Raw genomic sequence first — 55,800 nt, forward strand, 5'->3', positions numbered from 1 at the left:
GACGATGCTCCGATAGCCTCATGATTTCGGATGCCCTAGAATGGGTGAAACTCAACACCTCTCCCATTCGATGAGGCATCCGTTTCAAGGTCATGACACGCATCCCGGATTTCTCGAGCCTTGGTTGGGCCGGCGCTTCCCAAGCCTCGCCCGCAGTGCAGCTTCAAGCAGAGCCCTGGCTCACGCCGGAAGGCATTGCCGTTAAGGCCGCTTATGGCCCCGAGGATCGAGCTGGGATTGACTTCCTCGACACGTTCCCGGGCGTCCCGCCATACCTACGCGGCCCCTACCCCACCATGTATGTGAACCAGCCCTGGACCGTGCGCCAATACGCAGGCTTCTCCACGGCTGAAGATTCCAACGCCTTCTATCGGCGCAACCTCGCCGCCGGTCAGAAAGGCCTATCCGTCGCGTTCGATCTCGCGACCCATCGCGGCTACGATTCCGATCATCCGCGCGTCGCGGGCGACGTCGGCATGGCGGGTGTCGCCATCGATTCCATCTACGACATGCGCACGCTGTTCGCCGGCATCCCGCTCGATCAGATGAGCGTGTCGATGACCATGAACGGCGCGGTGCTGCCCGTGCTCGCGCTCTACATCGTGGCCGCCGAGGAACAGGGCGTTCCGGCCGCGAAGCTTTCGGGCACGATCCAGAACGACATTCTCAAAGAGTTCATGGTGCGCAACACCTATATCTACCCGCCCAAGGGGTCGATGCGCATCATCTCGGACATCTTCGCCTACACCTCGGCGAACATGCCGAAGTTCAACTCCATCTCGATCTCCGGCTACCACATGCAGGAAGCCGGTGCGACGCAGGATCTGGAGCTCGCCTATACACTGGCTGACGGCGTGGAATATATCCGCGCAGGTCTCCAGGCGGGCCTCACCATCGATCAGTTCGCGCCGCGTCTCTCCTTCTTCTGGGCGATCGGCATGAACTTCTTCATGGAAGTCGCCAAGATGCGCGCAGCGCGCCTGCTCTGGGCCAAGCTCGTCAAGGGCTTCAACCCGCAGAGCGAAAAGTCGCTGCCCTTGCGCACGCATTCGCAGACCTCCGGCTGGTCGCTCACCGCGCAGGATGTGTTCAACAACGTGGTGCGCACCTGTGTCGAGGCCATGGCGGCCACACAGGGCCACACGCAATCGCTGCACACCAACGCCCTCGACGAGGCGCTGGCGCTGCCCACCGACTTCTCGGCCCGCATCGCCCGCAACACGCAGCTCTTCCTCGAACAGGAAAGCGGCACCACGCGCATCATCGATCCATGGGGCGGCTCCTATTACGTCGAGCGTCTGACGAAGGAACTCGCGGAGAAAGCCTGGAGCCACATTCAGGAAGTGGAAGCCCTCGGCGGCATGGCGAAGGCCATCGAGGCGGGCATTCCGAAACTGAAGATCGAGGAGGCCGCTGCCCGTACGCAGGCACGCATCGATTCAGGCCATCAGAAGATCATCGGCGTGAACGCCTTCAAGCCCACGGACGAAGCTTCCATCGACATTCTGAAGGTCGACAACGCGGCCGTGCGCGCCCAGCAGATCGAGAAGCTCAAAAAGCTGCGCGCCGAGCGCAACCAGGCGGATGTGGATGCAGCCCTCGACGCGCTCTCGAAGGGCGCTTCGACAGGCCAGGGCAACCTGCTCGATCTTGCGGTCAAAGCCGCGCGCGTGAAGGCGACAGTGGGCGAGATTTCCGACGCGCTCGAAAAGGTCTGGGGCCGTCACCGCGCCGAGATCAAGGCCATCTCGGGTGTCTATAAACGGGAGGTCGGCATGGCTTCACCTGCCGTTGAGAAGGTCCGCCAGCTCGTCGAACAGTTCGAGCACGACGACGGCCGCCACCCGCGCATCCTCGTCGCCAAGATGGGCCAGGACGGTCACGACCGCGGCCAGAAGGTGATCGCCTCGGCCTTCGCCGATCTCGGTTTCGACGTGGATATCGGCCCCCTCTTCGCGACGCCCGCGGAAGCCGCGCGTCAGGCTATCGAGAACGACGTGCACATCATCGGCGTGTCGTCGCTCGCAGCAGGCCACCTGACGCTCGTACCGGAGCTTAAAGGCGAACTCGCCAAGTTCGGCCGCGAGGACATCATGATCGTCGTCGGCGGCGTGATCCCGCCGCAGGATTTCGACGCGCTCTATCAGGCCGGCGCCTCAGCGATCTTCCCACCCGGTACCGTCATCGCCGATGCGGCCGTCAACCTCGTCGAGGAACTGAACCGCAGACTGGGCTATGGACCCAAACAGGCGGCGGAATGATCAAGTCGTTCATGGCGGCACCACGGGTGCCGTCTATTCAAGCTTGATGTTGGCCGTCCTGATCACCTTTTCCCACTTGTCGCCTTCGGCTCGCATATAGGCTGACATCTCTTCGGGCGTGCTTTGAAGCACCTCGATGCCAGCACCTGTGAGCTTGTCGCGGATCTCCGGCTGACTCACGGCACGGCGGTAGGCCTCGTTGAGCTTTGCGATGATCCCGGGCGGCGTACCGGCGGGCGCTACGATTCCCTGCCAAGCCCATGCCTCGAAGCTGGGGAAATCCGCAGCGACAGGCGGCACGCCAGGAAGTCCTGCGAACGGACCGGGCGACGCGACCGCGATGGCATTGATTGGACCCGACAATTGCGAGCGGGCCGTCGCAAAATCGATGAACATCATGCCGATATTGCCCGCCACCAGATCCTGCACGGCCGGAGCCGCTCCTCGATAAGGCACATGGGTCAGCTTGATCCCGGCCTCTTGCGCAAGGAGTTCTGTCGCGAGATGGAACGGGCTCCCCAAACCGGGAGTGCCATAAGAGATGCCGCCGGGATTCTGCTTGGCGGCGGCGACAAGCTCCTGAACCGATCTGACATTGAGCTTGTTCGTGTTGACCAGCAGCACGAGGGCGAAACGGCCGCTCAAGGAGATCGGGCTGAAATCCTTGTAAGGATCGAATGAGAGCTTACTGTAGAGCGTGCGATTGGTGGCGTAGGTCGCCGTGTCGCCGAGGAGGAGCGTGTAGCCATCGGGCTCGGCCTTGGCGACAGCCTCTGCGCCGAGATTGGTGCCGGCACCGGCCTTGTTCTCAATGACGAATTGCTGACCCAGCTGCTTACCGATTTCGGCAAAGACCAAGCGTGCGAAAAAGTCCGTTCCGCCACCCGCCGCATAAGGCACGACGACTCGGACGGGTCTTGCAGGATAATCGGTCTGCGCGAAGGTGCCCCTTGAAAAGGTCGAGGCTGCGGATGCAGCCACCATGCCGGCAAGGACTTTGCGGCGGGTCCAGGTCATCGTTTCCTCCAAAGTGATCATCTTTGAAGGAAGAACTAATCCTGGACCTCTTGCGGACAAGCTGAGCGTCCAGGAACCGCGCGAGCTGCACGGATGGGCGGGATTATTTCTCCCGCTCGATGGCGCGCTTCACCACCTGCTGCACTTCCGGGTTCGAGAGGAAGAGATCGTGGTTGATGATGCCGCCGCCGAACTCGGAAGCGTCGGCCACGCGAACACCCAGAGCTTCCAGCCGTTCGCGGTCCGCCGCACCTGCACGGATGATACCGCCCGCAAGACGGCTCGACATGGCAAGCGCGCGGTCGTTCGTGGAGCTGATCACGGTGATCTTCTTCGCATCCGGTCCCAGTCGCTCCAAGCCTCGTGCGAACAGATCGATGTCGATATCGGGCGCCGCCAGCACCACCGCGCCGATACGCTCCATGGCGCTCTCGCCGGCGGAAGCGCGCAGCATGCGCAGGGTCTCGAGCGTCAACAGCGTGCCCATGCTGTGCGCCACGATATGAATGCGCCCGCCACTCGGCGTCTTGGCGATGGCGGTGAGCAGATCCTCCAGGGCATCGCGCGACCACATGGCGGCCTCGCGATCGGCCACGTAGCTCAAGGTGGAGGCGGCGGAAGGCCAGGTAAAGAGGCCTGTGGCGCCTGGGAACTTGATGCCCTCCGACAGATCGACGGTGGAAGCGGCGGCCGTCTCGAAGCTCTCGCGATAGCCGTGGATGTAGAGCAGCAGGTCGCGTCCGAATGCCGCCTGCGCAAAGGCCTGGGCCGCATTGGTGCGATTCAGGGAATCAACCTTCGAGATCGTCCATTCCGAACTGCCGATGAGAGAGCCGGAAGGCGGCGTCAGGCGTGCTTCCGCATAAACGAGATCCGGCGAGCGCTCGCTGCTGAACCAGGGCTTCTTCGGCGGATCGCCGACCGGCAGACGTGTGGTGGCGATCAGCAGCTTCGGGTCCTTCTCCAGCCCCGGAAGCGGCGAGGAGAGCGGGCTCATAAGGGCATTGTCATCTCCCCCGATGCACCCGGAGAGGGTGATGGCGGTCAGACAGACGACGGCAAGGCGGGAGATGGACAGCAACATGAGGCCGGAGGATCAAGAGGTAAGGAGGGTCGGTGTTGTGTTGCCCCCGATCATGGCATGCGCAAGGCAAAGCCGGGGAATGCCCCCATTCCTTGCGCCTCAAGGTAAAGCATTGGTGAACGACAGGAGGCCGGCCTGCGCCTTGATGGCCGGCGAGGCTCCCCATACCATCCGCCTGATGATCGTCCTCTCGCGCATACTTCTCGTCATCATCGGCCTCTTCATTCTGCCTTTGAGCACCCACGCCCTTTGGTGGACCCTGCGCGAGGATGTCGCGCCCAATTGGCGCGCTGCGGATTGGTCGAGTGCGAAACTGCTCCCGCCAGCCTCGCAAACTCCGCAGGCCATCGTCGCGGTCTATGCGGCACGGGTGGGCCGCTGGCGCGGCATCTTCGCCCACCACACCTGGATCGTGGTGAAGGAGGCCGGTGCCGGCCAATACACCCGCTACGACAAGGTCGGCTGGGGCAGCCCCGTGCGGACCAACGGATGGGCGCCGGACGGGCGCTGGTTCGGCAATGCGCCCCATCCTGTGACCTTGATCGAGGGAGAGGATGCGCAACGGCTGATTCCCCAGATCCGCAAGGCGGTCTCGACCTATCCTTACGCTGCTTACGGCTCCTACAACGCCTGGCCGGGCCCTAACTCAAATACCTTCGTGGCCCATGTCCTGCGCTCGGTGCCGGAGCTGAATGCCGCCCTGCCGCCAACCGCCCTGGGCAAGGACTGGCGACCCTTGCAGGATCTCGTCGGGCTCACCCCAAGCCGCACCGGTATCCAGATCTCGCTCGCCGGTTACGCGGGCCTGGCATTCGGCTGGGTCGAGGGCATCGAGCTTGATTTCATGGGACTGGTCGCCGGGTTCGACATCCGCCGCCCTGCGCTCAAGATTCCAGCCTGGGGGCGGATCGGAATGGACCCGATCACTTGGTGAAAGTCGTAGTCGAATCCGGTAAGGCTATTCCCATGGCCGGGGGTTCAATGAAGAAAACGGATGTGACGGCAGAGGCCGTGGCGCGAGGCGACCGCGCGGCGCTCGCGCGTGCCATCACGCTCATGGAATCCCGTCGGCCCGATCACCGGGAGGCCGCACGCGCCCTCCTCCAGGAGCTGATGCCCCGCACGGGCAAGGCCGTGCGCATCGGAATCACCGGCGTGCCGGGAGTGGGCAAGTCGACCACCATCGATTCGCTCGGCACCATGCTGACCGAGAAGGGCCACAAGGTCGCCGTGCTCGCAGTGGATCCCAGCTCCACCCGCACGGGCGGCGCGATCCTCGGTGACAAGACGCGTATGGCGCGGCTCTCTGCCGACCCGAACGCCTTCATCCGCCCCTCCCCCTCTTCGGGGACGCTCGGCGGCGTTGCCGCCAAGACCCGAGAGACGATGCTGCTCTGCGAGGCCGCAGGCTTCGACGTGATCCTGGTGGAGACCGTCGGCGTCGGACAGTCGGAAACGGCGGTCGCCGATCTCACGGACTTTTTCCTCGTGCTCATGCTCCCCGGCGCAGGCGATGAGCTGCAGGGCATCAAGAAGGGCATTCTGGAGCTTGCCGACCTGATTGCCGTCAACAAGGCGGACGATGCGGGCGCGAAGGCGAAGGCGGCTGCCGCCGAATACAAGGCTGCCCTCCACATCCTCGCCCGAGCCTCCCCGACCTGGACACCGCCCGTGCTGACGATCTCAGGACTCACCGGAGAGGGCCTCGACGAGCTGTGGAGGAAGGTGCTGGATCACCGCAAACGCCTTGAAGCGACCGGTGAACTCGCCGCCAAACGGCGGGCTCAGGACACGAAATGGATGTGGGCTCTGGTCGAAGAGCGCATGCATGAGCGGCTTAGGCAGGACCCCGCTTTGAAAAAACGCGTACCGGAGATCGAGAAAGCCATTGCCGAGGGCAGCCTCTCCCCCAATGCCGGTGCAAGCGAGATCGTGACGCTGCTCGGTCTTTAGCCCGTCACATCATCTCCTCTTCGTCATCCCCGGGCTTGTCCCGGGGATCTACGCCTTCCGACGTTGCGCTTCCAAGGCGTGGATGGCCGGAACAAGCCCGGCCATGACGTGGAGGGGTTTACCCGAGAAGCGAAGGAGTCAGGCGAATGCCGCCAACCTCGATGCCGTTCCAGTTCCTGAATACCGGCTGCGCCAAGGCCTCGACGGCGGCTCGCTCCTGATCGCTCAGGGGCAGGAAACGCAGAATCAGGCCGGCCATCATGGCCTCCGCCGCCCGCGTGTGACCGTCATCGGCCTTCAGGGCGATGCCGTAGCCGAGTTCCGGGAACGTGGCACAATAGACGCCCTCGGCACCGACCTTCACGAAGGCGCGCTCTCTCAAGATCTCCATGAGCCTGGTGTCGAAGCGTCCGGTACCAGCCACCATGAAGGGATGAGCAGCAACAGCCTTGCGGATGCGCTCTGCCGCTGCCTTGGCCCCGCCTGAGAGCCCGGTACCCGTGCCGAATTTGGCAAAACCGAAGGCGAGCGAAGGCAACCGGACTGCATAAGTCGGGATCGAGCAGCCATCGATACCGCTCTTTTCCATCGAGTGGCAGGCGCCTGTCACATCCTCCAAGGCCTCGCGCACCATGCGCTGCACCGGATGGTTCGCGCCCACATAGCCCTTTGGGTCATTGCCCGTCCCGCAGGCCAGGCAGATGAAGCCCGCATGTTTGCCGGAGCAGTTGTTGTGCAGGGCATTCGGGATTTTGCCCTCTGCCGCCAGCGCCCGGCTCGCCGCCTCGCCCATCGGCCAATGAGTCCCGCATTCCAGGCAGCCCACATCCCGCCCGGCCTTGGCCAGCATGGTCTCGGCCACCCGCACATGCTCCGGCTCACCGGAATGAGAGGCGCAGGCCAGCGCGAGCTCTTCGTCCGTCAAATTGTATTTATCAGCAATACCACGCTCGAGCAGCGGCAGGGCCTGGAGGGCCTTGACCGCAGAGCGCGGAAACACGCGCCGGTCCACGTCACCGATCGACAGGACGGTCGCACCCTCCGCATCGACTACGGAAACGCTGCCCCGATGGCGCGATTCGACCAGCTGCCCCCGGATGACCTCGACAAGGAAAGGATTATCCATGAATGCCCCGTTATGAAAACGGCGGTCTTTTGGGCGCGCTTTTGCAAGATGTCAAAGGGGGGATTGTTTCAAAAGAGTCACGAACCCTTTTGGCATTCCGGCTTGCGGCCAAGTCTCCAGCGCCCTAAACCCTCGCTCTTGAGACAAAGGAGAGATCCTGATGCGCATTGCGATGATCGGGTCGGGCTATGTGGGGCTGGTGTCCGGGGCCTGCTTTGCGGATTTCGGTCATGAAGTGTGCTGCGTGGACAAGGACCCGAGCAAGATCGAGGCTCTCAACCGCGGCGAAATCCCGATCTTCGAGCCCGGCCTGGACGATATCGTCGCCAACAACGTGCGCGAAGGACGCCTGACCTTCACTATCAACCTGCCCGAGGCCGTCAAGAACGCCGAGGCGGTATTCATCGCGGTGGGCACTCCCTCCCGCCGCGGCGACGGCCATGCCGATCTCTCTTACGTCTACCAGGCCGCCCGCGATATTGCGTCCGCCATGGACGGCTATACGGTCGTGGTCACCAAATCCACCGTGCCCGTGGGTACCGGCGACGAGGTCGAGCGCATCATCCGCGAAATCCGGCCCGACGCGGAATTCGCCGTGGTCTCCAACCCGGAGTTCCTGCGCGAAGGCGCGGCCATCGCCGATTTCAAGCGCCCGGACCGCATCGTCATCGGCACCGACGATCCCCGCGCTCAAGGCGTGATGAACGAGGTCTACCGGCCGCTCTATCTCAACCAGTCCCCAGTGCTGGCCATGTCCCGGCGCACGGCGGAACTCACCAAGTATGCAGCCAACGCGTTCCTGGCCACGAAAATCACCTTCATCAACGAGATCGCGGACCTGTGCGAGCAGGTCGGCGCGAATGTGCAGGACGTGGCGCGGGGCATCGGCCTGGACAACCGCATCGGGTCCAAGTTCCTGCATGCAGGCCCGGGCTATGGCGGCTCGTGCTTTCCGAAGGACACGCTGGCCTTGATCAAGACGGCGCAGGACTTCGCCGCGCCCATCCGCATCGTTGAGACTGTGGCGGCGGTCAACAGCCAGCGCAAGCGCGCCATGGGACGGAAAGTCATTGCGGCCTGCGGCGGCGCGGTGCGCGGCAAGACGATCGCGGTGCTGGGCCTGACTTTCAAGCCCAATACCGACGATATGCGTGATGCCCCGTCCCTCGACATCATCACCGCGCTGCAGGATGCCGGCGCCCGGGTGCGGGCCTATGATCCAGAAGGCATGCAAGCCGCCAGCGCCCTGCTGACGGACGTAGAATATGCCCGAGACGCCTATGGTTGCGCCCAGGGAGCCGATGCGCTGGTGATCGTCACCGAATGGGACATGTTCCGGGCGCTCGACCTCAAGCGGCTGAAGACCGCCCTTGCCGCGCCCGTGGTGGTGGATTTGCGCAACGTCTACCGCCCCGAGGAGATGCGCAAGAACGGCTTCACCTATTTCAGCATCGGGCGTGTCTGACTTCGGATGGAGAGGTGTTCACGCGGACGCTCTCCCGTGCCATACATCCCCTCACGTCGTTGTTGCTTGAAGCCGATGCCTTTTGGAGCGCCCTATGCAGACCTTCTTCGTCGAGATCAAATGCAAGCTCGGCAAGACCTACGCGGTTGCCAACGCCCTCGCCGACCGGGAGATCGCTTCCGAGATCTACTCGACGGCCGGCAATTACGACATTCTCGCCAAGTTCCACGTGGATGACGGGGTCGATATCGGCCATTTCATCGCCGAGAACGTGCAATCCATCCCTGAGATCGCCGACACGCACACGATCATCACCTTCAAGGCGTTCTGATCACTGCGTGACGGCGCTGGTCTCCGTCACGTCACCGGCCGGGCGCGTGACCTCCGCGAGATAGGGGCCGATGCCCTCGTAGCGGTCGAGGCGGCGGACGATTTTCGAGTCGATCTTGTTGTAGAGTTCGGCGACCGTGACCGGACGGCGCTTGCGGCCTTTGCCTTCCATGAACAGGCCCGTATTGGCCTTGGCGGCTTTCGGGAAGAGCTTGGAAGCCTTCATGTTCGGGTCCTGATCCAGAACCTCGAGGAAGCGTACGGCACTCTTCGCTCCCAGGAAGTGAGCAAGGTAGAGCTCTGCCTCTGCAAGCTCCCGTTCGCCTTGAGCGATAAGGGCGCGCTCCACGTCCTTGATCAGTTCGCCCGCCATCAGCGCCGAGAAGTAGGGATCGGTGCGCAGATTCATGATCCATTCCCGATCCTTGTCGCTCACCGACGGCTCGCCATTGACCATGCGGATGGCCTCGGCTGCGGCGGTGAAGCCGTAATCTGCAGCGTGCATGGCAACGATCTCGAGCCAGGTGCGGTCGATGAACTGGAACAGGCCCTCGGCAGAGGATGTTGGAGCCTTGGCTTCGGGCGAGAGGCTCGATTCCACGTCGGCCAGGGTCATCATGTAGACCGGGTCCACGCCTGTCACATGTGCCGCCTTGAGGATGGAGTGAACCAGCCAGCGCGGAATGTTGCGCCCGTTGAAGGGGATGATCTCATCCGGATTGCCCGAGGCCTCGGGGAGAAGCTCCTCCCGTTCCGGCTTCACCTTCTTCTTCAACGAGAACGCACCGTCGATGATGGCTTTGAAGAGGCCCGGCTGCTTGCCGAGTTCCGGCGTGAAGGCCACCGAAGCCGCCACAGGATTGGCCACCGCCAGCGGCTTCACCGGGGACGAGTGATTGTTGTACGCCATGGCCGTGGGCAGGGTGGCGACGGCGGCAGGACCCGCCGTCATTCCCTGGAATCCAACCATCAGGCCCAGAGCAAGGGCCACACGGACCGTTCGGCGGCGGCGGCCGCCTTGGCGCGGATCCGCAACAGGTTGCGGCACGGCGCACAGCAGCGTTCTTGCATTACTCGGCATCACACTTGTTCCCGCGAAGTTCGGCATTGGGGCCGAACCACCCCTTGTGTCATTCTGGGACAAGAGTTGACGGGTAGATGTGTCGAGAATCGGACAGCTTGACCGTAAGAAGCCAATCTTACGGGCTTAAAAAGCGTCTTTTCCCCGGGAAAGGATCCCTAGATCCGGGAATTTTATGAGGAAGACTGAGCTACGAGCTGCGCATTCGTGCGCTCGAGGCGCTGTGCCAATTCGCGCATGACGGCCAGCGACATCTGGGGAAATTGAGCCAGAAGCTCAAGGAAAACACGCTTGTCGATGCGAAGTGCCGTGGTCGGCTCGGTGGCCATGATCGTTGCGGAACGGGGGGTGTCGGACAAAATGCCCATCTCGCCGACCAGGGCATTGTTTGAAAGCTCAGCGACCTGGATTTCTCCATTCGGGGTATTAAGGAGTACGCTCGCACGTCCGTCGAGGACTACATAAGCGGCATCGGACGGATCTCCCTGCGAGAAGAATCGCTGGCCACTGGCGAATTGCACCCGCTCGCTGGTGAAGGCGAGGAGCTTGAGCCTTGCCGGATCGATATCCCGGAACATCGGCACCTGTCTCAGGGACTGAACCTCGGTCTCAAGGGTCATGCCACCTCTCCTGCTACACTCTGGGCGGCCTCCGCTTCGGGCTTGGGAGTCCTTCCCTGCGGACCAGCCGTCTTCTCCGTGACAATACGTCCGTCGTTCACCCGCATCTGAACATCGAAAGCCGCCGCCTGTCGATCATTAGGCAGCACCATGAACAGGCTTTGTTGTTCAAGATCGTCGAAGAGCGCCTGAAGAATTCTCTCGGCACGCTCCTCGTCGAAGGGAGCGAGTGCCCCATCGATGATCATGATATCGGGGCGCTTCACCAAGCAGCGCACCAGATTGACGCTGGCGCGCTCCTGCGGCGAGAGGAGTCTGCCCGCCGTGCCGACCTCGTGGTCGAGACCGATGCGCTCCACATCCTCCAGGAGGTTAAACTCCCGGATCACCGCCGCGATCGCCTCGGCCACCCGGTGCCGGGCGTCCGCCACCTGGTAATTGACCCGGCCGAACAGAAGATTATCCCGCAAGGGCGCCGCCGAGCAGATCTTCTCGGGATCGTAGAACTCGACGCCGGTTGCAAATCCCTTCTCGAGGGTTTCGCGAACAAGGCTCCGCGTCTCGACGATCCGCTTCTTAAGATCGTCGTCCAGAAGTCCCAGGCGATGGCGGGCTTCAATATAGGCCAGGGGCAAGGCGAGGAGTCGCATACGCTCCTCCTGTTTCAGATTGGTTGCGCCCCTTGCTCGACGCCGAAGAATCGCTTGGAACTCGGGCAGTTCATCCGCCCCGATAAAGGAAAACTGCGCGAATAGGGAGTGCCCCGGCGGCAGTCCCTGGAAGATTTCCGTCATGGTCTCGGCGATCTGGAGACCCATGGTCGTGAGAGTGTCTGTCAGCTCAGCCTTGTCGATGGCACTCCGGAATTGCGGGTTCTGGGCCAGATTGCGCCCCATGAACTCGTCCGAGACCGGGACGCCGAACAAAAGGTTCTCGGCGACGGTGGCCTGATCGTTGTAGTGATCGATATCAAAAGGCTCGACGAGATCGGCCATGCCGTTCAACCGGAAATTCTCCCGCAGGCGGCTGCGCGCCTCGACCAAGCGCTCCGCGAGGGCGGTGTGGCGCTCAGGGTCGATCCAGCCCGCGAGACCGAACAGGTAGATCGCCTCACCCATCTCGACACGCTCCAGGAGTTTCACCAGCACCCGGTCGAGCTCCTGCGCGTCCTTGACGCCAAGCCGTCGGTAATCGATCCACTGATCGGCGACGGTCTCAAAAGGGTTCCCGGTTCTCGCAGCCTCGGCCACGCGGTAGGCTGCCTCTCGCTTGCCCTCCTCGGATTGCGCCACGGGCTTGAGGCGCAGGCCGTAGATAAGATTATCGCGAATGCTGCCGGGGAAGAGGATGGGGTCCACACCCGCATAGGCAATCCTGCGACCGGCCACGGAAGCGGGGAGCTGCGCGAGATCTCGATCACCGATGCGAATGCGGCCATCGACGTTCGAAATACGGCGGGCCAGGACGCGAGCCATCATGCTTGCGGCGGGGCTGCCATTGGAAATCAGCGCAACCTTCGCCGGCAAGTCCAGCGAGAAGGAGGCATTGTCGATGATCATGTCTCCATGGGGTCCGCTGAGGCTGAGATTTTCGGCCGTGAGAGTACCGACGAGCGGCGCGTCCTCTCCTTCCTCTTTGGGCTCGATCATCGGGCCCAGCCGCTCTTCCGCGAAATGCTGGGTGACCTGATCGTATTTCACCTGCACGTCGAGACGCTGCTGATCCCAGTCGATCAGTTCCTTCAGGGGCGGCGGCAATTCGCGATAGGCGCTGATCACGGCGACCAGCTGACCGATATCGAGCGTACCGCGCAGGGCGAAATATCCACCCACTGCGTAGAACAGGAACGGCGTGACCTGCGACAGGAAGTTATTGAGGAATTTGACCGCGAATTTGCGATTGTAGATCTTCAGACGGATGTTGAAGAGCCCGAAGAGGCGATTGCCGATTTCCGCCCTCTCCCAGGCATAGGCATTGTGCACATGCACGACCTCGATGCCATCGAGCACCTCTCCGATGCGCCCTGCGAGTTCGCGAGAGGCGAGCTGACGCTGCTTGCCGAGACGCAGAAGCTCGCGCCGCAATCGGGGGATGATGGTGAATTGCACGGCAATAACGCCTAGCGCCATAAGGCCGAGCCAGACGTTCTGCACCATGATGAAGAAAAGCGCCGTCGAAGCCTGAAGCCCCAGCAAAACGGGCGTGATGAAGGCATCCCCGATGAAGCCGCCAATAGGCTCGACCTCGTCCTTGATGATGGTGGCGGTTTCTGACGACTTGACGGTCCGCAGCGCCTCCGGCGTGAAGCGCAGCACCATGGCGAACAGATCGAAGCGCATGCGCCTGAGCATCCGCTCTCCAAGCACGCCCTTGGAGATGTTGACCCAATATTTGAAGCCGTTGTTCACGACGACGAAGAAGAGGAACAGGCACGAGAGCCCGATCAGGAGACCGATACGGCCCACCTGGAACCCCTCGAAGAGCTGTACGGACCCGCCCCCCAGCCATTGCGGCCACTCGAAGCCAAGCTGCAGAAACGGTGCCGTAACGTTCCCTTCCTTGAAGGCCTCACCTTGGATGGCCTGGTTCACGATCTGGCGAGGAAGGTCCAGTGAAATGAAGTAAAAAGGCTGGGACAAAAGCACGACAAAGCAAATGAATAGCTGGTCGCGTTTTGAGTGAATCCATATATATCGAAAGAGGCTCTTTTCCATTGACGTAAAGTTATACCACTTAAACTCTGGAATGAACCTCTTCCCGATCTTGATCACTGTCTTATCTGATCGAGTGGGGCTTTAGAAGAGGTAGAGACGGAGGATGCGACGTCAACTGACGCGCCCTCCTGCCAAGGGGCAGCCGCATGGCGGATTTGGTGACCAGCTTGAACAAGGACCCTGATCCGCGCTCGGCCAGCCTTGATGGGGCCAGCGGCCCTCGGGTTCTGATCTACAGCCACGACACCTTCGGACTTGGTCACCTGCGCCGTTCGCGCGCCATTGCCAACGCCATTGTCGAAGATAGGCCAGACGCTTCGGTGGTGATCATCTCGGGTTCGCCCGTCATCGGCAATTTCGAGTTCGGCAGCGGCGTCGACTACATCCGCATTCCCGGCGTGACCAAGCTCCCAGACGGGGACTACCGCAGCCTCAATCTCAATGTGAGCATTGATGAGGCCACCGGCCTGCGCCAAGCGCTGATCCTCCAGACTGCGAAGGCGTTCCAGCCGGACGTGTTCATCGTCGACAAGGAGCCGACCGGCTTTCGCGGCGAGGTTGTTCCAGCCCTCGATTATCTGCAGGCAAGCGGCTGCCGCCTCGTGCTCGGCATCCGGGACGTGATGGATGAACCCGCTCTCCTCGTTCCCGAGTGGGAGCGCAAGGGCGCGAAGGAAGCCCTCATCCGCTACTACGACGAAATCTGGGTCTATGGCCTCAAGGATTTCTATCGGCCCCTCAAGGCGTTCGACCTGCCCGCCAGCGTGAAGAAGCGCATCACCTATACCGGCTATCTGCGCCGGGAGGTGCCACCCACCCCATCGTTGACCAAGTACCCGAAGATCACGAAGCAGCCCTTCATCCTGGTCACCACCGGTGGCGGCGGGGACGGCGACGATCTCATCGACTGGGTGATCTCGGCCTATGAGGCCGATCCGACGCTGGAGCAGCCGGCGCTGATCGTCTTCGGTCCCTTCATCGACCGCGATCAGCGCCGCGCCTTCGTGGAACGCATCGCCCAGCAGCCGAAGCTCGACGCCATCGCCTTCGACACCAAGATCGAGCGGCTCATGAAGAAGGCGGACGCCATCGTGGCCATGGGCGGCTACAACACGTTCTGCGAGGCGCTCTCCTTCGACAAGCGCACCCTGATCGTGCCGCGCACGAAGCCGCGCCTTGAACAATATATTCGCGCCGTCGAGGCCGAACGCCTCGGTCTCGTGCGCATGCTGAGCGATTACAAGAAGCCCCGCACGCCGGAGCGTATGGCGGAGGCCCTGCGCGGCCTCTGCTCGCAGCCGCGTCCATCGGAGGTCACCATTCCAGGCCTTCTCGATGGGCTTGACCGGGTGAAGGAGCGGCTTAAGGCTCTCACCAAGCCAGCAACCCCGTCCAAGCCAGCCTTTCATCAGGCGGCCGAGTAAAACTTCTGATGCTCCCGTCACCTACAGCCCGGCGGATCGCCATTGTCGTCAAAGGCTATCCGCGCCTCTCGGAGACCTTCATCGCGCAGGAAATCCTGGCGCTTCAGGATCGTGGGCTTGATCTCGAAATCTGGTCTCTCCGTCATCCGACGGAGCGGACCGTCCACCCCATGCACAAGAAGATTAAGGCGCGGGTGACCTATCTGCCGGAATATCTCTACGAGGAGCCGCTGCGTGTTCTCAAAGGTGCGTTCTGGAGCCTCGGGCAGAAAGGCTTTGGCGCGACGATCAAGGCATTCTGGCGCGACCTGAAGCGGGATGTCACCGCCAATCGCATGCGCCGATTGGGGCAGGCCTTCGTCATGGCGCGGGAGCTGCCCGCCGACGTGAAGCATCTGCACGTCCACTATCTCCACACGCCCGCTTCCGTCGTGCGCTATGCAGCGCTTCTCACCGGGCGTAGCTGGACCTTCTCGGCTCATGCCAAGGACATCTGGACGACACCCGATTGGGAAAAGCGCGAGAAGATGCGGGAAGCGCTCTGGGGCGTGACCTGCACCGCGCATGGCGCTCAGAACCTACAGGCCTTGTCTTCACCGGATCGCGTCTCGCTTGTCTATCATGGGCTCGACCTGTCCCGCTTCCCCGCTCAGCCCGAGAGCCGCCCGGCGCGCGACGGCACCAATCCCATAGACCCTGTGCGGATCGTATCCGTTGGGCGCGCGGTGGCGAAGAAAGGCTATCGCGATCTGATCCAGGCCCTCGCCGCCCTGCCGGGTGATCTGCACTGGCGCTTTGCGCATATCGGGGGCGGGGAGCTGCTGAGCAGCCTGAAGCAGCAGACGCAACAGGCGGGCATCGCCGACAAGGTCGCCTTCCTGGGCACGAAGGCTCAGCCTGACATCATCGCGCTGCTGCGCGAGGCCGATATCTTCGTGCTGCCGTCCAAGCAAGCGGCCTCCGGCGATCAGGACGGCTTGCCGAATGTCATCATGGAAGCAGCAACCCAGGGGCTTGCACTTGTCGCCACGAACTTTGCGGGAATCCCTGAATTCATCCGCGATGGCGTGGAGGGAGAGCTCGTTCCACCCGGCGACTGGGAGGCGTTGTCGAACGCACTTAACCTTCTCGCCCGCGAACCCGAGCGGCGAAAAGTATTGGGCGATGCAGCCTATCGCCGCCTTCGCCAGGACTTCTCCATGGAAGGCGGCATCGATCGGCTGGAGGAGCGCTTTCGTGCTCTTGTCGGCAACCTGAAAGAACCGGAGCCGGTGTGAGCGCCAAGAAGCCTGTCGCGTTCTATGCGCCGCTGAAGAGCCCGAACCACCCACTTCCATCGGGCGACCGCACCATGGCGCGCCTTCTGATGAAGGCGCTCGACGCCGCAGGATTTGCGCCGCAGCTCGCCAGCGAGCTGCGAACCCTCGACAGGAGCGGCGACAGGCAGGTTCAGGAGAACCTGCAACAGCAATCCCTGACGGAAGCCGCACGCCTGATAGACCATTACAAGAACCTGCCGGAAAAGCTGCGCCCTCACCTATGGTTCACCTATCACGTCTATTACAAGGCCCCCGATTGGATCGGCCCATTGGTGAGCGAAGCTCTCAACATACCCTATGTGATCGCTGAAGGTTCACGAGCGGCAAAACGCGCCCAAGGGCCCTGGGCTCTCGCCCATGCAGGTGCGGAAGAAGCGCTCGATCATGCCGATGCAATCTTCGTGATGACGGCCAAGGACCGGATTGCGCTGGAACAGGTGCATCCGGCTCATCAAGTCCTGATCGATCTACCGCCATTCCTGGATGCTTCGGAATGGCCGGTCCCCACCTCTCCTCGCAACGCAAGCACACCACGCCTTCTCTCGGTGGCCATGATGCGCGAAGGTGACAAACTCGCCTCCTATCGCATTCTTGCGAGCGCGCTCGAGAAGGTCACGCATCTCTCCTGGTCGCTTGATATCGTTGGTAATGGCGAGGCGCGTGCCGAGGTCGAGCGCCTGTTCGCGCCTTTCTTGGATCGTATGCGCTTCCATGGGCAGATCGAAAGCAGAAGCGATCTCGCCGCTCTTTATGAAGCAGCCGATCTTTTCGTCTGGCCCGCCGTCAACGAGGCCTACGGCATGGTGCTGCTGGAAGCGCAGCTCTTCGGCTGTGCCGTGATCGCCGGCGATTTCGGTGGTGTCTCAAGCGTGGTGGAGCATGGAAGGACAGGCCTTTTAACCTTGCCCGGCGACGCTACAGCTTTTGCGGATGCGATGAGAGACTTGCTTGAACATCCTGAACGGCTTCGGCAGCTTGGCGACGAGGCACGCCGCTTCATGACGAGGGAGCGCACCATTGCTGGCGCAGCCACGCGGCTACGCGAGGTTTTGGCGCCCCTCACATCGAGAAGAGGAGCACGAGCTTGCGCGTCCTGATCGTCGTCACCCATCTTCTGGGAGCGGGCCATCTCACACGAGCGGCGGCTCTTGCGCGGGCTTTCGCGCAGGACGGTCATGAGACTACGCTCGTTTCGGGCGGCACTCGATCCCGCCTGACAGGCCTCGATGGCATCACGTTTATTCAGCTGCCGCCTGTGCGTACCATCGGCACGGATTTCAAGACGCTGCTCGATGAGGACGGCGCGCCCGTCCACAACTTCCGGCTGGCGGAGCGCCGCATCCTTCTCCTTCAGGCATTGAGGGCAACCCGCCCGGACATCATCATCACCGAACTCTTTCCCTTCGGCCGCCGCGTACTGGCGGATGAGTTCATGACGCTCATCAACGAGGCACGGAGCTTGAGTCCACGACCGCTCGTCCTCTGCTCCATCCGCGACATCCTCGCCTCGCCCTCGAAGCTGGAGCGCATCGAGGAAACGCACGCACGCATTCTCGAAAGCTACGATGCTGTCCTCGTTCATGGCGATCCGCAGATCGTACCGCTGGAGGCCACGTGGCCCGTGGACGAGCGCATTGGTCCGCTCATTCACTACACCGGTTATGTCGATGAAAATCCGGAGCCCATTCCGCAGGGAATGCGCAATGGCATTCTCGTTTCCGGCGGATCGAGTGCTGCGAGCTTGCCGCTCTACCGCGCCGCCATCGCAGCCGCGAACGAGATCACGGAGAAGCCCTGGCGTATCCTGATCGGACGCGGCATTGCGGAATCCGACTTTGCGGCCCTTCACGACGACGCGCCGGCCCATGTGACGGTGGAGCGCGCAAGGCCGGATTTCCGCACGTTGCTGGCGCAAGCCGAACTGTCCATCAGCCAGGCGGGCTACAACACGGTGGTGGATCTTCTGCGCAGCGGCGTCGGATCGATTCTCGTTCCATTCGAAGCCGGCCACGAAACCGAGCAGCGCCTGCGGGCGGAACGCCTGAAGGCACTCGGCCTTGCCGAGATCGTCCCTGAAACGGAACTGTCGCCTCATCATCTTACTGAGGCCGTGCGCCTCGGCCTGTCCCGCGCGCCTTTGCCGCCCCCTCACATCAACCTCGATGGAGCACGCCTGAGCGTTGCCGTTGCGGAACGCCTCGCACTAACCCGTCCTGCCCTCCGTCGCTCCAACGACTGGTCTCCGGTGGAACGGGCCCTCGCACGCGCCAGGGACTACGGCTGCGCCATCCGCGCCTGGTGGCGGGATGATGATGCGGTGGCTGATACACCCCAGCTCGACCGGCTTCTCTCCTTGAGCCGTCGCAGCAAAGCCGGCATCGCGCTTGCGGTCATTCCTCATCGTCTCGAAGCCTCGCTGGGCAAGCGCCTGCGGAAAGAGGAGACCGCCTTCGCCCTGGTTCACGGCTGGTCTCACGCCAACCACGCCCCTGAAGGACAGAAGAAAGCCGAGTTCGGAGTTCACCGGCCGACCGCCATCATGGCAGCGGAAACTGAGCAAGCCTTACAGAGGGCGCGGGAGAAACTCGGCGGCACCCTTCTGCCGGTTTTCGTGCCGCCGTGGAATCGGGTCTCGCCCGAGCTGATCCAGCATCTGCCCCGTACAGGCTTCACGGCCCTTTCGACCTTCAACGACCGCAAAGCGGCTTTCCCGGTCGAAGGCCTGCTGCAGGTCAACACGCATATCGATCCGATCGACTGGCACGGTACGCGAAGCCTGGCCGATCCGGCTTTCATCATTGCGAATCTCGCCGCTGCCATCGACCGTCGCGTCATGGGCACGGCGGACCGGGAGGAGCCCATCGGCTTCCTGACCCACCACCTAATTCATGACAATGTCATCTGGTCGTTCTGCGAGGAGCTGATGATGCAGCTCCGGCATTGGGGAGTTCCCCTTATGCGCCCCGACCAGGTCTTTTCGGGTAGAAACAGGATCACAACCTTGGCCTGATGCGTTATGATGAGAGCCCGTTGGAGACACTCATGGAAGCGCCGCTCCTGTCGATCCGTCAGCTGACGGTCGATTTTCATACCGATACCGGAGACTTCCGGGCGGTAGACGGCCTGACCTTCGATATCCCGAAGGGCAGGACCGTGGCGCTCGTGGGGGAATCCGGCTCCGGCAAGTCGGTGACTGCCCAGGCCATTCTCCAGATCCTCTCGAAGAAGGCACGGATCACCGGCGGCTCGATCATCTTCAACGATCCTGCGCTTCAGGTCCCCATCGACATCGCCGCCCTCAGACCCGAGGGCGAGGCCATGCACCTGCTTCGCGGCGGGCGCATCGCCATGATCTTCCAGGAACCGATGACTTCTCTCTCGCCGCTGCACACCATCGGCGATCAGATTTCGGAAGCGCTCCTGATCCATGCGGATGCGAGCAAGGCCGAGGCGCTGCAGCGCACCATGGAGGTTTTGGCGCGCGTCGGCTTTCCCGATCCGAAGCGGGCGCTTCGCACCTATCCCTTCGAGCTTTCCGGCGGTCTTCGCCAACGCGCCATGATCGCCATGGCGCTGATTACGCGCCCCTCTCTTCTGATCGCGGACGAGCCGACCACGGCCCTCGACGTGACGACGCAGGCCCAGATCCTCGATCTCATCAAGGAGCTTCAGGCCGAGACCGGCATGTCAGTGCTGCTGATCACGCACGATCTCGGCGTGGTCGCGAACGTGGCTGACGACGTGGTCGTCATGTATCGCGGTCGGATCATGGAGGCAGGCACCCGCGAAGAGATCTTCCGCCATGCGCAGCATCCCTATCTGCAGGCGCTCATGCGTGCCGTGCCGCGCTTCGCGATGGCGGAGAACGAGCGTCTGACCCCGATCCGCGAAGTGAAGAGCGCAACGCTCGCAAGAATCCATGCGCCTGAGCGGCCGCAACCCCAAGGCCCCATTCTCAAGGCCGAAGGTTTGACGAAATGCTTCACGCTGCGTTCCGGCCGGTTCTTCGGCAAGCCGAGAATGATCCGTGCCGTGAACGAGGTCGATCTCAAACTCCCCGCCGGCAGGACGCTGGGTCTGGTGGGTGAATCGGGCTGCGGTAAGACCACCGTATCGAAAATGATCATGCGTGCGCTCGAACCCGATGCCGGGCGCGTGCTGTTCGATGATGGCACAGGACCGAAAGACGTGCACCGACTCGAAGGCGAGGACCTGACGAACTATCGCCGCTCGGTGCAATTCATCTTTCAGGATCCGTTCTCGTCACTCAATCCGCGCATGACGGTCTACGAGATCCTGACCGAGCCCCTGCGCATCCACAACATCGGTACGCCGGACGAACGCTATCAGCGCGTCAAGCAGTTGCTCGACATGGTGGGACTCGACCAGCGCTCGCTGAGGCGCTACCCACATTCCTTCTCCGGCGGTCAGCGCCAGCGTCTGGGCATCGCACGCGCGCTTGCACTGGAGCCGCGTGTGCTGTTGTGTGACGAGCCGGTCTCTGCTCTCGATGTATCCGTGCAGGCGCAGGTTCTGAACCTCTTGAAAGATCTGCAATCGGCGCTTGGGCTGTCCTACCTCTTCGTATCCCACAATCTCGCAGTGGTGGATTACATTGCCGACACCATCGCGGTGATGTGCCGAGGCTATATCGTCGAGGAAGCGCCGAAATCCTCCCTCTTCCGCAATCCGGTTCACCCCTACACGCAAGCGCTTCTCGCAGCAGTGCCGGACCCGGACATCGACCGACCGCTCGATTTCGCAAAGCTGCGGGCAGACCGCTTCTCCAATCCGGCCGAATGGCCCGAGCCGTTCCGCATTCCGAATGGCGAGTTTGGCGTGATGAAGGAGATCGAGCCCGGCCACAAAATTCGGATGGGCCGCGTAACGGCGCAGGAGGCGGCGTGATGATCCGGTTTCCAATGAAGCCTCAGGTTCTCGCCCTTGTATGCAGCCTTCTCGCGCTGCCGGTTGCGGCACAGGACCTGCAGGAAACGCCGTTCTTCAAGGACAACGCAAAGAATCTCCCGCCCATCGCCGAACGCGTCCCATCGGCACCGCTCGTGATCGAGGGCCAAGGCCAGCCAGGCGGAGACATCGTGACGCTCGTCCCCCGCGCCCGCGACATCCGCTATATCTCAACCTATTCCTACACCCGCCTCGTCGGCTACGACAGAAACCTGCAGCTCCAGCCCGATTTGCTCGAAAAATTCGATAATCAGGACGACAAGGTCTTCACTTTTGTCCTACGCGCAGGTCATCGCTGGTCTGACGGCACCCCCTTCACGGCGGAAGACTTCCGCTACTATTGGGAAGACATCGCGCATAACAAGGATCTATCGCCCGCAGGGCCTCCCGAATTCATGCTGGTGGATGGAAAGCCGCCACGCTTTGAAGTCATCGACGAGCGGACAGTCCGTTACAGCTGGGATAAGCCTAACCCACGCTTCCTGCCGCAGCTTGCAGGTGCGCTCGATCCCGCCATCTACAGAGCCTCGAAATATCTCAAGCAGTTCCACGCAAAATATGCCGACAAGGCCGCCTTGGAGGAAAAGGCGAAACAGCAGAAGCTGAAATCCTGGGCTGCTCTTCATAACCGCATGGACGACATGAAGGAGCAGACGAATCCGGATCTGCCGACCCTCATGCCATGGCGTGTAACGAACGCGGCCCCTGCGAACCGCTTCGTCTTCGAACGCAACCCCTATTACCACCGCATCGACAAGCAGGGACACCAGCTTCCCTATATCGACCGCATCATCATGGATGTGTCCGCCGGCGGCCTCTTCGCCGCCAAGGCGAATGCCGGCGAAACGGATCTTCTGTTCCGCGGCGTCTCCATGGGCGACATTCCGGTGCTGAAAGAAGGCGAGAGGGTCCACGGCTACAAGACCCTGATCTGGCCCTATGCACGCGGCACGGAGCTGGCGCTTTATCCCAACCTCAATACGGTTGATCCTGTCTGGCGCCAGCTCAATCGCGATGTCCGCTTCCGCCGCGCCTTGTCACTCGGAATCGATCGCAAGACATTGAACAACGCCCTGCTCTTCGGTCTCGGCACCGAAGGCAACAACACAGTGGTGCCTGAAAGCCCCCTCTTCTCCGCAGAACTGCGCACGTTGAATGCGCAATACGATCCGGCGCAAGCCTCGCGGCTTCTCGACGAGATCGGCCTGACAGAACGCAACGGCGCGGGATTTCGCCTGCTGCCGGATGGGCGCGAGCTCGAGATCATCGTCGAGACGGATGGCGAGAGCAGCCTCGTGGTGGATGGGCTGACCCTCATCAGCGAGTTCTGGCGCGAGATCGGCGTGAGGCTTTTCGTAAAGCCGCAGGACCGCACGGTTTTGCGCAATCGCGCTTTTGCAGGGCTCACGGTGATGGTGGCGGCCCCCGGCTTCGATAATGCTATCCCCACCGCCATCATGCCGCCGACGGAGTTCGCCCCCATGCGCCAGGACAATTACTCCTGGCCGAAATGGGGCCAATATGTCGAGACCAAGGGCATGAACGGCGAGGCGATCGATTTGCCCGAAGCCAAGCGTCTTTCGGAGCTCTACGATACCTGGATGGCGACCGGCGATGAGGCCGTGCAGGACAAGGTATGGCGGGAAATGCTGCGCAACCATGCCGAGAACCAATGGGTGATCGGCACGGTGGCCGGTGCTCTGCAGCCCATCGTGGTCCGCAACGGCCTGCTGGGACTGCCGGCGAAGGCGCTCTACAGCTGGGAGCCCACGGCCATGCTCGGCCTCTACCGGGTCGACCAAATCTACTGGAACAAGGCCGCCAGCAAAGAGGCCCGCCGATGATCCGCTTTCTGTTGCGTCGCCTCGTCACTATGGCCGTCACGCTCGTCATCATTTCGGCGCTGGTGTTCTTCATCATCAAGCTGCCGCCGGGAGACTTCCTCTCCAACCTGATCTACGAATTGCGCGCGCAGAACGATAACGCCTCCATTACCAAAGCCGAATTTCTGATGAAGCAATACGCTCTCGACCGGCCGGCCTGGGAGCAGTACCTGATCTGGATCGGCGTGATGCCCGGCCCCAACGGCTTCTCCGGCCTGCTGCAGGGCGATTGGGGATGGTCGTTCGAATATGACAAACCCGTTGTGGACGTGGTGGGAGACGCCTTGTGGTTGACGCTTCTCGTCAATTTCGCGGCGGTGATCTTCATCCACGTCGTCTCGATCCCCATCGCGATCTACTCAGCCACCCGGCAATATTCGATCGGCGATTATCTGGCGACCTTCATCGGCTATATCGGGCTTGCGACACCGAGTTTCCTACTCGCCCTGATCCTGCTCTATTACCTGAACCGCTGGTTCGGCATTTCCATCGGCGGCCTCTACGATGCGAAATTCGCTGGCGAGCCCTGGACCTGGCCCAAGATCCAGTCCTTCCTTGCGCATCTCATCGTGCCGACCATTGTGATCGGACTTGCCGGAACGGCCTCCATGATCCGGCGGATGCGCGCGAATCTGCTCGATGAACTCGGCAAGCAATATTACGTGACGGCGAAGGCCAAGGGACTTGGGCCCACGAAGGCGCTCTTGAAATATCCCTTCCGCATGTCTCTCAATCCCTTCATCGCGGATATCGGCAACCTTCTGCCGCATCTCGTCTCGGGCTCGGTTCTGGTCTCGCTGGTGTTGAGCCTGCCGACGGTCGGCCCCATTCTGCTCAGCGCGTTGAAGAACCAGGATCAGTTTCTCGCCGGCTTCATCCTGATGTTCGTCGCGGTGCTCACCGTAGTCGGCATGCTGATTTCCGACCTGCTCCTTGCCTGGATCGATCCGCGGATCCGCATGGGAGGCGGGCGATGAGCACGGCCCTTCCGTCCACGAATCCTTCCTCCAAGCGCCATTACATCGATCCGAGTCCCTTCGATCCGGGTACGACGGAGCCCATCGGCACCGAGAACGAGAGCTTCTACCGCGCCTCGTCCTGGCAGCTCATGTGGTGGAAGTTCCGCCGCCACAAGGTCGCCCTGGCAGCCGCCTTCGTGCTGCTCGTCTTCTATCTCATCGTGCCCTTCGTAGAGGTTATCGCACCCTACAACCAGACGAAACGGCACGGCGACTTCCTCTATGCGCCGCCGCAGCCGATCCACCTGATGCATGAGGGCCGCCTCGTCGGGCCTTTCGTCTATCCGTACAAGTTCACCTTCGATCTCGAGACATTCCGGCGCGTCTACACGGTCGATAAATCCCAGCCGCAGCCGATCCGCTTCTTCTGCCGGGATGACGCTTACGAACTCTGGGGCGTCTGGAACACGAATGTGCATCTCGTTTGCCCGCCTGAGAACGGCACGATGTTCCTTCTCGGCACGGATCGGCTGGGTCGGGACATGTTCTCGCGCATCATCTATGGCGCGCGCATCTCGCTCACCATCGGCATTATCGGCATTGCGGTGTCCTTCACGCTCGGTCTCTTCTTCGGAGGTCTCGCGGGCTATCTCGGCGGCTGGGTCGATCACGTGATCCAACGCATGATCGAGATCCTGCGCTCCTTGCCGGAACTGCCCCTGTGGCTCGCGCTTTCCGCTGCACTGCCGCCGAACTGGAGCCCGATCCTCGTCTTCTTCGGCATCACGATCATTCTGGGCCTCCTCGACTGGCCAGGTCTGGCGCGTGCCGTGCGCTCGAAGCTGCTCGCCTTGCGCGAAGAGGATTTCGTGAAGGCGGCAGAGCTGATGGGCGCTTCCAAGCAGCGCATCATCGCACGCCATCTCATCCCGAACTTCATGAGCCACTTGATCGCCTCCGCGACGCTCTCGATCCCCTCCATGATCCTCGGCGAAACCGCCCTCTCCTTCCTTGGCCTCGGCCTTCGCCCACCGGTCACGAGCTGGGGCGTGCTGCTCAACGAGGCGCAGAACCTCGCCGCCGTGCAGCTCCATCCGTGGCTCCTCTTTCCCATGGTGCCTGTGATCGTGGTGGTGCTCGCCTTCAACTTCATGGGCGACGGCCTGCGCGATGCGGCGGATCCATATCATTGATGGGACATGACGTGCTGGAGCGCCTGAAAAAGCGGCTCGCCGACTGGCTCGGAATCACGCGTCTGAACCACGCCGTGTCCTTTGTGCTGATGCGGGACGTCAACGTGCTGTCCTCGGCTCCGAAAGGTGCGGAGGGTCATGCGGCTTTGCGAGCCGCGTTCCTGCATCTCATCGATCTTCTGAAGCCCGATGTGGTCTGCGATATCGGCGCACTCGATGGCTCTCTTTCACTGGCCGTGCGCGACAAGGCTCCGAACTGCGAGGTCATCGCCTTCGAGGCCAATCCCAAGACCCATGCGCGCCATCGAGAGGCGCTCTCAGCTCATGGCATCGACTACCGCAATCTTGCCGTGTCGGATTCCGATGGTCGCATCACGGTCCATGCGCCGCGCGGTCAGCACGAGGGTAAGACATCGCTTCTGCTGCGCAACGAAGAGATGGCCTATGACGATTACGAGGTCGAGACGCATACGCTCGATAGCCTCTTCAGGAATCGTCTGGATGCCAGAGATCAGAGCTTCTTCCTCTGGATCGATGTCGAGGGCGCGGCCGAACGTGTTCTGGCGGGAGCATCGGGCATTCTATATCAGACGCTCGCCGTCTTCATCGAATGCGAGACCTTCCCCTTCTGGCAGAAAGGCGGCAGCGCAGACGGTGTCGCCGACACGCTCTTGAAGGCGGGCTTCGTGCCCGTGGCACGCGATCGGGAATATGGCGACAAGCAGTTCAACGTCCTGTTCGTGGCAGGACGTGTGGCGCATCTGCTCGCGCCCTCGCTCTTCAATGCGAACTCGCCGTTGAGAAAGGGCCTGATCTCATCCCCTACTCGGGACAAATCGGTCGCCTATACAGAACTGGGCACGCTATCTCCCCTCCCCGTTGTGAGGAGGGATTGAGGGTGGGAGTCGCAAAGTCAGAGCGCTGCCATCATCCTGACGCCACAACAGTTCTACTGTCATGGCCGGGCTTGTCCCGGCCATGTCGACCAGAAAAGCGCAGTGCTCCAAGCAATCGGGATCACCGGCACGAGGCCGGTGATGACGTAAGTGACCGAATTCCATCGCTCACCCGGTCACCCACCCCTACCCCTCCCCACAAGGGGGAGGGAAACGCAAGGAGTGAGCGAGTGCATCGCCTCATCAACAAAAAGGGCGCCCTGAGGCGCCCTTTTTGTTTGTATTATTCTCTTAGCGACGACGCGGGCTCTTTTCGAGCCATGCGACCTGAGCCCCGTCTCCACGGCGCCCCTCTGGACGGCTGGGCGCAGACTTCGCCTGAGCAGGTCTTTGTCCCTGCTGCGGACGCTGCCCCTGAGCGGGCTTCTGGCCATGCGCAGGACGCGATTGGTTGACTGCGGGATGCCCACCTTGCGGCTGACCGCCTCCCGGCTTGCCGCTACGGCGACGGCGCTTCGGGCCTTTTTCCGCGTTCGGATCGGCGCTGCGCGGCTGGCCATGACCCTGATGCCCGCGGGCATGCGGAGCCGGACGGCCACGTTGCGGCTCGCGGCGCTCAGAGGACTCCGATGCCGCCGGAGCTGCGGGAAGCCCTTCCGGCAGCGGCATGACCGGCACCTTCAGGCGCGTCAGCTTCTCAATGTCCTTCAGGTATGCCTTTTCCTCGTCGTTGCAGAACGAGATCGCAAGACCCGTCGCTCCGGCACGCGCGGTGCGACCGATGCGATGGACGTAAGATTCCGGCACGTTCGGCAGGTCGTAGTTGATGACGTGCGTCACGCCTTCGACGTCGATACCGCGCGCGGCGATATCGGTGGCGACCAGCACGCGGCAAGAGCCGTCACGGAACCCGGCAAGCGCACGCTCGCGCTGCGGCTGTGACTTGTTGCCGTGAATGGCGGCACCCACGATGCCGGCCTTGTCGAGGCCGCGCACCACCTTGTCCGCGCCATGCTTGGTACGGGTGAAGACGAGCACGCGGTCAATGGACGGATCGCGCAGGAGGGTTTCGAGCAGAACCTGCTTGCGGTTCGTCGGTACGAAGATGACGCTCTGCTCCACGCGCTCTGCGGTGGTGGCGACGGGGGTCACCGCCACATGGGCCGGATCGCACAGGAAGGAATCGGCCAGCGTCGAGATGGTCTTCGGCATGGTGGCCGAGAAGAACAGGCTCTGGCGCTCCTTCGGCAGCAAGGTCACGATGCGTTTGAGCGCATGGATGAAGCCGAGATCGAGCATCTGGTCCGCCTCGTCGAGGACGAGGATCTCAACGTCGCGCAGCGTCAGCGACTTGCGGTCCACGAGATCGAGCAGGCGTCCGGGCGTGGCGACGAGGATGTCGACGCCATTTGCAAGCTCCTTCTCCTGGCGGGAGATGGTGACGCCGCCGAACACCACCGTGGTGGAGAGCTTGAGGTTGCGGCCATAGGCCTTGAAGCTGTCGGCGATCTGGCCGGCAAGCTCGCGGGTGGGGCTCAGCACGAGCACGCGTGCGCTCTTGCGCTGACGCGGCTTCGGATTCTGCGACAGGCGGTGGAGGATCGGCAGCGCGAAGGCCGCCGTCTTGCCGGTGCCGGTCTGGGCGATGCCGCAGACGTCTCGGCCTTCCATGGCATAGGGGATGGTCTGGGCCTGGATGGGTGTGGGCTTCTCATAGCCCTCAGCAGCCAAGGCCTTCAGGATCGGCTGGGCCAATCCGAAATCGGTGAAGAGTGTCAAAGTGTATCTTTCGAACGGATGCGGTGAGCCGCAAAGCAGGTTCGGCTTTTCTTAAGCTAAGGCGCTTCAGGGCTCTCAAGGCGACAACCCGCGTGATGGGGCTATCGTATGGGTCAAGCGATTGAAGAAGGGGACCGGGCTTTCGCTTCAAGAAGCGAATTTCCGTCACGCAGTCCCGCTCAAGCGGCTCGTGGTCGAGCGCTGACGCCGTGCTGTTCATATGAGGGTTAAAGGTCTATCCGTCAACCTCGAAGGCTGACATAAGGGCCTGTAACGCCGTAAGAATGAATCCATGTCCTCCCCTGCCCGCATGCCCTGGGCCTTCGTTTCTTCCCTTTCGCTCACCGTGCTGATCTCCTACGGCACGATCTTCTACGCCTTCGCCCTCTTCGTCGATCCGATGGGTCACGAACTCGGCTGGGGCAAGTCCGAGCTGACGGCGGCCTATTCCCTGGCATTGGGCACGTCCGCCTTCTTCGCCGTCCCCGTCGGGCGACTCATCGACCTAGGCTATGGCCGCACGGTGATGACGGGCGGCTCGGTTCTCGCTGCCCTTCTTCTGGTGCTCTGGTCGAGGGTTGAGAGCTACGCGGCCTTCGTGCTGATCTGGGCGGCTTTGGGCCTTTCCATGAGCTGCGTGTTCTATGAGCCGAGCTTTGCGGTTCTGGCTCGCAGGCTCGGCTTCCTGGCCCGGCGGGGCATCACCTTCATGACCCTGGTGGCGGGATTTGCCGGCACGGTTTTCATCCCCCTCACCCACCTGCTCATCGAGCATATGGGCTGGCGCAACGCGCTCCTCGTCCTGGCCGCCTTCAATCTCGTCATCTGCGCCATGGTGCATGCGATCGTGATCCCCCCGGCCCTCAAGGCATCCTCCCCGGATGCGGGCGGACAGCCGCGTCCCGTCCCGCCCAGTGCCCGCCATGTGCTGTTCAAGGCCTCGTTCTGGTGCTTCGTGGCGTCGTCCATCCTCCAGGGCCTCATTGGGGCAGGACTGCCAATCCACCTGATCCCGCTTCTCACCGAGAAGGGCTACAGCCTGGAAACGGCCGTGATTGCCTTTTCCATCATCGGCCCAGCCCAGGTGGCCGGGCGGATGACCATGGCGTTGGGCGAGCGGGCCTTCGGTATGAAGGGCATCGGCATCGTCACCTTGGTCCTCGGCGTTCTCGCCTTCGGGCTCCTACCCCTGCTGCCGCCTGGCTCCTGGCTGGTGGCAATTTTCGCAGGCCTCTTCGGCGCCTCGAACGGCATGATGACCATTGTCCGCGCCCTTCTTCCCCCAGAACTGTTCGGGCGTGAGAGCTACGGCATGGTCCAGGGCATGATCGCCATGCCGGTACGTCTGACCACCGCCGCCGCCCCCTTCCTGTTCGGAGCGCTCTGGGCCTGGTGGGGCAGTTATGCCGCCGTCATGATCCTGTGCTTAGGCATGTCCTTCTGTTCGCTCGGGTTCTTCCTGTGTGTCCTGTTGTTGCAAAAGGGTCGTGAAAACCCCGAAAATTCGCTTGCGTTAGACGGCTAAAGAACTCATGTGCTCACGAACAGAATTGCTTAGTTTGTGAGGAAAGACTCGTTCCGTGACGGCAGTAACTGATCTTCTCATCGTCGGCGGCGGCATCAATGGCGCGGGCATCGCGCGCGATGCGGCGGGCCGGGGCCTCTCCGTGGTGCTCTGCGAACAGGGTGATCTGGCAGGCTACACCTCCTCCGCCTCGACGAAGCTGATCCATGGCGGCCTGCGCTACCTGGAATATTACGAGTTTCGCCTGGTTCGCGAGGCGTTGTTCGAGCGTGAGCGCCTGCTGAACTCCGCGCCCCATATCATCTGGCCGCTGCGCTTCATCCTGCCTCACGAGAAGGGCATCCGCCCGGCCTGGTTCGTGCGCCTCGGCCTCTTCCTTTACGACCACCTCGCCCCGCGCAAGAAACTGCCGGGAACGGAGACCATTCACCTCACCAGGCATCCGGCTGGCCGAGCCCTGAAGCCAGGCTTCGACACGGCCTTCGTCTATTCCGACTGCTGGGTCGAGGACAGCCGCATGGTGGCGCTCAACGCCCTCGACGCCTTCGAGAAGGGCGCCGACATCCGCGTCCGCACCAAGCTCACCTCCGCCCGCCGCGATGGTCAGATCTGGGTCGCAACTTTGCAGGATGTGGAGACCGGCAAGACGCAGGAAATGCGTGCCAAGGCAATCGTCAATGCGGGCGGCCCCTTCGTGGCCGACGTACTCAATTCCAAGCTCGGTCTCAACACCACGAAGAACGTGCGCCTCGTGAAGGGCAGCCATATCGTGGTGCCGAAGCTCTTCGATACCGAGCAGGCCTTCATCCTGCAGAACACGGACAAGCGCATCGTGTTCGCGATCCCCTACCAGGAGAAGTTCACGCTCATCGGCACCACCGATATTCCAGTCGAATCCGTGCCGGACAAGAAGGTGGAGATCAGCCCGGACGAAGTGCAGTACCTCTGCAACATCGTGAACCATTTCTTCAAACGCCAGGTCACTCCGGCGGATGTCGTGTGGAGCTATTCCGGCGTGCGTCCGCTCTTCGACGACGGCTCCTCCAACGCCTCCGCCGTGACCCGGGACTACGTGTTCGACATGGACGCGCCACAGGGCCAGGCTCCTGTGCTGTCCATCTTCGGCGGCAAGATCACCACGTTCCGCAAGCTTTCGGAGCACGCACTCGAAGAGCTGAAGGCCTTCTTCCCGGATATGAAGCCGTCCTGGACGGAGGACGCCAAGTTGCCGGGCGGCGATATCATCGACGCCGACTTCGACAAGTTCCTCGCAACCGTGCGCCACCGCTGGCCCTTCCTGCCTGAGCAGCTGGCCCACCGCCTGTCGCGCGCCTATGGCACGCGTATCCTCGAGCTGCTCGGCACCGCCACCTCCATGGACGACCTTGGCGAGGATTTCGGCGCGGGGCTCACGGCGGCGGAAGTTGATTACCTCATGCGGCGCGAATGGACGCGCACGGCCGAGGACATCCTCTGGCGACGCTCGAAACTCGGCCTGCATGTGCCTGCCGACGCTCCGGCCAGGATCGACGCCTATATCGCCGGTCAGAAAGCAGCCTCCATCGCGGCTCAGTAGGAAGTGTGTAGGGCATCACCGGTTCTACCCTTCCCCTCAGGACGCATGAAGTCGGCACATGTCGCAGAAGGGCGGCCCGAAGGCCGCCCTCCTCCTATCATTAGGCCTTTAAAGCAGCCCGGATCTTCTCGGCAAAACCGGCTAGCACACCGTTGTCTGCCATCTGGCCCGTATGCGGCTTCAAAGGCACGCCCTCAAAGCGGGGGATGACGTGCACGTGCAGGTGAAACACGACCTGCCCGCCTGCTCCCTCGTTGAACTGCTGGATCGTCAGGCCATCGGCTGAGAAGGCTTCTTTGGTCGCGCGGCCGACGATCTGGACGGCCTTGAAAAGCTCCGCGACATCATCGGGCCTTGCATCCAGAATGTTGCGGGCTTTCGCCTTGGGGACGACCAGCACATGCCCGTCGCCGCGGGGCATGATATCCATGAAGGCCAACACATGCCCGGTCTCGTAGACCTTGTGGCACGGCAGCTCGCCTCTCAGGATCTTCGCGAACACGTTGTTGTCGTCGTAGGTCATCCTGTCCTCTCATCATTCAGGGCTTATGAGACTCATACACCGAGCCATCCAGCCAATCACTCCCATGAACGGGTCTGAAGGCCTTTCCTGGCGCGCGATTTCACAGGAATGGAACCTCCAGATCGCAATCTCAGGCTTCAGTCAATAATGGCTTGGCTGTGAAGTCGCAGAGTCAAACCTGAACGGGCGTATAGTCACGCACAGCCCGCCAGAGAATATTGCAGTTGAATCAGCCTGTTTTTGCAAGCGGATCAACAGTCGAGAAACTTGCGATCCCGTTTTCTAGACTCAGGTGAAGCCAAATACTCACGCTGTAATCGCGGCAACTTCTTAAATAGAATTTTCCTTTTTCTCTGCTCTTTTGTAGCCGATCACCCTCTACGATCAAAGGTACAAACAACAAATCGCCGCAATTATTTAAGCGTGGCAATCAAAATGGAAAACGTTCTTCATCTACATTGCTTTTTTTCATGAAAACTTTTTTGCAAAGGTTACCCCCTCCCCCTCGGAACCATCGAATTTGCGAGTGGTTGTTCATCCACGAACACCATTGGTCAAGGAGGCATAAGATGGCGCCAAGTAGTTCAACTTCGAAGCGCGGTTTCGCGTCCATGGATTCCGATCGCCAGCGTGAAATTGCAAGCAAAGGCGGCAAGAGCGTTCCTGCGGAGAAACGGTCTTTCTCGCAGGATCGAGAGCTTGCCTCCGAAGCGGGCCGCAAGGGCGGCCAGGCGTCGGGCAACACCCGTGGGAATCAGGAATAAAGATAGTAACTCTGCGTTGAAAAGGGGCCGCTCGACGGCCCCTTTATTCTTGTCGAAAGATGAAAGTCGAATTCCTCAAAAGCTGAAATGCCGTCCGGGCTTGTCGAATGCCTCGACGATTGCCTCGATCTGCGCGTCTTCAATCCCAATCACGGCCCTGAACTCGCGCAGGCTCGGGACCGGAAAGACAATGGCCCCAAGGTCGATCTGCCGGGCGAGTTCCCCTCCGAGAGCAGATAAGAGATCCAGCGGCAGCGGCGACACCCCGAGGATGGCTGCAGCCTCCCGAGCTACCTCCGAACCGGGTTGACGCGCTGCCCCGATCACGATCATGAGGCAATACTCCTGCAAGCTCCCATGCCGCGATCGGAGCGGCCGATGATCGAAAGCGCTTCCCCGTTGCCGGGTCAGGGCGAAGGCGAGCAGCAAGGCATCCGAAACGATACCCTTGGCAGAGCCCGGCCGGAGATAAGTGGACAACATTTCCTCAGGACCGTCGAGGAGCGTCAGATCGTACTGATCTTCCAGGCTTACGACTGACCGAAAGACATCCATCACCGGCACGGCGCTGGGATGAAAGAGGACGGCAACCGAGTCGTGCCCAATCGGATTCAAGGATGCTTCAGCCATCAAACAAACACGCCTGGAACGCTTTTGAATCCTAGAGAATGCGCTGAGTGCCGGCGGTCATGCCTCTGGACCAAGCCTGGACCACAAGGTGCCGCCTCAGCATGAGAGGACAGGTCACCTCATCCTGCTGGCTGACTGGCACGATCCCGCTCAGCATGGCAGCCACATTCGGCTTCTCACGAGGGGAGGAACTCGAGGCAAGCCGGGAGAATTCGTCGGGCAGTTCCTCCTGGCAAAGAGCTGCGTCCAGTTCATTGGTGGCAGTCATTGTCATCTCCGCATCTTTCTTGTGCTTCGGCAACGTGCCCGAAACGGCCCGGTTCCTTATGCGGCAGAAAGTTCGTCCCTCTTGCTCTCGGCGCAGAAACCGAGCCCCGGAAAATTTGCGGAAAATTCTGGAACCTCCTCCTCTTTTGAGGCGTTGTGCCAGCAACCGGTTCGAATGCCCCCTCGAGCCGGCCCCTTTCAAGGCGCAGCCTCTTTTGGCTGCGCCTTTTGTTTTGTCTGGATCTCCAACCCAAAAGAAAAGGCGCCCCGGAGAATCGGGGCGCCGCAGATCGACAGATGCCGATGACGCTTACTGCTTCGGAGCAGTCGTCGTCGTGTTTCCGGTCGCGTTGCTATCCGAGCGATTTGCGTTATCGCCATCGGACTTGAAGGCCGGAGCCGCCTGGAGTTCGGCCTTCGTCATGCGAAGGATCACGCGCTCCGGCTCGTTCGAGGCGGCCGAACTCTGACCCGACGCATTGCCCGTGGCGGTCGAGCCGGTCGTCGTCACGGTGTTGTTGCCGCTGGCGTTGTTGCCCATGGCGTTCGCCTGCTGCTTGGTGGCGAACTCGAGAGACTGGAACGGAACGGCGACATCCTTTTCACCGATCCCCAGGAAGCCGCCCACGCCGACTACGGCAGCCGTGACCTGACCGTTGCGGTCCACGATCACGTCGTTGATGTCGCCGATGGACTCGTTATTAGCGCTCACGACCCGCGTGCCGATCAGATCAGAGGCCATCATCTGGCCCTGCTGCATCTTGGTCATGAACTGCCCCTGCATGCCCCCGCTCTGGTTCATTGCCGACGAGCCCGTTGAGGAGGAGCCCATGGACGACGAGCCGGATGCGCCGGGCTGCATGGCCGGGGAGCCCGAAGTCGTCGAGCCGGAGCCCGAGGCGGTCGGGCGATCGGTTGGAGCGGAGGGTGCAGGCGAGGTCTGAGCGAAGGCGGGCGCAGCCGCGAAAGCCGTTACGACAAGGCAAGCTGCCATATGCTTCTTCAGCATTGGATTGTTCTCCTAATGTCCATTGAATCGCGATATGCGCCAAAGTGCGCAGAAGAGGAACGCCCCGCCCTACGCTTACGTTCCAATTTTTTCTGTATTCAAATTTTTGCTATTTAAAGTTTTGTTCAGAAAACAAATTAATACTTGTTCATGGAGCCTATTCATCTAAGTTCTTTCTGCATCTTGCTAGAACATACAACTCCTCAACTATCTCAAGACAAAGGCCGCCCCAGAGAAGCAAGGCACAGGCTGGGCATTCTGTTCGCGCTGGCGCTTGCCAGAGGGCTCACATCGCCCATGCAGCCGACAGGCGTCTGGCGCTTGGGCTTGCGAGCCCCCTCATCGCTGCCCTCACCATGAGTGGCCGGCGGATGCTGCACGGCAGGGCTCTGAAGATCCTCCTTCATCGTCAGGACGGGAAGATCGGTGTTCTTCGCCATTGTCGTGATGCCGGAGCGTGGATCGGATCGGTAGAGCACCTCTCCGTTGCTGCCTCGAAGGATGACGGTGGCATGGGTGAGCCCGACGATCTCGATAATGGAGATGCTCACAGCATTCTTCGCAGGTCGGGCCGGCACCATCCGATCGCCCTTTGCAGCCGCAGGATCATTCAAGAGAGCTGTCTTGAGAAACTCCTGCGACTGCGCCAGGGGCGCGATGCCGGCATCAAAGGCTATGCCGGCAGCCAGCAAAGCAGCCCCGGTAAGAGTGCACAATGTCGTGGAGTTGCGGAGCATCCCTGTCCCCTGCCTTCTCAGCTGAACCATTCGGGAAAACAACGCGGCCTCATGTTTGATGTTCCTGGACCTCCACATGAGGGTAATCCAAGAAAAAAGGTGGGAACCTTTATTTTCCAAGCAGCGTTCTAAAAGCACCGGCCTCCTGGTCCTCCCCGCATTCCCCTTGTGCATTGGCCGGCACCTTTAGACGGGCTTTAAGAGCCCGTCTTTTTTATGCCGATTACAATCTGGCAAAAGAAAAGCCCGGCTAAAAAGCCGGGCGATTACTTAGCCATAACTGCTTGAACGATCAGGCCGTCGCGGCACGGGGCTCACGGCGCTTGGCGCTCTGCTGGAAGAACAGGGCCTGACTTATGACGGCCGAGACATTGGCCGGCTGGAACGGCTTGGCGATAAGGAAGGCCGGTTCGGGCCGCTCGCCGGTCAGGAAGCGCTCCGGATAGGCGGTGATGAAGATCACCGGCACCTCGAAGGACTTCAGGAGATCGTTGACCGCGTCGAGACCCGAGCTGCCATCGGCAAGCTGGATATCGGCAAGGATCAGGCCTGGCTGCTTGGTAGAGGCGAGCTTCACAGCCTCGCTACGCGTCCGGGCGACACCCGTCACGTTATGGCCAAGGCCTTCCACCAGTGCCTCGAGATCCATAGCGATCAGCGGCTCGTCCTCGATAATGAGGATATCTGTGGCCATGTCGGCGGCGAGCTCACGGCCCGCCTCATCGACGAGTTCGCGCACCGTCTTGGTGTCGACGTCGAGAATCTGGCCCACCTCCTCCTCTCCGAAGCCTTCCAGGCAGGAAAGCAGGAAAGCCTGACGAGGGAGCGGAGTGATCTGTCCCAAGCGGACTTCCGCCGGGAGATCGCGCTGGATCTGCTCGCTGCGTCCGTTCACGGAAAGCGAATTCCAGATGCGCGTGAAAACCTGGAAAAGTTCGACCTTGACGTTACCGGAGGGGCCGATGGTCTCAGGCTCGCTCACCAGGGTTTCAAGGGTCGCAGCCACATAGGCATCGCCAGCCATCTGGCTGCCTGTGAGAGCGCGTGCGTAGCGGCGAAGGTATGGTAAGTGCTGGACGACAAGCTGAGCTGTCGACATTCGCTTCCCCTTATTGTGCTTATGACTCGTTGTACCGATGGACCATTCAACGCTGCAAAGCTGCAAAAGTTCCATTCTGGAACTGTAACTAACAACAAGCGTTATTGCTCAAAAATGAGTATAGAGCTACTGCCAAGGTTGGCTATCCCTTAATGATATAGTGGGATAGCAAGGGGAATCAGATGACAGGTGATAAGGGGAACAAGCTGGCTCGGGCGCTCCCGAGAACAACATTGAACGACAAGCTTGGGACCAAGGCAAAACTCGACAGTGGCAGCCAGAAGCGTATCGGCGACCAGCTCCGCGCCATGTACGACGAATTGATGCAGCAGCCCGTTCCTGACCGCTTCAGAGAATTACTGGACCAACTGGATAGAAAGAAGGAAGGGTCGCAATGACCCTCGAGCCTGACCTGCGAGAGGCTCTTCTTGCTGCCGTCCCCAGTCTACGCGCCTTTGCCATCTCGCTCTCCGGTCAGGTCGACAAGGCAGACGACCTTGTCCAAGATACTCTCCTGCGAGCCCTCTCCAACCTTCACCGTTTCGAGCGCGGCACTAATCTGAATGCCTGGCTCTTTACGATCCTGCGCAATCTCTTCCGTTCCGAATACCGCAAGCGCCGCCGCGAGATCGCAGATCCGGACGGCTCCTATGCCAGACGCCTGAAGGTTCAGCCCCAGCAGGGATCGCACCTCGATTTCGAGGATTTTCGCACCGCCCTTTCCCGACTCCCATCCGACCAGCGTGAAGCCCTGCTTCTGGTCGGCGCGTCCGGCTTTTCCTATGAGGAAGCCGCCCGCATCTGCGGCTGTGCCGTCGGTACCATCAAGAGCCGTGTGAACCGTGCACGCATCCGCCTGGCCGCGCTCCTGAACGTGGACGATATAGATGATCTGGGTCCTGATAGCATGACCCGCGCGGCCCTTCAGGGCTGAGCCTAAAAAAAACGCCGCCCCGAAGGCGGCGTTTCAACTTGAGGATAAGCCCTGTACGTACGGGCTTACGGGGCCTACATGGGGCTTCGCCCGCGCAGGAGACCGATGACAGCCGAAATGGCGAAGAGCACGATCGCAACGAAGAAGATCAGCTTCGCAATCTCGACAGCGGTACCGGCGATACCGCCAAAACCGAACAGAGCCGCGACCAGCGCGATGATGAGAAATGTGACAGCCCAACCGAGCATGGTGTTACCTCGCAAATATTAAATCAGCTTGCAGCCGATGACGCTCAATCAACGCCAAGCGCAGCTGTGAGGTTCCGCCGAAAAAACTTAAGCATGGGGTTTCCGCAAGCTCTGGCGTAAGTAATTTTTCGGTGTCTTACGAGTATGGAACTCAGCTCTCCCATCCACGTTTTTCAAAACACTTGGGAGATATATCGATGACCCGTTCCGTTGCCCTTCGCGCGTTTGTTCTCTTCACGGTTCTTACTATGCTCGCAGGCATCACGGGCATGGCGTCGCAGGCTGAAGTTGCGGAAGTCGTGTTTCTGATCGGCGCGTCGCTTTCCGCCGTGCTGCTGTTCTTCGCTCTTACGGTGCAGGCTCCCGCTGCAATCCCCGTTCGCGTGCGTCGCCGCCGCTGAGGATCCCTTCTCATATCCAGTAAAAAGGCGGCTCGATGAGCCGCCTTCTTCGTATCAGGATTCCGTTGGGTCACCGCCGTTGGGATGCAGGATCGAACCGGTAATGTAGGACGCATCTTCACAAGCAAGAAACAGATAAGACGGCGCGACTTCGTTCGGCTGGCCTGGGCGCTTGAGGGGTGTATTCGCGCCGAAACTCTTCACCTTTTCCGCAGAGAATGTCGCCGGGATCAGCGGGGTCCAGATCGGACCCGGCGCAACGCCGTTCACGCGTATTCCCTGCTCCGCCAGCTTCTGCGCCAGCGAGCGCGTGAAGGCGACGATGGCCCCCTTGGTCGCGCTGTAATCCAGCAGCTCCGAGCTGCCGCGATAGGCCGTGACCGAGGTGGTGTTGATGATCGTGGCCCCCTTCTTCAGATGCGGCATTGCCGCCTGCGTCATGTAGAAATAGCCGAAGATATTGGTCCGGAAGGTGCGGTCGATCTGCTCGGGCGTGATCTCGGAAATCTCGCCCTTCGGATGCTGCTCCGCCGCGTTGTTGATGAGGATGTCGAGTTTGCCGAAGCGTTGAATCACCTGATCAACGACGGAACGGCAGAAGGCAGGATCGCCCACATCGCCGGCGATGGTCAGGCACGTGCCTCCTTCCCTCTCCACGAGACGCTTGGTCTCCTGCGCATCCTCGGTTTCGTCGAGATAAAGGATGGCGACATTCGCGCCTTCCCGCGCAAAGAGAACAGCCACCGCGCGTCCGATGCCGCTGTCGCCGCCCGTGATGAGAGCCGTCTTGCCTTGAAGGCGGTTGCTTCCCGGATAGCGCGGCTCGAAATCGGGCCTCGGCTTCATCTCGGTCTCATGACCGGGCTGCCGATCCTGCACCTGCGGAGGAAGCGTCTGCTTCTGTTCGGAGCTCATGGCAACATCCCTGTTGGAGAGTGATGCGGGCTCTGGTCTGATCCTTCAGAAAAAGGAGAAGCCCGCGTTGAGGCTCAACGCGGGCTCCGAAAGCGTGTTCCTGCGCCTAGAGCATCGGACAGGAAAAGTGGACTTGCACTTTTGGGATCAATCTGATGCTTCCTTTCTAAGCAGCGCATCGTTTGAGCGGAAAACCGGATCCACTTTTCGCTGACGCGGCCCTTCGGGGCCGCACGATGCGCTAGACGTGCGGAGGCTCGGCGGTGCGAGACATCCCTATATTCAAGATGTGATAGAGAATGATCGCCCCGAAGGTGGCCGTGCCGATGCCATCGAGGGTGAAGCCTGCAACGTTCAGCTTGAAATTGCCGGCGCCGAGGATCAAGGCGACTGCCACCGTGATGAGATTGCGCGGATTCGAGAAATCGACCCGGTTTTCCACCCAGATGCGGCCAGCCGTTGCGGCAATGAGGCCGAACACCACGATGGACAGACCGCCGAGCACCGGACCCGGAATGGTGCTGATGAAGGCGCCGAACTTCGGCGAGAGGCCGAGCAGCAGCGCGAATCCCGCGGCGATGACGAAGACCAGCGTGGAATAGATGCGGGTCACGGCCATCACGCCCATATTCTCTGCGTAAGTGGTCATGCCCGTGCCACCGGCGGCGCCGGAGAGCATCGTGGCCAGACCGTCGCCCATGAAGGCGCGTCCGAGATAGGGATCGAGGTTGCGGCCCGTCATCGCGCCGATGGCCTTGATGTGCCCGAGATTCTCGGCCACCAGGATGATCGCCACGGGCGCGATCAGGCTCACTGCCTTCATATTGAAGACGGGGCTCTGGAAGGACGGCAGGCCGAACCAGGCGGCCTGCCCGATCTTCGAGAAGTCGATGGGCGTTCCATAGCCCATGAGGTTCGCGAAGATGTAATAGATCAGGTAGCCAAGGGCACCACCGAGCAGGACGGGCAGACGACGCCCCATGCCCGGCGCATAGACTGCGACAACGCCCACGGACAAAGCCGTGGCGAGCGCGATCCAGCGGGCGAAGTCGGAGCCGTTTGCGTTGTCGGGCGTGATACCCGAAGCGCTGTTGATGGCGATGGGAGCCAGCACGAGACCGATGGCGGCAACAATGGCACCGGTGACGACCGGCGGCATGAGCCGCTCGATCCAGCGGTGGCCCGCCATCTGAACGACGAGGCCGATCAGGAAATAGAGCGCACCGGCCGCGATGATGCCGCCGAGCGCAACGGGAAGATTCGGGTTCGGGCTTCCGACGGTTGCGCCTGTCGCGACCAGAACGGGGCCGATGAAGGCGAAGCTCGAGCCCAGATAGCTCGGCACCCGGCCGCCGACCACGAAGAAGAAGATCAGGGTCGCGAGGCCGGAAAACAGGATGGAAACATTCGGATCGAAGCCCATCAGGATGGGCGCCAGCACCGTGGCGCCGAACATGGCCACCACATGCTGCAGGCCCACGACGACCATCTGGCCCGTCGGCAGCCTTTCGTCGGGCATGATGGTGCCTTCAGTCTTCAAGGTCCATCGAGGCAGGTAATTATCGGCCATTTATTAATCCCCCAGACAATGACGCTTGAGGCGGCACCCTAGTGCCAGGCATGGAAGAAAAGCTAGCGCCTGGAATCACTTATTAACTGCTCCAGAGCCCTGGTTTCTGGACAGGGATCCATTCGGCGGTCACATCATTTCCCGTTCACGAGCCAAAAGGGCAAGCCAAGAGGATCAACGATGCGCAAGGACCAGAACGTGCCGGAAGGTGTGGTGCACAGCCTCCGGATCGACAGCGAGTGCTTGAAGGGCAACCTCCTCGGTGATCCCACAAGGCGGCGGATCGACGTCTACGTGCCGGCAGGCCATGACGGACGGGGCCTCCCTCTCCTCGTCGACCTCGTCGGCTATACGGCGGGCGGACCCGCCCACACCAACTGGAAGAACTATGGCGAGAACGTCCCGGAGCGGCTCGACCGCCTGATCGGGACGGGCGCGATGCCCCCGGTCGTGGTGGCCTTCCCCGATTGCTTCACGCGCCTTGGCGGCAACCAATATATCGACAGTGCCGCGATGGGTGCCTGGGAGACCTTCCTCACCCGCGAGATGCTGCCCCTCGTGGAGGAGCGCTTCGGCTGCGGCGGAGACGGACGCCGGGGCGTGTTCGGCAAGAGCTCGGGCGGCTACGGCGCCCTCGTCCATGCCCTGCGCCATGGCGGCTCGGTCTGGTCGGCGGCAGCCTCCCATTCCGGCGATGTAGGCTTCGAATACCTCTATCACCTCGGCGAGTTCGCCGGCGCGCTCAGGCACCTAGCGGGTCACGGCATGTCCATCGACACGTTTTTGAACAAGTTCGAGCAGGGACCGAAGGTCAAGGACCAGGACTGGCATGTGCTGATGATCCTCGCCCAGGCCGCGAGCTTCGACCCGGACCCGAACCATTTCTGCGGCATCCGGCTGCCCGTCGATCTCCATACCTGCGAGGTCATCGAGGAACGCTGGGCCAACTGGCTGCGCTGGGACCCGCTGCGCATGGCCGACGATCCCAAGATGCAGGCCAACCTGAAGAAGCTGAAGGCCTTCTACATCGATTGCGGAGACGCCGACCAGTACAACATGGTCTATGGTTCGCGGCAGCTGCACCGGAAGCTCGAGGCTGCGGGCATCACCCACACCTATGAGGAGTTCCCCGACAATCATTCATCGGTCGATTACCGTATGGATGTGAGCCTGCCCCTTCTCGCGAGAGCTCTCGCCTGACAGCATCACGCGCCGCCCGGCTCGTCTTCGGTCGGCAGATCGCAATGATTATGGATATGCGTGGCGGCATGGGCAGCGTGAGCCATGCCGACTACGATCTGGTCGACGCCGCGCACGACATCGCCCGCTGCATAGAGCCCTTTCACGCTCGTCTGGCAGTGATCGTCGACGATCAGGCTGCCTGATTGATCTTGCTCGGCCCCGAGCGACAGGGCGAGGTCGGAGCGGTATTTCAGGCCCAGAGCCGAATAGAGCACATCGAATCGATGCTCCTTGCCGCCCACGTGAAGCGCGGTGATGCGATCGTTTTCCATATCGAGGGACTCGACAGGAGCCTCGACGACCTTGATGCCATGCTCATCGAGCCTGGCCCGCTGCTCTTCATTCAGTTCCAGATGCTGTCCGAGGGTGAGCAGGGTCACGTCGCGGGAATAGGTGCGTGCAATGAACACCGCCTCTCCGAGACCATGAGCGCCATAGGCGATGACGGCGATCTTCTGGTCCCGCGATTCATAGCCGTCACAGATGGGGCAATAGCGCACGAGACCCCGCTGCACGGCATTGGGCACGTCAGGCAGATCGGGTTCGATGTCGACCGCACCCGTGGCGAGCACCACGCGCTTCGCCGCAATCTGGCTCGTGCCGCCATCATCGTCCTCGACAAGCGCGATGAAGCGATCCGGCTGCTTGCGCAGGCCCGTCACCTTCCCGCCTCGAATGCACTTGCCATATTGCTCCAGATGGGTGCGCGCCCGGGCGAGAAGATCCTTGCCGGAAATACCGTCCGCGAACATCGGGATGTTGTGGCTGGCCGGGATGCAGGCAGCCCGCGGCGTCCCACTGTCGACGATGAGGAAGCGACGCTTGAAGCGCGCCAGATAAAGCCCCGTCGTCAGCCCGGCCGGCCCCCCGCCGACGATCAGGCAATCGAGAATGTCTCCGTTGGCTCCCATCCCGCCATGGTCCCCTTCTGTCGATCCTAGAGGGGCACAACTCCCGAGAACGACAAAAGATCACCGTGAACGGCAGGACTTTTGGCCTTAGGGCTCCCGCTTCTCGAACCTTGCGCTACACTCGCGGTCGAAAGCCAGCAGCATCTCAGGAGCATTCGATGACAGTCACGCTGTCCAACGATCATCTCAAGGCCCAGATTTCCTCACAGGGCGCGGAACTGGTCCGCCTATGCGACGAGCAGGGCCGGGATCTGCTGTGGGATGGCGATCCAGCATTCTGGACGGGACGTTCCCCCCTCCTCTTCCCGATCGTCGGCCGCTTGCGCAATGACCAAGCGCGCATCGATGGGCGCGTCTATTCCATGAAGCAGCACGGGTTTGCCCGTGCATTGGCTTTCGAGATTGTCGATGCGGCTCCAGAATTCTGCCGGTTTCGCCTGAACGCGAGCGACGCCACGCGCGAGCAGTTTCCCTTCGATTTCAGATTTGACATGACCTACCGGCTCGATGGAGGGCGACTCATCTTCGCCGCATCGATCACGAATCCGGGGAGGCGCTCCATCCCCGTGTCATTCGGCTTCCACCCGGCCCTGCGCTGGCCCCTGCCCTATGGCGGCGAGCGCGATGCGCATGAGATCCGCTTCGAGGCTGCGGAGCCGGCCGCTTTGCATATGCTGTCCGATGGATTGATCGGGGCAGCCTCGCGCCCGACGCCGGTGCAGAGTGATCGCCTGCAGCTCCACGACGATCTGTTTCAGGATGGTGCGCTCGTGTGGAGCGAACTTGCGAGCCGTCAGGTTCGCTACGGCGTTCCAGGCCATCGCTCCCTCACGGTATCTTTCCCGACCATGCCGCATCTCGGCATCTGGACGAAACCCGGCGCAGGCTATGTCTGCATCGAGCCCTGGCAGGGCTATGCCGATCCTGACGGGTTCGAAGGCGAATTCAAGGACAAGCCCGGCATCGTGATGATCCCTGCCGGTGAAAGCCGCGACTTTTCGATGGGGATCCAAGTCGATCCGCCGAGTGTTGTCTGAGAACGCGGGATCGCTCCAACAAAAAGGCTCCGGTCCTGAGCAAGACCGGAACCGCTGACCAAGTCGTAATTGGAGGCCGCCTTAGCGTCCGTAGATATCCTCGACGCGAATGATGTCATCCTCTCCCGTATAGCTACCGACCTGAACCTCGATCACCTCAAGCGGAATGCAGCCTGGATTGACGAGGCGGTGCATGGAGCCGATCGGGATGTAGATGGACTCGTTCTCGTGCACGAGAGACACGTTCTCGTTCACGGTCACTTCGGCCGTGCCCTTCACAACCACCCAGTGCTCCGCGCGATGGTGATGCTTCTGCAGAGAAAGGCGTCCACCCGGCTTCACCATGATGCGTTTCACCTGGAAGCGGGAGCCGTGGTCGATGCGCTGGTACCAGCCCCATGGACGGTACATGCGGATGTGTTCGCTGGCCTCGGGGCGCTGCTTGGCGCGCATGGAGACCACCAGGTCCTTCACCATCTCGGAGCGGCTGCGCGACGTCACCAACACCGCATCGGGCTTGGCCACGACGACGATGTCTTCGAGGCCTACGACCGTGGTGAGAATGTCGTCGCTGTGAATGAGGCTGTTGCGAGCCTCAACCACTTCAACGTTGCCGCGCAGGACATTGCCGGCCTCATCCTGCCGGGACGCATCCCATAGGGCACCCCATGTGCCGATATCGGACCAGGAGAACGAAACCGGCAGAACGCCCGCCCGCTCGGTTCGCTCCATGACAGCGTAATCGATCGAGATCTTCGGGGCCTTTTTGAAGGCGTCCTCGTTGAGGCGAATGAAGTCGAGGTCGATCGCTGCGGTTTCGAGAGCCTCCCGAGCGGCAGCGAGGATCTCGGGCTGAAAGCGCTCAAGCTCCTCGATCATCACGTCGGCGCGAAACAGGAAGTTCCCGCTGTTCCAAAGGAAGCCTTGGTCGGTGTAGCTCTGTGCCGTTGTGGCATTCGGCTTCTCGACGAAGCGATCGACGCGGAAGGCATCCGTGCCTTTGATCGGGTTACCGAGCTGGATGTAGCCATAGCTGGTCGCAGGATGTTGCGGCACCACGCCCAGGGTCATGATGTACCCCTGGCTCGCGGATTCGAGAGCCGCCTCGCATGACGCAACGAAAGCTGCGGGATCATCGATTACGTGGTCGGCCGCGACGACGAGCACGACCGTATCAGGACTGTGGCGGGCGGCATGGCAGGCAGCAACCGCAATCGCGGCGGCGGTGTCACGCTGGATGGGCTCGAGAATGATGTCGGCCTCGGCGCTGATCTGTGCCAACTGCGCGGCGACGATGAAGCGGACATCGTTGCTGGAAATGATCGTCGGGTGAAGGAAAACGTGCGGCGCTGTGACGCGCTGAACGGTGCTTTGGAATGTGGAGTAGTCGCCTAGCAACTTTATGAATTGCTTGGGCATCCTGTCCCGGGAAGCCGGCCAGAGGCGGCTCCCTAAGCCGCCGCATAGGATGACGGGCAGAATGGATTTGTCGCCCTCGTTCATATCCGGCCCTCCTAGAGGGATAATGTTTCATAATCGCAATCTACAGGCCGGAAGTGCTAAAAGAAACAGTCATTAATCGGATTGAGAGGGCCACGAGGCCTGATCAGGGCGCTTGGCTCCGTACCAAGAGGCAGTTGGGTTCGTTCTGCCAAAATCTGTCTGTCTGTTCCGGAAGAGCCTCATGGCAGAAGAGCCTCATGGCACTTGAGATCACGCAGCGGAAATATTGAGTCGGCGGATGATGGTGGAGGTTGAGCCAGCCATGATGACGTGCTGGCGCAGTTCGGATAGATCTAGGCCAACGAGATATCGGCCCTGACCTCCAGGAACGAACGAGTGCCTCGTTCGGCTTGAGGATCGGACAGCGATGGTCATCGAAGCGGGCCGAGCCCGGGCTGCCGTTCTCATGGAAGCGCAGCATCAGCTTCACGGCCGCGGAAGAAATCTCGTCAAAGCGTAGCACCGCCTGCTGAATTGAGACTCCCCCTACTACCGTACCGTACGCTCGATCCGCTCACGCAAGTCTCGGAGTAGAGGAACTGGCGGATGCGGCGCGACACGGCCGATAACAACCAGCTCTAGGTAATTATCTCTTCCGATTCCACGCGACTGCTAACCGCTCCAAAGCTCACTCCCCGCATCAATTCGACAGCTTAGTAGAGGGTACTTTCACGAAAAGCGCTTTCTCTAAGAAGGGAGATAATGTCTTCGCGAACGTTGATGTCATGTGATGTATATCACGATAAACCAGTACGCCTCCGAGTGCGACGGGGCATACCCGTCCGTCGCAGAAATTTTGAGTGAAATCAAGTAGTTCAACCTTTTCCATCTCGGATGCAATTACAATTGCGTCATGCACCAATGCCTCAGATTGAACTGCGACACAGTCCTCCTTCCAGCTGCTGCTGGTTACTAGACATTTTTCAGGCCTTTTCCCAAACCATGGCGTCGGGCGGATCACTCGCAGATCAATGCCAATGCTTTTTACAGCCCTCCACGCAGACGCCATCCCTTCTGCCACTTGTTGATCATCCTCAGCAGTTCTTTCTTTTGAGGCTTGATATCGTGGATATTGGGCGACCAGGACAATGTCCGGCTTTTCCGTCTTTAGCCAGTCGATAATATTCTTCGACCACTCGACACACGAGCTATACTTATCTTTTAGTGCATCAATATAGATGGCATTCAGTGAGAATGCGCAACTCGTCTTCGCCACTCCACGGAAGAAAATGGGTCGACGCTTAACAATCTCCTGAAAGGCCGGAAACCATTGAGCCGCATGAGAGTCACCAATCAGGACCACTTTGTAGTTGCTTGCAGGATCTCCATAGTCACATGATTTGAGGCTGGTTTCCTTAAGGTTGTGATAGCAGCCTTCCTTGTATGCTGATGGAATATCGGCCCGTGCTCTCTCCGGCGGCGGGATAACTGCAGTAATATCCTGCGAAGCCCAGTCATAATCTGGAATCGTAAGAGCAGCCGCTCCAACCGGAGCATTCACTGCTGCTGTGATGGAAGTTTCCAAATTCTTGAAGGTCAGATGCACCGCCCCAGCCGCTAAAAGAGCGCTACCAATACAACCGGTTGCGAGCCCAATAGCGCGAGCTCCCGTGTACTTCGGCCTGCGGAATACATCCTCGACCAAGCTCTTCGTCGCATGCGCTAGAAGACAGGAGAGCACAATTATGCCCATGCCGTCTGCTAGACCGACCTCACGATTAGTAACCTGCTCATAAAAAAACAACACAGGCCAATGCCAAAGGTACAGCGAGTACGATATATCGCCAAAGTACCGGAGACCCCGACTTCTGAGGAGGGCAACAGGAGACCAACGGGAGTGCGTCTCGCCCGAGATTATTATGAGCGCCGCACTGCAAGTTGGTAGAAGAGCGGCGTATCCAGGAAACTTAGTACTATTCGAATAGGTGATACATGACACTAGAATACCGACAAGGCCAATCTCCCCAATTACGCGCCGCAGGTTCGCAGAAAGAAAGCCATTCCCGTCATGGAAAAGCGCAAGTGCACCCCCAAGCGTAAGTTCCCACACACGTGTCGATGTAGCGAAGTAGGCAAGACTCGGATCAAGTGGAGTAAGATAGATCGAATGCAGGAGCGAGAGGAGGCCAATTCCCCCTGCTATGCAGGTCAACACAGAGTGTGAGTTGTCAGCTGAAGGTCTTGCTAGTCGTATCGCGAACGACAAAGCCAGCGGCCACACGATATAGTATTGTTCTTCGACGGATAATGACCAGAAGTGCTTTAATGGTCCAATGGCATTGTCGGCGGCGAGATAATCAACGGCTTGAGCCGCGAGAATCCAATTCTGAAAATAAAGTGCACTCGCGGCAATGCTCGTCGCTATGTCAAGCCATTGAGTCCTTGGGATCAGTGGCAAGCACAAGGCAACAACAAGCAAGACGAGACTAGACGCAGGTAAAAGCCGCCTGATCCTGCGTGCATAAAAGCCCGCGATGTTGATGCGACCGGTGGTTTCTACCTCTTTCAACAACGAAGCCGTAATGAGATAGCCCGAAATTACGAAAAAGACGTCAACCCCAACATAGCCACCTGGCACGAAGGCAGGCCAGATATGATACACCAATACCGCTGCAACCGCGACGGCCCTAAGTCCTTGGATCTGGGGCCTGAAGCCGATGGTGATCATGTGTCGTCTTCCAATTCAATCTGCAATCGCTTGGCGGTTGGGAAGATGGCTATCTCCGGCTTCAGGCCTCAACCTTGCATTTTACTCTGGAGTAGCGGTCTTTCCGTGAGCCACCGCAATGCTCGAGCCGCATGCGACTGCACCAAAATTTGACGCAGCTTCGCGATGATGAACTCCAGACTGAACCTACCCCTCGGTTATCTACCGTATAAACACGCTCAAGAGCGTGTTGCCGCCCAGCGCGCGGCTATAAGGCTAGCGCCCTGAGTTTTGCCTCGTCTTCCCGATGCTTGCGATATGACGTTTAAAGGCCGAGTGATCAACGGCGAAGTTTCCAGTCACCCTCTTGCCTGGAGGCACATCCGATACCACGACCGACCCAATCGTAATCAAGGCCCCGGCGCCAATAGTAACGCCGTTTGATACCGTAGCATTTGGGCCGATGTAAGCTTTCTCCCCAAGAGTTACGCGACCACTTAGCATCGAACAGGCCGTCATCTTCACGCCTCGTCCGAGCACGCAGTCGTGAGCAACATGAACAAGATTATCAAAGGAACAGAAATCACCTATTTCGGTCCATGTTGCAAACGTACTGCGTGCAACCGTGACTCCGGCAAGAAACACGCAACCCTGCCCAACTCTTACTCCGCCGACCTGATCAAGAAGTTGGGGCACGCCATCAATCTCAGCCATCTCATAGGCCGAAGAACCAATGACAGTATTGGGGCCTACGATGGTCCCCTCCCCCAGAACCACCCGCTCCATGATGGAGGCATGGGGGCCGATCACACAACCAGGGCCAATGATGACGTCACTTTCGGCAACATAAGCTGTCGGATGGATCTTGGCAGAAGGATCGATACGTGATGAGAACGACTCCCAAAAATGATCTTTCGTGTTTGCAAGGTGCCTGTGGAGTTTGTAGGCCGCTTCAAGCGGCTTGTTGCTTATGGCACAACCGAGATGGCCTGGAATCTGCTCGAGCAGATCCGGTGGGCAAATGACGCCGGCCACACCATCGATGCCCCTCAGTAATTCAGGAAGAAACTTTGAGCTTCCAACCGGCACCAGTTTGTTCGACAGACGCGTAGGAATCTTGCCGACACCGTAAAAGGAGCAATCGCGCACGATACAATCGAAATTGTTGCTAAAGGAACTAAGCCTGATAGTCGACTGCTTAAACATGCATCGCCCCCTTTACGAGCAGCTTATAATAACTATCCTATAGTCGGACGACTTGAGCTAGCCAAAAATAAAACGGTGTCAAGAGTCTCCTTGCGGCACCTAACAGAGCAAATTTACGTCTTTTACTCAGGATCTGCCTAACACCGCCTCCAATAGCTTTAGGACAGATTTGATCAACGATCACGCCCCTTCTCATTGTCGCTCGAGCATGCCGGCTTTTCAGAGATCGGACCAGATAAACGGCGAACCTAGGGAGACCACAATAAAGGATCTGCTTGGCTTAGAGGAAGGGGTGTTACCCGCTCCTATGTACGAGACCCAACTCACGTTCCATCGTCTGGCGCTGAGAAACGACCTTTCTCTGCTTGAGCTCGAACAAGGAAATTGGTGCTTCGCTCCAAGGATCCGCATCAACAAGGACCGCTCGGGGAAGCAATTCGGCACTTGGGAAGTTCTCCCATAGGACCTCGTTAGGACCAAGGCTGGTAATTTCGTCGATCCCAGCCACTTCTGCCCCATCCTTCCCAATAGTAATCAGGCGTTGATCTCGATAGACCCACCGCACCGTTCCATTGAGAAGCATACTCATTACAGCAGCAAACCTTGCATCATCTTCCTGTGCACCCCAGGCCTCCTCATCGTAGCAAAGCCCAATCTGATGCTTCTGCGCAGCAATTTTGCGAAGGAACGCCTGCACCTCACCGGAGAGAATATTATAGATACTTGAATCGACGCGCAGAATAAAAGTAACAGATTGTCCAGCTTCGGCGTGGATCTCTGCCAGATTGGCAGCCGCCGACAAATTGCTACTCACTAGATAGACGATCGCTAGTTCATTGGGACCAGGCTCTCCGCTGCCCAATGGAACGATTCTGATGCCATTATCAGCTAGCTGACCAAGCCCATTGCGCAGTGCCGAATATGTAAATTTAGACCTGTCCTCAGGCTGCGGAATTGCAAAGAAGTCACCAAGCGGATGCCACGCACCTTCTTCTCGAGGACGATCGAGATATCGGAGGATCTCCCACCCGATACGCTCCGATGCCCGCCCATTGCCGAACAGTCCGTCAGGCCGTGCACCACTTGGTTTGAAATCAGTGATCGCCTGAAGTAGCTCCTCGCCGCTCCCCGGAATAACCTTCGCCCACCCAGCCTCTACGATTTCGTTCCATCCAGAGTTAGGCAACGGGATGATCCCAGGCTTGCCCGCGAAGAAGGCCTCCCTCGCCAGCCCCCCGGAATCCGTGATGCAGACCCGGCAATCCAGAAGAACGGTTAGAATATCGAAATAGCTAAGGGGATCTATGATTTTCAGAGAACCCGAAGGTTGCCATTCCCATTGCGAGAGGAGATTACGCACCCGTGGATGGATAGGCAGAAGTACAGGCAACGGCGCTCGATCAAGTGCGGAAAGCAGATCCAGAAGTCTTGATTTCTCTGTAGTATTTTCCGCTCGGTGCAGTGTGGCCAACGCGTATTCTTCAGGGGCCAAACCCAAATCTTTTATGGAGATTGTCTCAACGTGCTTGAGTTGGGACTGCGCCCAGCAGAATAGGTCGTACATGGGATCGCCGGCCCACACCACCCGTTCAGCAGCGAAACCCTCCCGAAGAAGGTATTGCTGAGCTTTTTCCGTCGATGTCAGACAGAGCCAAGCAAGTTCGTCTGTTACAATTCGATTGACTTCCTCGGGGGCTCGGAACCTGCGAAAATTACGCTCCCCTGCTTCAACGTGAAAGAGAGGAATATGGAGGTGCGCTGCTGCCAGCGCCGCGGCAATGGTAGAATTTGTATCGCCATAAACCAAGACACCATCGGGCCTCTGCTCCTCGAAGATTTCCCGAAGTAGCGGCAACATGGCGCCGATCTGATCAATGATCGGCCCAGATCCGATCTTCAGATTGTAGTCAGGACTTGGCAGCCCAAGCTGATGAAAAAATATATCACTCAACTGCTGATCATAGTGCTGACCCGTATGGACGAGGCAATTGCTAAGCTGCTTATCAATCCCGGCCTGCGCCCACTGCTTCGCAACAATCGCAGCTTTCACAAACTGAGGTCTGTTTCCTACAACGGTTATGATTTTTTTCATGTAATGAACCTTGCTGGACGCGGGTAGGGCCTTGCTGTATAGCCGCACGATATAATCTGTATAGCCCCGGAGATCAAAGGGAACAGCATGTCTAGTCGCCTTGTCCGTTTATATAGAGATCTCAGCCATCCTAAGCGGAAAACGGTTGTGTTCTCTCTGGTCGCAAACGCAGGAACCGTCGATGGGCGGGTGATGAAGCAGGCGGCGACACTCCGTGATTCTGGGTACGACGTATGGTTGTATGGACTGCTAGTGCCTGGCTCTGCAGAGTCGGAACAAGCCCACGGCATCAATGTACGCCGAATTCCCTATTTCGATTCAAAGAAAGTTTCATCGAGAATAAAAGCGACTGCATTGAGTGTCTTTGGACGCAATCAGGACCTTATAGATCAAACAGACAAGGCTCTCAGGGAAGCGAACGCCCGCAAGCAAGAACTAGCCAACTGGTTAAACGAGAAACGTGAGCGTGTCTATTACGAGGCAGCAAATAAAGCAACAGGGCATTTTCTAAAAAAGAAGTATAAGAGCAAAAAACAAGAACTTAAAAATCTTGTTGCGGAACTTGAGGCCGCAAAAGGAAGCGTTTTCTATTATCGTTATTATCAATTTGCTGAAAATCTAATCAGCCACAGATTCGAAACTCTGCCAGATATTATCCATGCTCACGACCTGATGGCTCTGCCTGGCGCCGTCGCCCTATCGAAACTCACGGGCGCAAAAGTCATTTTTGACGCGCACGAGATCGAAACAGAGCGCACCCCGCCGCTGCCAGCAGACAGGAAGCAGTTCATAAAAGAACTGGAAGAGGATCTCTTCCAACATATCGACGAAATGGTCGTCTGCTGTGACAGCGCTGCAGACTTTTACTTCGATATCTTCAAGAAGAAGCGCCCTATCCTGGTCATGAATGCGCCCGACAACCGCTTCCTGACCAACACAGCGCCTCCTGGCCACGACATTCGCAGCCAAAGCGGCCTCAGCGCCGAGACACCGCTCATAGTGTACACAGGGGCAGTTGGCCTGGAGGCACGAGGCGTCGATAAGATCGTACAGTCTCTCCGTTATCTGCCCGGCTATCACCTTGCCATTCAAGGTCCAAGAAAGGACAAGTTCGACAGCTGGCTCCGAGCGATCGCTGAAGAAGAAGGTTGCCTTGACCGCGTACACTTTCTTCAATCTGTTCCCCAAGACATTCTCGTCGACACATTGCGAACTGGGGATGTTGGTGTCTGCGCGTTCCAAGACGTTTCGCTTAATCATCGGTACGCTCTGCCGAACAAATTGTTTGAGATGGCTTTTGCAGATCTACCTCTTTGCCTTTCGAACTTAGTTGAAATGAGCAAGTTCATCCAACGTGTCGGCAATGGTGTTTGCATGGATGAGACAAACCCAAGCGCCATCGCCGAAGCAATTAGGCATGTTTACGAGAACAGGCAGCGCTATACTCTGTCGCCCAGCGGTAAAGAAGCGCTAAGCCGAGAGTACTCTTGGGCAACTCAAGCCCGCCGCTTGCAGGAAATGTATGCGAAACTGGGGCGCCCCATCGCGTTCCCCAAACTCATGGCCTAAAGCGCTTCCGTGAGGACGAAATCAAGGAATTGCAATCGGGTGCAGTCAGGAAACCAGCGGCTTGCCATGGCTTTCGCCATGGCATCGAGAACACCTAATTGAACTGGGGTGCCCCGATTGGTTTGGCCTGACCAACCGTCTTGCGCCTGACACTCTCTGGGCATCCTCCAGTCCCTTCCCCTGCCGATAAACCGGCCAACCGATCATATACTGGGGCATCGATCGCCGGAGAAATTGCGGCAATACCATGAAAACCCCTGACACGACTAAACCGCTTTCACCGTCTTGCCATTCGCTATGAGCGTCGCCCCGACATCCGTCTGGCATTCACGGCACTCAGATGCAGGCTCGTCCGCCTCAATCAATGCAAGCAACTCTCTTAGGACGCGGCAGATCTCGTGCTTTATCGCGCGCTGAGCTTACTTAAATAGCTTTCTGGACAAGAATCGCACCATGGAACGTACTGCGGCTGCCATTCCATCATTCTTGTTCACGTATTTGAATTTTGTGACATTTTCCAGAAGAGCGGGGGGCAGAATAGAAAGCCAACCCGACCCCGACCTTAGGCTTGCTTGATACTCGAGCAAGCGCTGAACGGTTCGAGCGTCGACCGGTTTCGGCGCAAGCATCATGTCCTGATAGTGGCTTACGAGGAGCGGCATCACAGCCTCCGCACTATGCGTCTGCTCGAACCACTCCCGGCCCGCACGCGCCATCTGCTCCCGCGAATGCCGCTGCGTAATGTGTTGGCGAAGAACATCGATGATGGTCTCTGGATCCGCGTTCGCCAAAGGCAGCGGATCTGCACCGAAAGTGTGGATCAGGTCGGGCCGGATATATGAAATGACTGTACGCCCTAATGCAAAGCCTTCGACAGCTAAAACTCCGTACCAACCGATTCGAAGCTGATCAATTAGGATGTCAGCGTCGGCGATTGCACTGAGTGCCTCTGCGTTGGAGCGCCCTTCTATCAACCTGAACTCAAATGCATGTCCCTCACGCTTTAACTGCTCAACTGCGGCCAGAACAAAATCCGTACCCTTTACGCCTCGACGCGACGGCGCATGCAGCACGACAGGATTCTCTCCTCTCAGAGGCCGAGCCTTGACCGTCTCTGGAGGCTGAACGTAACGAGGAATAACGATGCTTCCCGGCACGTAACTTTGGAGTTCTGGATCAGTTACGAACACACGATCGGCAATCGCTGAAATATAGTTGATGTAGGCCTCTTGTGAGGACTCATTGAATTTCTTGAATAAACGGTCTGGGTCCTCATCGGCATAGTGAAATCTATTTGTCGCCCGGAAAAGCGACGGCTTTCTAACTTCGCTTCCACGGAAGTGAAAACATACCCGCTTGCCTGCCGCTTTGAGGAGAACCAGATCTAACAAAGCAGGAAAGTAGAATTCATTGGGATTCCAGTAGAAAAAAGGCCTCATATGCAGATGAAAAATATCGTAACTATCGACAATTTCTGCTAAATACCTACCAATCGAGACCCAGTCCGACAACGAACAATTGATGACATCATCAGCGGCGTAAGAAAAGTGATTGTCTCCGATGATGATGCTTCGTGCATCGACGCCATATTGTCGCAGCCCTTTGGCCAGTGCCGCAGGCTGACCCGCCGACCCGGTTATGCCTTGAAAAACTCGCAACCTGACCACTTTGGGCATCCACCTGTTCTGACGCCAAGGGCGTTTAAAGAAGAGGCACTTGTTTAGCAACACATCCCGAAGGGACCTGATCCGCAGGAGAAAGCGCCCAGCCTCAACCATGCCCTACCAAGCGGGCAGATTTGCAAGCCCCCCCCCCTCTGAACCGGTATTGTGACCCGATTCATAGTCGTGATAAGCGTCCGGCTCATCTTAAGGCAGAGGATTAATGAATAGACGAGACCGCGCCCTGGTTCTGGCCACTGTAGCCAATAACAAGCTGAACGTGGCGCTCCACACGGTTGCCGGAATTGCGTTGATCGGCTCATCGGTCGGTTTCTCGGCCATGATAGCGCTGTATTTCGGCTTTGATGTTCTTGGCATGAAAGACCGCTCAGGCCTTAGCGCTCTCGCGGAGAACAAAGTCTATGCTATCTCCGCGGCCATTGTGTTCGCATTGATCTCGCTCGTGGCACGCGCCGGACAGACACTTATTGAAGCCAAGGTCACGGTGGAACGGGAGCGATGGTTCGCAGAGGAGTTGAGGGCCTCGCCGGCGGCCAAATTGGTCCAGGGGAATATCGCACGCGCCTCGAACTATTATGGGCGCCTCTCGAACGTCAGCATGCGAACGGTGAGCATTGTCTGCGTCCTCGTTGTCAGTCTCATCGGTCTCATCATTCATCTCCCGCCACATTATGGCACGATAGGAGTCGGAGTAGTTCTTACCTGCTTTGTTGGGCTCTATGGTATAATGAAAACCCTTACGGGCAGGATTACGGACGCAACGCATGGGCTGTTTCAGCATGCAAAAGAAGCAGGAGCCTGGAAACTCAACAGCAAAAATGCGCACACCGAAGAGGTTGACCTTTATTATAAATCGTATCAAAACCGCTTGATATTATCCTCTTCTTTCAGTTTCGCACCTCTCTTCTTTGCACTTGTGTTTTCTATATTCATTCTATTAATGCACGAATCAAAGGCAATTGACGTTGATTTCGGTGAGGTTTTTATCGTTTTTGCCCTGCTGCGGGCATACCTTGCTTTGGTCAGCAGTTTCTTTACGGGCTTGCTTCAGAGCGCTGCGTTCCTGCCTGCAGTGAAACCATACGCGGCCTTCATTCAGGGGCTGTCGCTTCCTCAAGAAAGCCAGAGTGTGACAGACGCGAAATATCTGGCCGAAGAGCCTGTCCTGGAGGAGGACTCGATGGGAGAGATCTGAAAAGAAGTCGGACGCATCCTTCAATAATGCCTGAAAAGGGAACAATACCGCTCTAGCGCGTTCCTCCCGTCTCGTTGCCGTCCACTGGCCCTGGACATAGGGCTTCGTCCCTCCGCCCATTTAACAAGAATATTGACCACTGGCCTCATTCGTGGGAAAGGCCTGCCCCGCTACAGGGATACATTAAGATGTTACAAAGGAATACGATATCTGATGCCGCCGCCCGCCTGAAGGTGGCGATACATGACCGTACTGCGGTCGTCGGGATTGTAGGCTTGGGCTATGTTGGTATCCCGTTGGCTTTGACTGCCGCAAAGGCAGGCTTCAACGTCCTCGGTTTTGATATCGATGCCCCACGTGTCGACCAGATCAACCTGGGCAAGAGCCTCATCAAGCACATCTCCTCCGAAGCCGTTTCCGAGGCTGTCGACAGCGGCAAATTCCAG

Annotated in this window: 47 protein-coding genes; 25 read left to right on the forward strand and 22 right to left on the reverse strand. The window is 59.7% G+C overall.

The window, feature by feature from the left end; translation table 11 throughout:
• Positions 1–92: 92 nt before the first annotated feature.
• Entirely contained in the window at positions 93–2,261 is a 2,169-nt protein-coding gene (gene scpA, locus ACUXUR_RS08345; protein ID WP_445501882.1) for a methylmalonyl-CoA mutase, read from the forward strand.
• A 33-nt stretch (positions 2,262–2,294) separates the two neighbouring features.
• Here scpA and ACUXUR_RS08350 read toward each other — a convergent pair whose 3' ends face one another.
• Both ACUXUR_RS08350 and ACUXUR_RS08355 read right to left on the reverse strand, forming a co-directional pair.
• On the reverse strand, positions 2,295–3,278 hold the full coding sequence (locus ACUXUR_RS08350) for a Bug family tripartite tricarboxylate transporter substrate binding protein (RefSeq protein WP_445501883.1): 984 nt from the start codon (positions 3,276–3,278) through the stop codon (positions 2,295–2,297).
• A gap of 103 nt (positions 3,279–3,381) precedes the next feature.
• Positions 3,382–4,362, reverse strand: a complete 981-nt coding sequence (locus tag ACUXUR_RS08355) for an alpha/beta hydrolase (protein ID WP_445501884.1) — start codon at positions 4,360–4,362, stop codon at positions 3,382–3,384.
• A 178-nt stretch (positions 4,363–4,540) separates the two neighbouring features.
• On the opposite strand from ACUXUR_RS08355, the gene ACUXUR_RS08360 reads away from it, so the two are divergent.
• Both ACUXUR_RS08360 and meaB read left to right on the forward strand, forming a co-directional pair.
• The gene (locus tag ACUXUR_RS08360; protein ID WP_445501931.1) at positions 4,541–5,296 is read left to right on the forward strand and encodes a DUF3750 domain-containing protein; all 756 of its coding nucleotides are present in this window, start codon (positions 4,541–4,543) and stop codon (positions 5,294–5,296) included.
• 47 nt (positions 5,297–5,343) lie between these two features.
• The gene (meaB, locus tag ACUXUR_RS08365) at positions 5,344–6,315 is read left to right on the forward strand and encodes a methylmalonyl Co-A mutase-associated GTPase MeaB (RefSeq protein ID WP_445501885.1); all 972 of its coding nucleotides are present in this window, start codon (positions 5,344–5,346) and stop codon (positions 6,313–6,315) included.
• Positions 6,316–6,433: 118 nt separating this feature from the next.
• Here the strand turns inward: meaB and ACUXUR_RS08370 are convergent, their stop codons facing one another.
• Positions 6,434–7,441, reverse strand: coding sequence for an asparaginase (locus tag ACUXUR_RS08370; protein ID WP_445501886.1), 1,008 nt, complete (start codon positions 7,439–7,441; stop codon positions 6,434–6,436).
• A 160-nt stretch (positions 7,442–7,601) separates the two neighbouring features.
• Between ACUXUR_RS08370 and ACUXUR_RS08375 the strand changes: the two genes are divergently transcribed.
• Complete coding sequence (locus ACUXUR_RS08375) at positions 7,602–8,906, forward strand: UDP-glucose dehydrogenase family protein (protein ID WP_445501887.1); 1,305 nt, start codon at positions 7,602–7,604, stop codon at positions 8,904–8,906.
• A 94-nt stretch (positions 8,907–9,000) separates the two neighbouring features.
• Positions 9,001–9,237 (forward strand): Lrp/AsnC ligand binding domain-containing protein, encoded by a 237-nt coding sequence (locus ACUXUR_RS08380; protein WP_047189580.1) that lies wholly within the window; start codon positions 9,001–9,003, stop codon positions 9,235–9,237.
• Here ACUXUR_RS08380 and ACUXUR_RS08385 read toward each other — a convergent pair whose 3' ends face one another.
• From ACUXUR_RS08385 to ACUXUR_RS08395, 3 genes are all read right to left on the reverse strand, one after another.
• Positions 9,238–10,317: a transglycosylase SLT domain-containing protein gene (locus ACUXUR_RS08385; protein ID WP_445501888.1), complete on the reverse strand. Its 1,080-nt coding sequence runs from the start codon at positions 10,315–10,317 to the stop codon at positions 9,238–9,240.
• A gap of 173 nt (positions 10,318–10,490) precedes the next feature.
• Positions 10,491–10,937, reverse strand: a complete 447-nt coding sequence (locus tag ACUXUR_RS08390) for a Crp/Fnr family transcriptional regulator (protein ID WP_445501889.1) — start codon at positions 10,935–10,937, stop codon at positions 10,491–10,493.
• Positions 10,934–13,528 (reverse strand): ABC transporter transmembrane domain-containing protein, encoded by a 2,595-nt coding sequence (locus ACUXUR_RS08395; RefSeq protein WP_445501890.1) that lies wholly within the window; start codon positions 13,526–13,528, stop codon positions 10,934–10,936. The genes ACUXUR_RS08390 and ACUXUR_RS08395 overlap by 4 nt, the downstream gene beginning before the upstream one ends.
• 269 nt (positions 13,529–13,797) lie before the next feature.
• Here ACUXUR_RS08395 and ACUXUR_RS08400 point away from each other — a divergent pair, with 269 nt between their 5' ends.
• The 9 genes from ACUXUR_RS08400 to ACUXUR_RS08440 are packed head-to-tail and all read left to right on the forward strand — an operon-like array spanning position 13,798 to position 26,293.
• A complete protein-coding gene (locus tag ACUXUR_RS08400) occupies positions 13,798–15,075 on the forward strand; it encodes a glycosyltransferase family protein (protein WP_445501891.1) in 1,278 nt (425 codons plus the stop codon).
• 8 nt (positions 15,076–15,083) lie between these two features.
• On the forward strand, positions 15,084–16,352 hold the full coding sequence (locus ACUXUR_RS08405) for a glycosyltransferase family 4 protein (RefSeq protein WP_445501892.1): 1,269 nt from the start codon (positions 15,084–15,086) through the stop codon (positions 16,350–16,352).
• Positions 16,349–17,491, forward strand: a complete 1,143-nt coding sequence (locus tag ACUXUR_RS08410) for a glycosyltransferase family 4 protein (protein WP_445501893.1) — start codon at positions 16,349–16,351, stop codon at positions 17,489–17,491. Before ACUXUR_RS08405 ends, ACUXUR_RS08410 begins: the two co-directional genes overlap by 4 nt.
• Positions 17,479–19,404 (forward strand): glycosyltransferase, encoded by a 1,926-nt coding sequence (locus tag ACUXUR_RS08415; protein WP_445501894.1) that lies wholly within the window; start codon positions 17,479–17,481, stop codon positions 19,402–19,404. The genes ACUXUR_RS08410 and ACUXUR_RS08415 overlap by 13 nt, the downstream gene beginning before the upstream one ends.
• A gap of 32 nt (positions 19,405–19,436) precedes the next feature.
• Entirely contained in the window at positions 19,437–21,302 is a 1,866-nt protein-coding gene (locus tag ACUXUR_RS08420; protein ID WP_445501895.1) for an ABC transporter ATP-binding protein, read from the forward strand.
• Entirely contained in the window at positions 21,302–23,206 is a 1,905-nt protein-coding gene (locus tag ACUXUR_RS08425; protein WP_445501896.1) for an ABC transporter substrate-binding protein, read from the forward strand. The genes ACUXUR_RS08420 and ACUXUR_RS08425 overlap by 1 nt, the downstream gene beginning before the upstream one ends.
• Complete coding sequence (locus ACUXUR_RS08430) at positions 23,203–24,222, forward strand: ABC transporter permease (RefSeq protein ID WP_445501897.1); 1,020 nt, start codon at positions 23,203–23,205, stop codon at positions 24,220–24,222. The genes ACUXUR_RS08425 and ACUXUR_RS08430 overlap by 4 nt, the downstream gene beginning before the upstream one ends.
• Positions 24,219–25,397: an ABC transporter permease gene (locus tag ACUXUR_RS08435; protein ID WP_445501898.1), complete on the forward strand. Its 1,179-nt coding sequence runs from the start codon at positions 24,219–24,221 to the stop codon at positions 25,395–25,397. Before ACUXUR_RS08430 ends, ACUXUR_RS08435 begins: the two co-directional genes overlap by 4 nt.
• A complete protein-coding gene (locus ACUXUR_RS08440) occupies positions 25,397–26,293 on the forward strand; it encodes an FkbM family methyltransferase (protein ID WP_445501932.1) in 897 nt (298 codons plus the stop codon). The genes ACUXUR_RS08435 and ACUXUR_RS08440 overlap by 1 nt, the downstream gene beginning before the upstream one ends.
• 291 nt (positions 26,294–26,584) lie before the next feature.
• On the opposite strand, the gene ACUXUR_RS08445 is transcribed toward ACUXUR_RS08440, so the two are convergent.
• Positions 26,585–28,072: a DEAD/DEAH box helicase gene (locus tag ACUXUR_RS08445; RefSeq protein ID WP_445501899.1), complete on the reverse strand. Its 1,488-nt coding sequence runs from the start codon at positions 28,070–28,072 to the stop codon at positions 26,585–26,587.
• A 292-nt stretch (positions 28,073–28,364) separates the two neighbouring features.
• Between ACUXUR_RS08445 and ACUXUR_RS08450 the strand changes: the two genes are divergently transcribed.
• The gene (locus tag ACUXUR_RS08450; protein ID WP_445501900.1) at positions 28,365–29,597 is read left to right on the forward strand and encodes an MFS transporter; all 1,233 of its coding nucleotides are present in this window, start codon (positions 28,365–28,367) and stop codon (positions 29,595–29,597) included.
• A gap of 55 nt (positions 29,598–29,652) precedes the next feature.
• Entirely contained in the window at positions 29,653–31,173 is a 1,521-nt protein-coding gene (locus ACUXUR_RS08455) for a glycerol-3-phosphate dehydrogenase (RefSeq protein ID WP_445501901.1), read from the forward strand.
• A 100-nt stretch (positions 31,174–31,273) separates the two neighbouring features.
• On the opposite strand, the gene ACUXUR_RS08460 is transcribed toward ACUXUR_RS08455, so the two are convergent.
• Positions 31,274–31,696 carry an HIT family protein gene (locus ACUXUR_RS08460; protein ID WP_445501902.1) on the reverse strand — a complete coding sequence of 141 codons (423 nt, stop codon included), beginning with the start codon at positions 31,694–31,696 and terminating at the stop codon, positions 31,274–31,276.
• A 569-nt stretch (positions 31,697–32,265) separates the two neighbouring features.
• On the opposite strand from ACUXUR_RS08460, the gene ACUXUR_RS08465 reads away from it, so the two are divergent.
• Complete coding sequence (locus ACUXUR_RS08465) at positions 32,266–32,460, forward strand: con-10 family general stress protein (protein ID WP_047192288.1); 195 nt, start codon at positions 32,266–32,268, stop codon at positions 32,458–32,460.
• A gap of 75 nt (positions 32,461–32,535) precedes the next feature.
• On the opposite strand, the gene ACUXUR_RS08470 is transcribed toward ACUXUR_RS08465, so the two are convergent.
• The 5 genes from ACUXUR_RS08470 to ACUXUR_RS08490 form a co-directional block, all read right to left on the reverse strand.
• A complete protein-coding gene (locus tag ACUXUR_RS08470) occupies positions 32,536–33,090 on the reverse strand; it encodes a hypothetical protein (protein WP_445501903.1) in 555 nt (184 codons plus the stop codon).
• 31 nt (positions 33,091–33,121) lie between these two features.
• On the reverse strand, positions 33,122–33,358 hold the full coding sequence (locus tag ACUXUR_RS08475; protein WP_445501904.1) for a hypothetical protein: 237 nt from the start codon (positions 33,356–33,358) through the stop codon (positions 33,122–33,124).
• Between the two features lie 309 nt (positions 33,359–33,667).
• A complete protein-coding gene (locus ACUXUR_RS08480; RefSeq protein ID WP_445501905.1) occupies positions 33,668–34,366 on the reverse strand; it encodes a PRC-barrel domain-containing protein in 699 nt (232 codons plus the stop codon).
• 212 nt (positions 34,367–34,578) lie between these two features.
• On the reverse strand, positions 34,579–35,103 hold the full coding sequence (locus tag ACUXUR_RS08485) for a hypothetical protein (RefSeq protein WP_445501906.1): 525 nt from the start codon (positions 35,101–35,103) through the stop codon (positions 34,579–34,581).
• 292 nt (positions 35,104–35,395) lie between these two features.
• Positions 35,396–36,202: a response regulator gene (locus ACUXUR_RS08490; RefSeq protein ID WP_445501907.1), complete on the reverse strand. Its 807-nt coding sequence runs from the start codon at positions 36,200–36,202 to the stop codon at positions 35,396–35,398.
• A 182-nt stretch (positions 36,203–36,384) separates the two neighbouring features.
• On the opposite strand from ACUXUR_RS08490, the gene ACUXUR_RS08495 reads away from it, so the two are divergent.
• Both ACUXUR_RS08495 and ACUXUR_RS08500 read left to right on the forward strand, forming a co-directional pair.
• Positions 36,385–36,600, forward strand: a complete 216-nt coding sequence (locus ACUXUR_RS08495) for a NepR family anti-sigma factor (protein ID WP_445501908.1) — start codon at positions 36,385–36,387, stop codon at positions 36,598–36,600.
• Complete coding sequence (locus tag ACUXUR_RS08500) at positions 36,597–37,136, forward strand: sigma-70 family RNA polymerase sigma factor (protein ID WP_445501909.1); 540 nt, start codon at positions 36,597–36,599, stop codon at positions 37,134–37,136. The genes ACUXUR_RS08495 and ACUXUR_RS08500 overlap by 4 nt, the downstream gene beginning before the upstream one ends.
• A gap of 74 nt (positions 37,137–37,210) precedes the next feature.
• On the opposite strand, the gene ACUXUR_RS08505 is transcribed toward ACUXUR_RS08500, so the two are convergent.
• Positions 37,211–37,384 carry a DUF1328 domain-containing protein gene (locus ACUXUR_RS08505; RefSeq protein WP_009494036.1) on the reverse strand — a complete coding sequence of 58 codons (174 nt, stop codon included), beginning with the start codon at positions 37,382–37,384 and terminating at the stop codon, positions 37,211–37,213.
• 197 nt (positions 37,385–37,581) lie between these two features.
• On the opposite strand from ACUXUR_RS08505, the gene ACUXUR_RS08510 reads away from it, so the two are divergent.
• Complete coding sequence (locus ACUXUR_RS08510; RefSeq protein ID WP_445501910.1) at positions 37,582–37,785, forward strand: hypothetical protein; 204 nt, start codon at positions 37,582–37,584, stop codon at positions 37,783–37,785.
• Positions 37,786–37,839: 54 nt separating this feature from the next.
• Here ACUXUR_RS08510 and ACUXUR_RS08515 read toward each other — a convergent pair whose 3' ends face one another.
• Together ACUXUR_RS08515 and ACUXUR_RS08520 are read right to left on the reverse strand one after the other, a co-directional pair.
• On the reverse strand, positions 37,840–38,700 hold the full coding sequence (locus ACUXUR_RS08515; RefSeq protein WP_445501911.1) for an SDR family oxidoreductase: 861 nt from the start codon (positions 38,698–38,700) through the stop codon (positions 37,840–37,842).
• 241 nt (positions 38,701–38,941) lie between these two features.
• Positions 38,942–40,270: a solute carrier family 23 protein gene (locus tag ACUXUR_RS08520; protein ID WP_445501912.1), complete on the reverse strand. Its 1,329-nt coding sequence runs from the start codon at positions 40,268–40,270 to the stop codon at positions 38,942–38,944.
• A gap of 180 nt (positions 40,271–40,450) precedes the next feature.
• On the opposite strand from ACUXUR_RS08520, the gene ACUXUR_RS08525 reads away from it, so the two are divergent.
• On the forward strand, positions 40,451–41,470 hold the full coding sequence (locus ACUXUR_RS08525) for an alpha/beta hydrolase (protein ID WP_445501913.1): 1,020 nt from the start codon (positions 40,451–40,453) through the stop codon (positions 41,468–41,470).
• Positions 41,471–41,475: 5 nt separating this feature from the next.
• On the opposite strand, the gene ACUXUR_RS08530 is transcribed toward ACUXUR_RS08525, so the two are convergent.
• A complete protein-coding gene (locus tag ACUXUR_RS08530; RefSeq protein WP_445501914.1) occupies positions 41,476–42,423 on the reverse strand; it encodes an NAD(P)/FAD-dependent oxidoreductase in 948 nt (315 codons plus the stop codon).
• 158 nt (positions 42,424–42,581) lie between these two features.
• On the opposite strand from ACUXUR_RS08530, the gene ACUXUR_RS08535 reads away from it, so the two are divergent.
• Complete coding sequence (locus tag ACUXUR_RS08535) at positions 42,582–43,460, forward strand: aldose 1-epimerase family protein (RefSeq protein WP_445501915.1); 879 nt, start codon at positions 42,582–42,584, stop codon at positions 43,458–43,460.
• 81 nt (positions 43,461–43,541) lie between these two features.
• Here ACUXUR_RS08535 and ACUXUR_RS08540 read toward each other — a convergent pair whose 3' ends face one another.
• The 4 genes from ACUXUR_RS08540 to ACUXUR_RS08555 form a co-directional block, all read right to left on the reverse strand.
• On the reverse strand, positions 43,542–44,963 hold the full coding sequence (locus ACUXUR_RS08540) for a mannose-1-phosphate guanylyltransferase/mannose-6-phosphate isomerase (protein ID WP_445501916.1): 1,422 nt from the start codon (positions 44,961–44,963) through the stop codon (positions 43,542–43,544).
• A 640-nt stretch (positions 44,964–45,603) separates the two neighbouring features.
• The gene (locus ACUXUR_RS08545) at positions 45,604–47,631 is read right to left on the reverse strand and encodes an acyltransferase family protein (RefSeq protein ID WP_445501917.1); all 2,028 of its coding nucleotides are present in this window, start codon (positions 47,629–47,631) and stop codon (positions 45,604–45,606) included.
• A 255-nt stretch (positions 47,632–47,886) separates the two neighbouring features.
• Positions 47,887–48,816, reverse strand: a complete 930-nt coding sequence (locus tag ACUXUR_RS08550; protein ID WP_445501918.1) for an LbetaH domain-containing protein — start codon at positions 48,814–48,816, stop codon at positions 47,887–47,889.
• A 295-nt stretch (positions 48,817–49,111) separates the two neighbouring features.
• Positions 49,112–50,908, reverse strand: coding sequence for a UDP-N-acetyl glucosamine 2-epimerase (locus ACUXUR_RS08555; protein WP_445501919.1), 1,797 nt, complete (start codon positions 50,906–50,908; stop codon positions 49,112–49,114).
• Positions 50,909–51,055: 147 nt separating this feature from the next.
• Here ACUXUR_RS08555 and ACUXUR_RS08560 point away from each other — a divergent pair, with 147 nt between their 5' ends.
• Complete coding sequence (locus tag ACUXUR_RS08560) at positions 51,056–52,477, forward strand: glycosyltransferase (protein WP_445501920.1); 1,422 nt, start codon at positions 51,056–51,058, stop codon at positions 52,475–52,477.
• Between the two features lie 419 nt (positions 52,478–52,896).
• On the opposite strand, the gene ACUXUR_RS08565 is transcribed toward ACUXUR_RS08560, so the two are convergent.
• Positions 52,897–54,153 (reverse strand): glycosyltransferase family protein, encoded by a 1,257-nt coding sequence (locus ACUXUR_RS08565; RefSeq protein WP_445501921.1) that lies wholly within the window; start codon positions 54,151–54,153, stop codon positions 52,897–52,899.
• Positions 54,154–54,361: 208 nt separating this feature from the next.
• Between ACUXUR_RS08565 and ACUXUR_RS08570 the strand changes: the two genes are divergently transcribed.
• Both ACUXUR_RS08570 and ACUXUR_RS08575 read left to right on the forward strand, forming a co-directional pair.
• Positions 54,362–55,354, forward strand: a complete 993-nt coding sequence (locus tag ACUXUR_RS08570) for a hypothetical protein (RefSeq protein WP_445501922.1) — start codon at positions 54,362–54,364, stop codon at positions 55,352–55,354.
• Positions 55,355–55,542: 188 nt separating this feature from the next.
• On the forward strand, positions 55,543–55,800 hold a 258-nt coding region (locus ACUXUR_RS08575), incomplete at its 3' end, for an NAD(P)-binding domain-containing protein (RefSeq protein ID WP_445501923.1).

The organism is Microvirga medicaginis (assembly GCF_052658925.1).

Excerpts from the sequence above, each read along its gene's own strand:
- ACUXUR_RS08470 (WP_445501903.1), bottom strand. The coding sequence starts at position 33,090 with ATGGCTGAAGCATCCTTGAATCCGATTGGGCACGACTCGGTTGCCGTC.
- ACUXUR_RS08430 (WP_445501897.1), top strand. The coding sequence starts at position 23,203 with ATGATCCGCTTTCTGTTGCGTCGCCTCGTCACTATGGCCGTCACGCTC.
- ACUXUR_RS08520 (WP_445501912.1), bottom strand. The coding sequence starts at position 40,270 with ATGGCCGATAATTACCTGCCTCGATGGACCTTGAAGACTGAAGGCACC.
- ACUXUR_RS08460 (WP_445501902.1), bottom strand. The coding sequence starts at position 31,696 with ATGACCTACGACGACAACAACGTGTTCGCGAAGATCCTGAGAGGCGAG.
- ACUXUR_RS08420 (WP_445501895.1), top strand. The coding sequence starts at position 19,437 with ATGGAAGCGCCGCTCCTGTCGATCCGTCAGCTGACGGTCGATTTTCAT.
- ACUXUR_RS08555 (WP_445501919.1), bottom strand. The coding sequence starts at position 50,908 with ATGAAAAAAATCATAACCGTTGTAGGAAACAGACCTCAGTTTGTGAAA.
- ACUXUR_RS08570 (WP_445501922.1), top strand. The coding sequence starts at position 54,362 with ATGAATAGACGAGACCGCGCCCTGGTTCTGGCCACTGTAGCCAATAAC.
- ACUXUR_RS08450 (WP_445501900.1), top strand. The coding sequence starts at position 28,365 with ATGTCCTCCCCTGCCCGCATGCCCTGGGCCTTCGTTTCTTCCCTTTCG.
- ACUXUR_RS08485 (WP_445501906.1), bottom strand. The coding sequence starts at position 35,103 with ATGCTCCGCAACTCCACGACATTGTGCACTCTTACCGGGGCTGCTTTG.
- ACUXUR_RS08360 (WP_445501931.1), top strand. The coding sequence starts at position 4,541 with ATGATCGTCCTCTCGCGCATACTTCTCGTCATCATCGGCCTCTTCATT.
- meaB (WP_445501885.1), top strand. The coding sequence starts at position 5,344 with ATGAAGAAAACGGATGTGACGGCAGAGGCCGTGGCGCGAGGCGACCGC.
- ACUXUR_RS08490 (WP_445501907.1), bottom strand. The coding sequence starts at position 36,202 with ATGTCGACAGCTCAGCTTGTCGTCCAGCACTTACCATACCTTCGCCGC.
- ACUXUR_RS08440 (WP_445501932.1), top strand. The coding sequence starts at position 25,397 with ATGGGACATGACGTGCTGGAGCGCCTGAAAAAGCGGCTCGCCGACTGG.
- ACUXUR_RS08530 (WP_445501914.1), bottom strand. The coding sequence starts at position 42,423 with ATGGGAGCCAACGGAGACATTCTCGATTGCCTGATCGTCGGCGGGGGG.
- ACUXUR_RS08550 (WP_445501918.1), bottom strand. The coding sequence starts at position 48,816 with ATGTTTAAGCAGTCGACTATCAGGCTTAGTTCCTTTAGCAACAATTTC.
- ACUXUR_RS08385 (WP_445501888.1), bottom strand. The coding sequence starts at position 10,317 with ATGCCGAGTAATGCAAGAACGCTGCTGTGCGCCGTGCCGCAACCTGTT.
- ACUXUR_RS08535 (WP_445501915.1), top strand. The coding sequence starts at position 42,582 with ATGACAGTCACGCTGTCCAACGATCATCTCAAGGCCCAGATTTCCTCA.
- ACUXUR_RS08400 (WP_445501891.1), top strand. The coding sequence starts at position 13,798 with ATGGCGGATTTGGTGACCAGCTTGAACAAGGACCCTGATCCGCGCTCG.
- ACUXUR_RS08435 (WP_445501898.1), top strand. The coding sequence starts at position 24,219 with ATGAGCACGGCCCTTCCGTCCACGAATCCTTCCTCCAAGCGCCATTAC.
- ACUXUR_RS08505 (WP_009494036.1), bottom strand. The coding sequence starts at position 37,384 with ATGCTCGGTTGGGCTGTCACATTTCTCATCATCGCGCTGGTCGCGGCT.
- ACUXUR_RS08350 (WP_445501883.1), bottom strand. The coding sequence starts at position 3,278 with ATGACCTGGACCCGCCGCAAAGTCCTTGCCGGCATGGTGGCTGCATCC.
- ACUXUR_RS08515 (WP_445501911.1), bottom strand. The coding sequence starts at position 38,700 with ATGAGCTCCGAACAGAAGCAGACGCTTCCTCCGCAGGTGCAGGATCGG.
- ACUXUR_RS08465 (WP_047192288.1), top strand. The coding sequence starts at position 32,266 with ATGGCGCCAAGTAGTTCAACTTCGAAGCGCGGTTTCGCGTCCATGGAT.
- ACUXUR_RS08510 (WP_445501910.1), top strand. The coding sequence starts at position 37,582 with ATGACCCGTTCCGTTGCCCTTCGCGCGTTTGTTCTCTTCACGGTTCTT.
- ACUXUR_RS08370 (WP_445501886.1), bottom strand. The coding sequence starts at position 7,441 with ATGGATAATCCTTTCCTTGTCGAGGTCATCCGGGGGCAGCTGGTCGAA.
- ACUXUR_RS08480 (WP_445501905.1), bottom strand. The coding sequence starts at position 34,366 with ATGCTGAAGAAGCATATGGCAGCTTGCCTTGTCGTAACGGCTTTCGCG.
- ACUXUR_RS08540 (WP_445501916.1), bottom strand. The coding sequence starts at position 44,963 with ATGAACGAGGGCGACAAATCCATTCTGCCCGTCATCCTATGCGGCGGC.
- ACUXUR_RS08355 (WP_445501884.1), bottom strand. The coding sequence starts at position 4,362 with ATGTTGCTGTCCATCTCCCGCCTTGCCGTCGTCTGTCTGACCGCCATC.
- ACUXUR_RS08500 (WP_445501909.1), top strand. The coding sequence starts at position 36,597 with ATGACCCTCGAGCCTGACCTGCGAGAGGCTCTTCTTGCTGCCGTCCCC.
- ACUXUR_RS08375 (WP_445501887.1), top strand. The coding sequence starts at position 7,602 with ATGCGCATTGCGATGATCGGGTCGGGCTATGTGGGGCTGGTGTCCGGG.
- ACUXUR_RS08495 (WP_445501908.1), top strand. The coding sequence starts at position 36,385 with ATGACAGGTGATAAGGGGAACAAGCTGGCTCGGGCGCTCCCGAGAACA.
- ACUXUR_RS08425 (WP_445501896.1), top strand. The coding sequence starts at position 21,302 with ATGATCCGGTTTCCAATGAAGCCTCAGGTTCTCGCCCTTGTATGCAGC.
- ACUXUR_RS08405 (WP_445501892.1), top strand. The coding sequence starts at position 15,084 with ATGCTCCCGTCACCTACAGCCCGGCGGATCGCCATTGTCGTCAAAGGC.
- ACUXUR_RS08565 (WP_445501921.1), bottom strand. The coding sequence starts at position 54,153 with ATGCCCAAAGTGGTCAGGTTGCGAGTTTTTCAAGGCATAACCGGGTCG.
- ACUXUR_RS08475 (WP_445501904.1), bottom strand. The coding sequence starts at position 33,358 with ATGACTGCCACCAATGAACTGGACGCAGCTCTTTGCCAGGAGGAACTG.
- ACUXUR_RS08380 (WP_047189580.1), top strand. The coding sequence starts at position 9,001 with ATGCAGACCTTCTTCGTCGAGATCAAATGCAAGCTCGGCAAGACCTAC.
- ACUXUR_RS08390 (WP_445501889.1), bottom strand. The coding sequence starts at position 10,937 with ATGACCCTTGAGACCGAGGTTCAGTCCCTGAGACAGGTGCCGATGTTC.
- scpA (WP_445501882.1), top strand. The coding sequence starts at position 93 with ATGACACGCATCCCGGATTTCTCGAGCCTTGGTTGGGCCGGCGCTTCC.
- ACUXUR_RS08525 (WP_445501913.1), top strand. The coding sequence starts at position 40,451 with ATGCGCAAGGACCAGAACGTGCCGGAAGGTGTGGTGCACAGCCTCCGG.
- ACUXUR_RS08545 (WP_445501917.1), bottom strand. The coding sequence starts at position 47,631 with ATGATCACCATCGGCTTCAGGCCCCAGATCCAAGGACTTAGGGCCGTC.